Genomic DNA, 57,671 nt, shown 5'->3' with positions numbered 1-57,671 from the left:
GATTATAATATAACGGTACTATTAGGGGAAGATTACACTAAATAGATAGAAGGAGTTTATTATGAGTAGTAAATTAAATTTTCTATTTGAAAAAGACGAAGAAATGCCTCTAAAAGAGTATCTAAAATTTCATTTAAAATTATCTTCTAGACTTATCAGAGGTGCTATTAGGGAAGATAGGATAAAGGTAAATGGAGAAATCGTAAAATTAAATTATAAACTTAAAAGTGGTGACTCTATTGATATTTCTATCCAAAAGGATGAAGAACAAAATATTGAACCAGAAAAGATGGACTTGGATATAGTATATGAAGATGAAGATATAATTGTAATTAACAAAAAATATGGAATGGTTGTTCATCCCACTAAAAGTTATCCTAATGGAACTTTAGCTAATGGTTTGTTGTATTACTTTAAAAGTAGTGGACAGAATTGTATAGTTAGATTAGTTAGTAGATTAGATATGGATACTTCGGGATTAATATTAGTTGCAAAAAATCAATTTGCACATATGTCTTTAGCAAGGGATATGGGAGAAGATAGTTTTAAAAAGTGGTATTTAGCAGTGGCCCATAATAAACTTACTCCAGAAGAAGGGACCATAGATCTCCCTATTTATAGAACGGGCGGAGAAAGTATAAAAAGAATTATAGACGATAGAGGGCAAAGGAGCATTACTCATTATAAGGTTATAGAAGAATATGCTGATGGAAGCTTGGTTCAAGTATTACTAGAAACGGGAAGAACTCATCAAATAAGAGTTCATTTAAGCCATTTAGGAAATACTTTATATGGTGACTCACTTTATGGAGAAGAATATGATGATGAGTCACTTATTAATAGACAAGCGCTTCATGCATATAAATTATCCTTTCCACATCCAAGGACTGGAGAAGTTATAAGTTTAGAATGTGGATTACCAGAGGATATAGAAAAATTAATAAAAGAACTAAAAAAGAGCTAATGTTAGCTCTTTTTTATTTAAAAGTAATTAAAAGATTTTTCTTAATTTATTTTTTCTATATATAATTACTAAAGCTATTATTATGATTGATAATAATAAGGACGCTATAGCAACTACATTTGAATTTATTTTTGATATTACTTTAGTTGTAGTATTTTCTTTTATTATATGGTCTGAATCACTTAAAAGTTTTAGAGTTCCGATATTTTTGTCATTGAATGAGATTGTAGCATTTATTATATTATCACTTTTTTTAAAGGATGCACGGCTTAAATCTTTATTTTCTAAATTAAATACAGCTTTTTCATCAGCATCTTTTTCTTTTATATAATAAAAGTCTTCAGAAGCCAGCAACTTTACATTTAAATCCTTTTCATTATATTCGGTAACAACCTCATCTTTTGAAAACATTTTAACTAGTTGATAATTATTAAATCCATAGTCGAATAATTTTATAGCATCGGGGAAATAGGTCTTATTTTTATCATAAATAAAGGAAACAATAAGCCTCTGATTATTTCTTTGTGCACTAGCTACGTAAGAATGCTCAGATTGAACGGTGTAGCCAGTTTTTCCACCTTCTATTCCATCATAATAATAAGTTGAATATTGTTGAACTAATTTATTCTTATTCCATAAAGGTCTTGCCGCTTTAGATTTATTTGTAGGGGCTATTTTGTATGATAAAGATGTAGATATTTCTATATACTCAGGGTGTTTAACTAACTCTCTCATCATTAGAGCTAAGTCTTTAGCAGATGTTCGATGTTTGTCATCATAAAGTCCATTAGGATTTACAAAATTAGTATTTTCACATCCTAATTCTTTTGCACGTTCATTCATAAGCTTAGCAAACTCTTCAACAGAACCACTGATATGTTCGGCCAAAGCTTCAGCAGCATCATTTGCAGACTCTAAAAGAAGAGCATAAAGTAAATTGCTAACTGTTATTTGCTCACCTTCAAAAATATATATCTTGCTACCATCTGCAAAAGGAGGTTTTTTCCCAACGGTAACTACATCATCAAGTTTAGTATTCTCTAAGGTTAATAAAGCGGTCATAATTTTAGTGGTAGAGGCAGGGGGATAGGGCTTATCCATATTTTTCTGAAATAAAATTTCTCCTGTAGTAGCATCCATTAAAATAGCTCCATCAGCAGAAACACTAGGTGGATTACTTTTTGCACTAACCATTTTGGAATTTAAAATTATAGAAATAATTAAAATAAATATAAGTAAATTATGTACCTTTCTCATGATATCCTCCTTAGTTTTGCTTAAAAACAATTATATCAAAAATCTTTCAAAACTGCGATATTAATTAATAAATTTGTCAATAATTTAAAATAATATTACCTTAGGAGGTATTAATTGTGAAAAATAAGAAGAAAATAATAGGTTCCACCGCAATTCTGATTTTATTTTTATGTTTTATGATCATAGGGTATTTCAAAGATAATGTCTATAATGAGAAAACTGAAGACATATTTATTGAAAATAAAGAGGAGTTTCAGGATAGTGATATAACTATTTATGTAAATGGAGAAGTAATAAATCCAGGTGTATACAAATTAAAAGGTGATAGTAGGATAGAGGATGTAATTAAAATAGCAGGTGGATTTACAAATAATGCAGATAAAGACAAACTTAATTTGGCAAAAAAATTGAGAGATGAGGATTATATATTTGTGTATGAGAGAGCTTCCGAAAATAATGATGGATCTAAAAGAAGCAACAACATTAATCAAGAAAAAAAGGTCAATATAAATGAGGCTTCAAAAGAAGAATTAAAATCCATCCCTGGGATAGGCGAAGTAACAGCACAAAAGATAATTGAATATAGAGAAACAAACAGGGGATTTAATTCTATTGATGAAATGAAAAATATCGATAGAATTGGAGAAAAAACCTTTGAAAAATTAAAAGATAAATTAGATATAAGATAATGTATTTAATAAGTATAAAAATATTAGGTGCAAATCTAGGTACTTAATTTCTATTATTAAATTAAATAGTTAAACAGATATAATGTATTTTGTACATTGAATATAGGTCTTTATGGCATTATATAAAAGACTAAGGGAATGTATAATAATAGTATAAGAAATATTTAAAACTAGTATACAAATGTACTGAATTACATGTGATTAAATATGCTTGTTATATTTTTGGGGAGGCTTAGAAAGCATGGGTAGTAAGAGCATAAGAAATGCTCAAAAAAAAGACGTTAATGAAGTAGCAGAACTTATTTACAGCACGGAAAATGACCAGGAACATGTCTGGGGAGGAAAGTCTAAAAAGGATAATATAAAAATAATAAAAAAACTTGTAGAAATGTCAGACTCAAGATATTCATTAAATTATACAAAGGTTATGGAGTATAATGGTGAGGTAGCAGGAATAATAATAACGATACCTTATGAAGATTTTAATAAACTAAATGTGAGAACTGAAAAAATAATACTTAAATCATTAAAAGGATTTGTTAAAAAAATTAGATTCTTAATTGAAGATGTAAAATATAATTTAGTAGGGGAATGTAACAAAGGTGACCTTTATGTTGCTAATATTGCTACTAATGAAAAAGTAAGAGGGTTAGGCTTCGGTAAAGCTCTTATGAATTATGCAGAGAGGTTAGCAAAAGAAAACCATTGTGAAAGATGTGTTTTGATTGCTAAAGATGAGGAAACATCAGAGTTTTATGAAAAAATAAAATATAAAAAAGTATTTAATAGAAACATTTTAGGTGAGAGAATAATTAAGATGGCTAAGCCTATAATATAGATGTAAAAACATAGAAGTATTAAGCGAATAAAATGCTAGGGATTATTTAAAATTCCTAGCATTTTACGTTTTAAAGGTAACTTTTGCATTTATTTGCATTTATATGATAATGATAATAGTTAGTAATTGTTTTATTAAAGGAAATCTTATCTTTACGTAGAATATAGTTAGGAGGATTGTATAATGATTAAAAGGAGGGAGTCCAATGGCTCAGGCTCACCTAGAGAAGGGGGAGATTTTTTTAAATGAAATCTTAAGAGAAGGATATGATCATTTAAACCTTCTAGAAGAAAGCTTTAAAATAGATTTTTCAATATTGAAAAATCTAGGAACTATTGCAATCAACGAAGAGCTATACATAAAATGTGAAAAAAATATTAAAAGATTATTAGTGCTATTGTCTTTAATAAGTTTTAAAGATGAAGGTAAAGAAGATTATACAAAAGAAGAAGTAATTGATAGAATTTTATTTATAAAGAAATATTATAATATAATAAAACCCGAAATTATTAATAATATATTTTATTTTAAGCCTAATATGTTAAAAATAGAAAAGTTATTGTATGCTCAAAACAATATTTACATTATCTATAAGTAAAAACCTTGATTATTCGAGGTTTTTTTATTTTTATAAATAATATTTATAAAATTGGTAATAATACTATTATGATAACCTATTTATTTTCCCCAATTTGGGGATTTTTTTTTAATTTATCCGAATTATAGAAAGGAGATATAATCTATGCATAAGGAAGATAAAAAGCAAGCTAAAAAAGGAAGTAAGAAAAGTGCTAATGCTGACATAATACATGTTGATGAAATGAAAAAGCATGATAGCAATAAAAAGAATATGAAGTAAATACAATTTATGTAAAATACATTGCAAAATGATATAATACAATGATAAAAATAAGGAGTATAGAATTATCTAATACTCCTTATTCGGTATCTGAAACAAAAGGTCTTTTAAAATTTAACCTACCTACTAGATAGAAGACAAACTCTCCTACTAATATTGCGGATACTAAATCTAAAACTACATGTTGTTTAACGAAAAGTGTTGAAAGTATAATTATAATTGATACTATATTCACTGAAAACTTTATGAAAAGATTATCTTCAAAACTTATACCTTTAGTCATTAAATAACAAGTTAGTACATGTATACTTGGAAAACAATTAAAAGGCTTATCAAAATAGTAAATGATTCCAGTTAATTTAGTGAATAAATCATCTCCGTACAGCATAGGTCTAGGAACTGTGGTCTGAAAAATAAAGTAAATAATATAGCAGATAATTAAACCTAAATTTAAACTTATCAATGTTCTATAATATATTTTTAAATCTTTAACGCATAAATAAAATAAGGTAAGAAAAATAAAAGGATACCAAATTACATAAGGAACTATAAATTCTTTAACAAAGGGAATATTTCTATCCACCTCAGTAATTATAGTATAAACGCCTCTATTAGAGTTATTCAATAGAGCATAGAATACGTTAATTATTGGTATAGAAACCAGGGATAATAAATGAAAAACATTATTTTTAACTTTTTCCATTTCTGCCTCCTATGTTTATTATTACACTTTCTATTATTTTAATACATACTTATTAAATTTGTATATATTAAAGCTTAAGAATACCTTAAAAATACGTTACAGTAGCTGGACATTTTTGTAATATAAACTAAAAGCCTAAAATAAAGATATATAAATAAATATATATATTTATTTATATATTTATATTAATCTTTTGATAAAGAAATTAAAACTTAACTATTGATAAGAATATACCGATAATAGTAATATATCGAGATTAGTAGATTAAAAGAAATTTTATGGATTAAAAGAAGATTTAAAATGCTATTGTGATCAAAGTAAGAAGAGTTCTGCAAATGAATATTTAGATTTATATAATAAAATCCTTTGGAAATAATAAGTGTAAATTAATTTGATAGGAGAATAAGAATGATTATAGGGACTGGAGTAATTTGCTTAAGAGCTAATTGGGTACATTCATTAAAAGAAAAAAGGATGATCGTTCAAAGTTTAACTACAAAGGTAAAAAATAAATTTAATGTATCTATAGCAGAAATTGAAGATCAAGATTTACACCAATCAATAGTATTAGGAGTAGTATGTGTAAGTAATAAAGTAAGACATGCAAATGATGTAATACAAAAGGTAATGAATTTCATAGAGAATAATACTGATGCTATTGTAGATGAAGTAACAATTGAAATACTATAGGGAAATTGCGAAATAATTTTTTAGAGTGAAGAATTAAAAGTTAAGAATGAAGAGTAATGGATGAAATTTCTTTAGAAATTTCTAAATTATAAGATTTAAGAATTCTCTCAAGAGAATTCTGTCCTGTACTCTTCACTTTTCACTCTTAACTCAAAAGTTGCATTGCAATTTTTAATTACTTGGAGGTAAGACTTATGACTGAATGGTACAATTTAAGTTGGAATGAAGTTGTAGAGCAACTTAATAGCGATGCTAATAAAGGTTTAACAAAAGAGAAAGTAGAAAAATTACAAGAAAGTTATGGGAAAAATATGATAGAAATTCCTAAAGGAAATAATATTTTATATATTATGCTTTTACAGTTTAAGAACTTTTGGCTGCTATATATGTTATTAATAATAGGGATATATTATTATATAGGTCAAGCTAGTGAGGCTATAGCTTTATTTGGTATTTTAATGTTGAATATTATTTTAATTTCCTTCGAGGAGAGTAAACGAGAAAAGGAAATTAAAGAATTACAAAAACTTCAATCATCCGAGGCTATGGTAATAAGAAACGGGGTTACTGTAAAGATAGATGCTAGAGATTTAGTGATTGGTGATATCGTTATATTAAATGATGGAGATATTGTTCCTGCAGATATAAGGTTAATAGAAGGGGATAATATTAAAGTAAAAGAAGGAGCTGTAACAGGAGAAGGATATTTAGTAGAAAAATACAGCACAAAAATCGAAGACAAGGAGCTCCCTTTAACAGAAGTAAGAAATATTTTATTTAAATCTTCAGCTATAATAGAAGGAAGCGGTAAAGGAATAGTTATTGCCACAGGGATGGGAAGTGAAATAGCTAATATAATTGGATTGGTTGTAGAAAATAATGAAGAAGGAAACATGATAAATAAAAAGCTTCACGGTATATTGAACTCATTTGCTTCGATATCTATCATAATTTCTGCTTGTATAGCATTTATTCAGTTATATATATTAAAAGGTGATGTAGTAGATGGGTTTTTTAGCTTTGCATGGGCACCTACTGCCTTTATTCCCTTTAGCATTTTTATATCAATAGAAATAATATCGTATTTTATAATAAAAGATTTTAATAAAAAAGATATAGTAATAAAAAACTTATCTGTTATGGACAAGCTATCAAAGACAAACATAATATGTGAGGAGAAAGTAGGAGTATTTTCAGAGAATTATGCTCATGTTAAAAGTATTTATGTAGATGATAATCTCATCAATTTAGAAGATTTTGACTTGATAGAATTAAGTGAAGAGCTTAATACATTAAATAGAGTGATACATATTGGAATGCTATGTAATGATACAAGACTTTTTAATGGTGAATATATAAATTCAAAAAATGACATAACTGAAATAGGGTTAGTAAAATTTATTCGTGAAAATAATATAGATAGATTTCAGCTAGAAGCGATGGAAAATAGAATTTTGACTATTCCTTTTGATAAAGAGAGAAGGCTCATGAGTACAATTAACAAAATAGATGATAATTATAGAGCTAACGTTAAAGGAACAGTAAATTCTCTTTTAAATAGATGTACTCATTTAATGAAAGATGGACGGGAAAAAGACATTACTGAAGAAGATATTAAAAAAATTAAGTATGCAGGTATTCAAATGTCCAGTATGGGACTGAATGTAGTAGCATTCGGATATAGAAATTATAGTTATGAGCCAAGCGTTAATGAAAATTTAGAAAGTAATTTAGTATTTGCAGGGTTAATAGGATTCTATAACTCACCTTTAAATGAAATTTCAAATGTAATAAAAAAAGGACGAGAATTAAACATTCACCCTATCATATTTACAGAAGATAATAAATTAGTGGCAGAGTCTTTTGGAAAAGAAGTTGGTATACTTAACAGGGTTACAAAAGTATTGTCAGCAGTTGAAATGGATAACATGCCAGAGGAGGATTTAGAAAAGATAATAGGTAGGGTATCTATATTTTCAAAACTAGAATCTAAACATAAAACTAAGATAGGTAATTATTATAAAGAGATTGGTCAAAATACCATGATGACGGGAAGAAGGATTACTGATTTGCCATATTTAAGAATCTCAAAAGTCGGTATAGCTCTTAATGGGACAAACATAGTAAATAAATTATCTGATGTGGTAGTAAAAGAAAGGAACTATGAGAGTTTATTAAATATCATAATTTCTTCAAGAAAAATCATTAATTCTCTAATAAATATTATAATATATACTTTTCTATGTTCTTTAGTGGTGGTTATTACTAACGTAGCTTCTAAGCTATTAGGATTAGAATATATATTAAATACCTTTAATATTCTTTGGGTAAACGTGATTACTATAATAATATCTTCAATAGGCATAGCTTTAAACTATAAAAATGAAGAAGAATATAACTCAGAGTCTATAGGGAAAGATATATTTAAAGGCATTATTTTTAAATCTATATTTAAAGCAGTATTCATAGCAGGTATATCCTTAAGCAGTTTGTACTTAAATGGAAAAATATCATTTTTAATTTTAAATTTATGTTTAGCCCTATTACCAATAACTTTTAACAAAAAACATACTTTAAAAAGTAAGCTATGTTATATATTTAATGTAGCAGTGCAATTAATATACTTTATAATTTTAACAAAATCTAATATATAGTTTAAACTCCATAGTATTGGATAGAATAATAATATGGAGGTGCAGTAACTATGTTTGAAAATATATTTGAAACCATAGTTATAGGAAGTGATACTGTATTTTTAGATTTACCAAAGGAAGAGTATGTTTCAAAATATAATACATTATCTTTGGACTCTGCTCAAAGTCTAGCTGAAAAGTACTTTGAGAATAGAGGGGAAAAGGTTATTCCGGAAGTTCGAGATTTTTATGTAAACGAAGATATTCATAGAGTTAAAATAACAGTTCAATTAAAGGATTTAAATTAATGAAAAAACATATAGTTTTTTATGCAGTAGCTTTTTTCATAGGCTGCCTTTCATCCATATGTTATATAAGCAATATTTATATAGGTGCAGTAATAGCTGCATCTTTTTTATACATAATTTTTATATATGAAGACAAAACCTTTTTTGTTATTATGTTAGCATTCTTTTTATGTGGTGTCTTTAGATTTAATAGTTATTTTAATTACTCACCTAAAAAGGAAGAAAGAATTAGAATCGTAGATCATAGGGAAAATTATATTATTGGCAATGTAAAAGGGCGAAGGGTAATTATCAAAGGGGAAATAGAGGGACTTACAGAAGGCTTAAGCATAATGGCAAAGGGAGAGTATAAGAAAGATATTAATTACGATAAAGGGATAATAGGGAGTTATGAAATACATAAATATAAAAATAAAAAAGGAGATTTAATATATAAGTTTGCAGAAAGAAAAAGAAAGGTTATAAAAAAATTAGAAAAGTATCTAGATAAAGATAAATTAGCACTAGTTACGTCTTTATGTTTTGGTGATGTAAGTTTAATGGATAATATAGAAAAATATAAACTTCAAAAACTAGGAGTAATCCATGCCGTTAGTGTATCCGGGTTTCACATTTCTATAGTGTATAAATTTGTACATATGATTTTAGGATTTAAACTAGCATTAATATTTATTATGTTATATGTAATTTTTACTGGGTTTAAATATTCCACATTAAGAGCTTTTATTATGATACTAATACTATCTTTTTCAGATAAAGTGTATAAAAATTACGATGGCATTTCCGCACTAGCAACTGCATTTTTGGTAATTTTATTTGGAAAACCCTATTCTTTTATGGAAATGGGATTTTCATTATCCTTTTTGGCTACATTAGGTATAATATTGCATTACGGTAATATTAAATCTACCCTCAAATCTATACCAGAAAAATTAAGGGATACCTTGAGTATAACTTTAAGTTCTCAAATCTTTACTTTACCATATATAGCATTTACCATAAAGAATTTTAGCTTAGGTTTTCTTTTAGGAAACGTGTTTTTAGTTCCTATATTTTCTTTAATAGTCATACTAGGCAACCTTTCAATACTTACTACTAAAATTGATTTTTTATTTAAGATTATTTCTTATGTACTTTATTATTTAAGTTACATTGTAGAATATACTTCTTATTTACTTATAAAGATATGTCCGCCATTCTCATATTTAGGTTGGTATGAAGGTATATACTTTATGATAGTGTATTTTAGTTATATAATGATTAAGAGAGGAGTAGTAAAATTTAAAGCGTTACCTCTCATGTCTTTTTTATTAATATTTATAAATACATATTCATTATTTCCTTCAGTTTATTTTATCGATAATCAATATGTAAATGGGGCTATAATAAGGTATAATAATGAATGTGTTATGGTATGTAACTATGATTTACAAAAGGGGAAGGAAGTTATAAAAATAAAAGAAAACTTCAATGCCACTAGAGTAATAACAGATGTAAAAGATAGTGATTACATTTATATAAGAAATTATAAAACAAATATTTTGTTTGAAGAAAATGAGGTATCAAGTATAAAATTAAGTAGGAAAAATAAAACCTTTTTAGTGATTCCAGAAAAGGAAAGGGATTATTGGTATAAAATAATTTTTGGAAGGGTTATTAAATGGAGGAGATAAGAAATGATTAATTTATCTCAATTTGAAGATAAAATTAAAAAAGGAACTATAGATAATTGTTATGTATTTTGTGGTTTAGATGAGGAAGCCATAAAAGATAAAATAAAATTATTGGAAAAAAAGGTACTAGCTGAAAATTTTGTGGATTTAAATTTTGTTAAGTTTGACGGGGATAATTTAGTAAGTCTCGACCCTGTCATAAACGCTTGTGAAACATTACCTTTTATGAGTGAAAAGAAAATTGTTTTAATATATAGAGCTAATTTCTTAGGAGAAAAAGAAGATGGTAATAAAAAGAGTATGTATAATGAATTTAAGGATTATTTAAAAAACATTCCACCAACTTGCACATTAATAGTTTACTATATTTTTAAAGATAAAAGAGAGAAGCCAAGTCGTAAAATTTTATCCTTAGAAGGAAAAGCTACTGTAGTAAAAAGCGATAAAATATATGGAAGAGAATTAGAAGGCAAGGTAAAAAGTATATTTCAAAGCAAGGGAAAAGACATTGGAAACGTAGAGCTAAAATTATTTTGTTCTCTATTGCCTAGCGATATGGGGGTAGTAGAAAATGAAGCGGAAAAGCTATATTGTTATACTATAGATAGAGACATAACAAAGGAGGATATATATCTTCTTTTAAATAAAAAAGAAGATGATGATATTTTTGATTTAGTGGATTTAATTGGAGATAAGAAAGTAAAAGAAGCTATAAATTCCTTAAATGAGTTGATGCATAAGGGAGATAAGGCTAATGAGATTTTATTTATGATTGAAAGGCAATTTAAATTATTATATAGAATTAAATATTCTCTAGAAAAAAGAATGAGTAGAGAGCAGATATGCTCAGATATAAAACTTCCTTCTTTTGTATGTGAAAAGTTAATAAATCAAAGTAAAAAATTTACCACATCTAAATTGGTAGAAGCCCTAGATATTTGTTTGAAATGGGAAAAAAACATAAAGAGTTCCTCTTTAGACAGGAAAACTCAAATGGAGCTTTTGTTAATTGAGACTATGGGCTCATAAGGATCAAATGTGAATAGTGTGTATAAAAAGCAAAAAACCGGTGGATACACCGGTTATTTTTTATGCGTTTAAACCATTTAATTTTGCTGATAATCTTGATTTAACTCTTGCTGCTTTGTTCTTATGTATAACTCCTTTTGAAGCAGCCATATCTAAAGCTTTTGCTGAAGCCTTGTATTCAGCTTTAGCGTCTTCAAGGTTACCACCAGCAACAGCAGTTAAAAACTTCTTTATAGTTGTCTTTAAAGATGATTTTACCATTCTGTTTCTTAAAGTTTTTGTTTCAATAACTTTTATTCTTTTCTTAGCTGATTTGATATTTGCCATGTCTTTTCACCCCCTTGTAATATTAATAGGGTATCAGCAGTTTTTGGGGAAATCTGCGGATCAGTCCAAATTATTAACAAAGGTTATTATAACATTTATTTTAGTCCACTTCAAGTGGATTTTTATCTATATTTTAATAAGAATATGAATGTGGAATAATGGAAAAACTATATTTAAAATAGGATAAAAGAAAGGAAGAAGGCAAATGATGAGTGTTAGAACAGATTTAGCCGTTGAAGCAAAAGAATTATATGAAGAGAAGAGTAGTGAAAAAATACCTGGTGTAGAAGTAAGTGAACATACGGAGAGCGATATAAGAATAACAAATGTTAGAATAGTAGATGAATCTGGAGAACGAGCAATGAATAAACCCAAAGGAACATATATCACATTAGACATTCCAGAAATCAATGGCTACGATGAAGAAGGCATGCAGGATATAAGCAGAGTGCTAGCTAAAACCTTATCTCCATTAATAAATTTAGAGGAAAATATGACTGCTATGGTAGTAGGGTTAGGAAATTGGAATATAACTCCTGACGCATTGGGCCCTAAGGTAATTGAAAAATTAATGGTTACAAGACATCTAAAAGAGCTTATACCTGATCAAATAGATGAAGGAATAAGACCTGTATGTGCTATGGCCCCAGGAGTTTTAGGACTTACAGGAATAGAAACAGGAGAGATAATAAAATCTGTAACTGAAAAAATAAAACCTAATTTAATAATATGCATTGATGCTCTTGCCTCTAGAAGACTAGAAAGGGTAAATAGAACCATACAAATAGGAAATACAGGAATATCTCCAGGTTCAGGAGTGGGAAATAAAAGAATGGAAATCAGTGAAAGAGCCTTAGGTATACCAGTAATAGCCATAGGAGTTCCTACGGTAGTAGATGCAGTTACAATTGCAAATGATACCATAGATATGGTTTTAGATGCAGTAATGAATCAAGCTACAAAAGGCAGTGGATTTTACGATATGCTAAGGTCATTAGATAGAAATGAAAAACAAAAGATGATACAAGAGGTTTTAAACCCTTATGTAGGAAATCTTATGGTAACTCCTAAGGAAGTTGATAGCGTTATAGATAGTGTATCAAAAATAATTTCTACAGGTATAAATATAGCTCTTCAACCTGCATTGGAATTAAAACAAATTAATAATTATATAATGTAATTATCATATATATATTCACCTCCTCATATAATGATTAACATATAACCTGCTTTTACATATGAGGGGGTGTATTATGGACATTAAAGAACAAGCAGAAAAAACTATTAATTATAAAAGAAATAATAGAGGGATAAATAAAAGTAGTATTTTAGCCTTTATGCTCACATTAGTTTTAGTGTTTTTTATTGTGCTACCTTTTGTAACTAAAGCAAACTCTAGAACTGAGGGAATAAGAGAAAATTTTTTTTACGTGAAAATACTAAACAATACTATGCCTTTAGTTAAAGCTACAGTCTTTAATGAAGAAGATATAGCTGAAAGTAGGTTATCTTTAAAAGGCAGTGTGTTTGAATTTTTTAATATTGATATTAAGAATCCACTAGATCTTGTTAAAAGAGAGATGGCCTATATTGGAGTAGATTCAAATACAAAAGAACATAAGGAGGGTACCATAAATATAGTATTTAATCCTTTTAAATTAAATGACAGTACTGTATCCGTAGAAGAAGAAAATAAACTGGACTTGCCTAACAAAACAGTAACAGTGCAAGATCCAAATTTAAAAAAGACCTTAAATAAATCAAAACCTGAAGTGTTAATATATCATACGCACACAACAGAAAGTTTTAGACCTGTAGGCAAGGATAGTTTAGATTTAACAAAGAGCATTGCAGCGGTAGGAGATGAATTGACGCGTGAGCTTGAAGAAAATTACGGCATATCTGTCATTCATGATAAAACTATCCACGATGCCACAGCATATACTCAAAGCTACCAAAGGTCGGGAGTAACCTTAGACAAATATCTAAAACAATATGGTGGTGATTTTAAGCTTATAATAGATTTACATAGAGATGCTGTAGATAATAAAAACGCTGTCACCACAAAGATGAATGGAGAAGATGTTGCTAAAATTATGTTTGTAATGGCTAGAAAAAGTCCTAACTATAAAAACAATCTATCCTTAGTAAATAATTTAATAAGTACGTCCAATAAGTTGTATCCAGGTTTTTGTAGGGGCATATATTATTATGAATCTGGAACAAGTTATTTCCATCAAAATAAGAACAAAAATGTAGTCTTAATAGAGGTAGGGGCTCACAAGAACACTTTAGATGAAGCAAAAAATTCTGCTAAATATATAGCAAGAATAATAGCAGAGCAGCTTAATGGTAAAAAATGAATAAAAATATATCAAAAGGACACCCTTATAATAGATATTTATTCTATTAAGGGGTGTTTTTGTTGAGAAAAAATAAATATGTAATAGTTATGATACTTTCATTATTCATAGTATTATTTGGATTTTTAAAAGTTAGCAGTGCTTTACCTGAATTTATAAAAAATAAATCTAATTTTAAAGTATATCTTAGTGAGAGACCCTTTGATTTAACCTTAGAAACTAAAAATTATATAGTATATTTTAATAAGAAAGCTGTTAATAATCTTCAAAATGGTGTAAATGAAAGCTTTAATCAAATTGTTCAGTGGAGCAAAGATAAGTTAGAAAGCAGTATGGAAGGCATAGAAGATAAGGGAGGAGAGGTCTTTAAGCTCTTTAAAAGATATTGACACTTCCCTAGGAATTTATGCTATAATTTAGTTTGTACTATTTTACGATGGAGGTAAAGTTAATGCAGAGCAATAGACAAAAAAATATTAGAAACTTTTCAATTATAGCACATATTGATCACGGTAAATCAACGCTTGCAGATAGATTGCTTGAGACCACTGGAACACTTACAAAAAGAGAAATGGAACAACAAATACTAGATTCAATGGATTTAGAAAGAGAAAGAGGCATCACAATAAAGTCCAAGGCAGCTAGATTAATATATAAAAGAAAAGATGGGGAAGAGTATGAATTAAATCTTATCGATACCCCAGGGCACGTAGATTTTAACTACGAAGTATCTAGAAGTCTTGCGGCATGTGAAGGGGCAATACTGGTGGTAGACTCAACCCAAGGAATACAAGCACAAACCCTTGCTAACTGTTACCTTGCATTAGATAATGACTTGGAAATAGTACCTGTAATAAATAAGATAGATCTTCCTAGTGCTAGACCAGATGAAATTAAAAAGGAAATTGAAGATATTATAGGTATTGAAGCAGGAGATGCTCCAATGATTTCAGCTAAAACAGGATTAAACATAGAAGATGTTTTAGAAGCTATTGTAGAGAAAGTTCCAGCACCAGAAGGTGACGAGGAGGGGCCATTGAAAGCCTTAATATTTGACTCCTATTATGATAGCTATAGAGGTGTAGTTTGTCATTTGAGAATTAAGGAAGGTACCGTTAAAGCTGGTACTAAAATTAAATTAATGGCTACAGAAAAGATTTATGAGGTTGTTGAAGTTGGTGTATTCGTACCTCAATATATGAAAGTTGATGAATTAAAAGCAGGAGATGTTGGATATTTAACAGCATCAATAAAGAATGTAAGAGATGCTCGTGTGGGAGACACTATTACCGAAGCTTCTAGACCAGCAGATGAACCACTTGCAGGATATAGACCAGCAGTGCCAATGGTATTCAGTGGTATTTACCCAGTGGATGGAGCAAAATATGAGGAATTAAAGGAAACTTTAGAAAAACTTCAATTAAACGATGCAGCCTTATCCTTTGAACCTGAAACATCCATTGCTTTAGGATTTGGTTTTAGATGTGGTTTCTTAGGTCTTCTTCATATGGATATAATGCAAGAGAGAATAGAAAGAGAATTTAATCTAGAAATTATTACTACAGCACCATCTGTTATATATAGAATAACTAAAACTGATGGAGAGCTTTTAGAGATTACTAACCCTACAAATCTTCCAGAGCCTTCAGAGATAGAAAGTATGGAAGAGCCTATGGTAAAATGCTCTATAATTGCTCCTTCAGATTATGTAGGTCCAATAATGGACTTGGCCCAAAATAGAAGGGGAACATTTAAAGACATGCAGTATCTAGATACTACTAGAGTATCTTTAAATTATGAAATACCCCTTAATGAGATAATCTATGATTTCTTTGATGCATTAAAATCAAGAAGTAGGGGATATGCTTCCCTAGATTATGAATTAATAGGATATAAACAGGCTGAACTAGTTAAGCTAGATATACTTTTAAATGGAGATGTAGTAGATGCTCTTTCAATGATAGTGCCTCAAGAAAGAGCCTATATGAGAGGAAGATTTATAGCTGAAAAGCTTAAAGAAATTATTCCAAGACAGATGTTCGAAATTCCAATACAGGCAGCAGTGGGAGCAAAAGTAATAGCCAGAGAAACAGTTAAAGCATTGAGAAAAGACGTTTTAGCTAAATGCTACGGCGGAGATATATCAAGAAAGAAAAAGCTTTTAGAGAAACAAAAAGAAGGAAAGAAGAGAATGAGACAAATTGGTACTGTTGAAATACCTCAAGAGGCATTTATGGCAGTACTTAAAACAGAAGACTAGGGAAAAATTATAATCTTATGACACATAGCTTTTTAAAATTAGAATATGATAGATTATTTTTACTGTTATAAGTTTTTACAGAGGTAATCTGTTGTACGAAATAGAGAGCTGAGTATGCAGTGAAGCCGCTCCAGAAAAAGTCGCTATTTCACTACATACTCAGCTCTTTTTGTTTTAAAGATATATTTCTGAAATTAAGTTATGACAAATTGTTCTTACAATTGTAAACTCTACAAAAGTAATTGGTTATCTAAAATGGGAACTGAGCTACATAGTGACGTCGCTTCGAGAAAAGATGTTTATTCCACTATATATGCTTGGTTCTTTTTGTGAATACTTAATTTATTGCATAGCATTTTGGATTTGTTGTAACCCTATCAAATCTATGAATTTAAGGAGTCTACGTCACAATTTTTCTACGATGGGAGGTAAACTACATGAGAGAAATTAGTTTATACATACATATACCTTTTTGCAAACAAAAGTGCTTATATTGTGATTTTCCATCCTATGGGGGAAAAGAAGGTATGATGGGAGAGTATACCGAGGCTTTGGTTAAGGAGTTAAAAAGTATTCCTTTGGATAAAAAAATAAAAACTATTTTTATAGGAGGAGGAACCCCTTCATATTTAACGCTAGAAAATTTAAAGTTTCTTAAAGAAGCTATAAAAGGAATAAATAAGGATGAAGATGCTGAATTTACTGTTGAAATAAATCCTGGAACCATAGATGCGGAAAAGTTATCTTTGTTTAAACAAATGGGGGTAAATAGAATAAGCATAGGATTACAAGCATGGCAAGACAATCTTTTAAAAGAATTAGGCAGAATTCACAATTTAGAAGAATTTTTAATAACATATAAAATGTGTAGGGAATTTGATTTTAATAATATTAATATAGATATAATGTTTGGATTGCCAAATCAAACTATGGAAAATTGGGTTGGAACTTTAGGAAATGTAGTGGAGTTAAATCCAGAGAATGTATCTTGTTACAGTTTAATAATTGAAGAGGGTACTCCTTTTTATAATGAGTATGAAAAAGGAAAGTTAATGTTACCTGATGAAGATACGGAAAGAGAGATGTACTCATATTGTGTAAATTATTTAGAAGAAAAGGGATACAAACAATATGAAATCTCAAATTTTTCTAAGGTAGGGAGAGAATGTAGGCATAACTTGGTATATTGGAATTTGTTAGAGTACATTGGAGTTGGAGTTGGAGCCCATTCTTATATAGAAGGATTAAGATATAGACATACAGAAAATATTTCGGAGTATATAGAAAATATAAAAAAAGGAAATGATATCAATCTAGATAAATATAAAAACACTGTAAAAGATGAAATTGAAGAATTTATGTTTATGGGACTTAGAAAAAGGGAAGGAATAAATATAGAAGAATTCAATAGAAGATTTAAAAGGGATATATATGAGGTTTATGGGGAAATATTAAATAAATATTTACAATTAGGTCTACTGATTGTGGAGAATGGATATATTTTCTTGTCAATCAAAGGGATTCAGGTGTCAAATAGTATAATGTGTGAATTCATATTATAATAGAGGATAAAGAAATTAGGAGATAAACGTAGATTTTGTAAGTAAATACGTGAAATTATAGGGCAAAATCTCAAATATGATAAAATATAAGCATATTAAATAATAATGATATTTGACAAATATTAAAGAGAATGATATTTTTTAATCATGGCAATTAGCACTCGCTGATGATGAGTGCTAATAAAGCGAGGTGATTTTATGGAAATGGATGAAAGAAAAATAAAAATACTTCAGGCTATTATTAATGATTACATCAATACAGCTGAGCCTGTTGGGTCCAGGACCATAGCCAAAAAGTATGATTTAGGAATTAGCTCTGCGACCATAAGAAATGAGATGGCAGACTTAGAAGAAATGGGCTACTTAGAACAACTCCATAGTTCCTCGGGAAGAAAACCTTCAGATAAGGGATACAGATTATATGTAGATAAACTTATGAGGGTTCAAAGAGTATCACAAACGGAGTTGGATATTATTAGGGCTCATATGATAAACTCAGCTCTATATGAGATGGATAAAATGATTAAGCAGGCAACAACTATTCTTGCAGAATTGACAGGACTTACTTCTATAGTTAGATCACCATCAGTAAAGAAGAGCACACTTAAATCAATACAATTAATTAATATTGATGGTAATAGCATACTTTCTGTCATTGTTACGGATGCAGGAATTATAAAAAATAATATAATTCGCGTAAAAAAACCTGTGGATACTGAAGTGCTAGTTAAACTAAGTAATGTCTTAAATGTAAGATTGGTTGATTTGAACATAGAAGAGATTGACTTAGAAGTAATAAATAATTTAAAACATGACCTTAAAGGGTATGATGACATTTTTAATGCTATAATACCTGCTCTTTATGAGAGCTTAAATAGTATAGATAAATCTGAAATATACATGGAGGGTAGTACTAATATATTTAACTTTCCAGAGTATAATGACATTCAGAGAGCTAAGAACTTTTTGTCTTTAGTAGATAATAAAGATAAAATAAAATTTCTCATAAATAATAGCGATAGTATATCTGTAAAAATAGGTGAAGAAAATTATTTGGAAGATGCTAGAGAATGCACAGTAATATCTGCAGTATATAGGCTCAAGAATAGACCATTAGGTACTATCGGTGTTATTGGTCCAACGAGAATGCCCTATTCAAAAGTAATATCTATATTAGGTGAAATAGTAACAGAAATAAATAACGTAATAAATGAAGAAAATATAGATAATCCATAGATGGGCTAAAGAATAATTTGATTGGAGGAAAGGGTCAATGGAGAAGGATTTAAATGTAAATGAAGAGGCTAACTTAGAGGAGGAGACTCCAGCCCAGGCGGAAGTAAGTGAAGATAAAGAATTTGAGGACATTGTAAATGAAGAAGATGGAGCAACAGAGCTTCAAGATGAAAATGAAAAACTTAAAAATGAATTAGATACTATAAAAGATAGACTTCTTAGAACTGCATCTGAATACGAAAACTACAGGAAAAGAACAGCTAAGGAAAAAGAAGGAATTTATTCCGATGCTTGTGAAGATGTATTGAAAGAAATGCTTCCTGTTTTAGATAATTTGGAGAGAGCAATGGCCGTTGATGGCAGTTTAGAGGATTTTAAAAAAGGAATTGAGATGACTTTAAAGCAATTTAAAGATTCTATTGATAAATTAGGAATAGAGGAAATATCTACTGAAGATGGATTTGATCCAAATCTTCATGAAGCTGTAATGCATGTGCAAGATGAAAGTTTTGGAGAAAATCAAGTAGTAGAAGTATTTTTAAAAGGTTACAAAAGAGGAGAAAAAGTAATAAGATATACAATGGTTAAAGTTGCTAATTAAATTATTATAGAAAATTTCTATAGATTAAATATTAATTATATGAAAATTAAATGAAGTTAACCATAAGGAGGTAGTTTTATAATGGCAAAAGTAATCGGTATCGATTTAGGTACTACAAATTCATGTGTATCAGTTATGGAAGGTGGAGAACCAGTAGTTATTACAAACGCAGAAGGAGCAAGAACAACACCATCTGTTGTATCCTTCCAGGCAAACGGAGAGAGACTTGTAGGTCAGGTAGCAAAAAGACAGGCAATAACAAATCCAGATAAAACAATAATGTCAATAAAGAGACATATGGGAACAAATCATAAGGAAAATATAGATGGAAAAGAATATTCACCACAAGAAATATCAGCAATGACACTTCAAAAGCTTAAAGCAGATGCTGAAGCTTATCTTGGGGAAACAATTACTCAAGCAGTTATAACAGTTCCTGCATATTTTAATGATAGCCAAAGACAGGCAACTAAAGATGCTGGGAAAATAGCTGGGCTTGAAGTATTAAGAATAATTAACGAGCCAACAGCAGCAGCTCTAGCTTATGGTTTAGATAAAATGGATACAAACCACAAAATATTTGTATATGACCTAGGTGGAGGTACTTTCGACGTATCTATACTTGAATTAGGAGATGGAGTATTTGAAGTTAAATCTACAAATGGTAATACAAAACTAGGTGGAGATGATTTCGACCAGAGAGTAATAGATTATATTGCAGATACTTTTAAAGCTGATTCTGGCATTGATCTAAAAAATGATAAAATGGCATTACAAAGATTAAAAGAAGCAGCTGAAAAAGCTAAAATTGAATTATCATCATCAATGCAAACTAGCATAAATTTACCATTTATTACAGCGGATGCTACAGGTCCAAAACATATAGATATGACTCTAACTAGAGCTAAATTTAATGAGTTAACTCATGATTTAGTTGAAGCTACAATTGAACCAATGAGAAAAGCATTAAAAGATGCTGGACTTTCAATGAATGAAGTAGATAAAGTTGTATTGGTTGGTGGTTCAACAAGAATTCCTGCAGTTCAAGAAGCTGTTAAGAACTTTACTGGAAAAGAACCATCAAAGGGTGTTAACCCAGATGAATGTGTTGCAATGGGTGCGGCAGTTCAAGCAGGTGTATTAACAGGAGATGTTAAGGACGTATTACTTTTAGACGTAACACCATTAACTCTAGGAATTGAAACTTATGGAGAAGTTGCAACTCCATTAATAACAAGAAATACTACAATACCAACAAGAAAGAGTCAAGTTTTCTCAACAGCAGCAGACGGTCAGACTTCCGTTGAAATTCACGTAGTTCAAGGGGAAAGACCAATGGCTGGAGATAATAAGACATTAGGAAGATTTACTCTATCAGGAATAGCACCAGCTCCAAGAGGAATTCCACAGATAGAAGTAACTTTTGATATAGATGCTAATGGTATAGTAAATGTTTCAGCTAAAGATAAGGGAACAGGAAAAGAAGCTAATATTACAATAACAGCATCAACTAATTTAAGTGATGACGAAATAGAAAATGCAGTAAATGATGCTAAAAAATTCGAAGAACAAGATAAGAAGAGAAAAGACGCTATAGAAACTAAGAATAATGCTGATCAGATGGTATATCAAAGTGAAAAAGCTCTTAAAGAGCTAGGAGATAAAGTATCAGCAGAAGACAAAGCTACTATAGAAGATAAAATAAAGGGTGTAAATGAAGTTAAAGATGGAGAAGACTTAGAAGCTATAAAGAAAGCTACTGAAGATTTAACTCAAGCATTCTATGCGATTTCATCTAAGATGTATCAAGATCCTGCAGGTCAACAAGGAGCAGAAGGCTTTGACCCAAGCAACATGGGAGGAGCTAACCCAGGTGGAGCACCAGAAGATGATAATGTAGTAGATGCTGAATACAAAGTTGAAGACGACAAATAATTATCATTAGAAAAAATTAAGGGAGGAGTAAATGCTCATCCCTTAATTTTAATGAGAATAAATAAATTGAGTTAATAAATTATAAACTATTAATTATCCATTAGAAAAGTGGACTTTAATAAAGAGGTGAAAAGGATGGCAAAAAAGGATTACTATGAAATACTTGGACTTGAAAAGGGTGCAAGTGATGATGATATAAAAAAAGCATTTAGAAAACTTGCGATACAATACCATCCAGACAAAAACCAAGGGAACAAAGAAGCAGAAGAAAAATTTAAAGAAATCAATGAAGCTTATCAAGTATTATCAGACCCTCAAAAGAAAGCTCAATATGATCAATTTGGAACTGCAGATTTCCAAGGATTTGAAGGTGGCTTTGGGGGAGGATTCGATTTTTCAGACTTAGGTGGCTTTGGAGATATATTTGAGTCCTTCTTTGGTGGAGGTTTTAGCGGTGGTGGCCGAAGAAAAAACGGTCCACAAAAGGGTGAAGATGTAGAATACACTATCAATTTAACTTTTGAAGAAGCTGTATTTGGAGCGGAAAAAGAAATAAATTTAACTAGAAGTGAAACTTGTCACAAATGTTCTGGCTCAGGAGCTAAGGCAGGTACTCAGCCTAAAACTTGCCAAAAATGTGGAGGTTCAGGTCAGGTTAAAGTTCAAAGAAACACTCCATTAGGAAGCTTTGTAAGTGTAAGTACTTGTGATGCCTGTGGAGGTAAAGGAAATATAGTTTCAGACCCATGTTCAGAATGTAGGGGTAGAGGAACTGTAAGAAAGCAGAAAAAGATAAAGGTTAATGTTCCAGCAGGTGTAGATAATGGAAATGTAATTCCTATTAGAGGACAAGGAGAAGCTGGGTCAAATGGAGGTCCTTCGGGAGATTTATATGTAAATGTAAGAGTAGCTCCCCATTCATCCTTTAAAAGAAAAGGATTTGACATTTATATAGATACACATGTCAGTTTTGCAAAGGCTACCCTAGGAGCAGAATTAACGGTTGGAACTGTAGATGGAGACGTAAAATATACCGTACCACCAGGAACTCAACCAGGAGCTATATTTAGATTAAAAGGAAAAGGTGTTCCTTATGTTAATGGAAGAGGAAGAGGAGACCAATATATAAATATTATAGTTGACATACCAAAGAGTTTAAATCAAAAACAAAAAGAGGCACTATTTGCTTACATGGAAGCTAGTGGTGAATTGGAAGGAACAGAAAAGGAAGGTTTCTTCGGTAAAATTAAAAAGAAATTTTAAGAAAAAATTGTGACGCAATTAAATAAAAATTGCCTCGCAATTTTTTCTTTGTTGATTGCTTTAAAAAAAATAGGGTATAATGTATAATTGAAAAATAGGTATATGTTTTATAAGGAGGTGAACTTTATTGAGGATGTTAGGTTATCCTCAATAAGGATTATATATGAATAATGAAAAAGATTGGTTAGAGGTAACGATAATTACTAGCAGCGAAGCGGTAGAGGCAGTTTCTGCTATACTTTATAATACTGAAGTAAAGGGAGTTTCTATTGAGGATCCAGAAGATATCGAATTTAAAAAGAAAAACCCAGGTGATTGGGACTATTTCGATGAAAGTCTTCTACAAGTTAAAGAAGGGGCAATTATAAAGGGATATTTTAAGGAAGATGAAAAGTTTGAAGAATATTTTAAGTACATAAAGGAAAGTATAGAGAATTTAGATGAATATGGAATAGACAAGGGCAAAGGGGAAGTATTTGTAACTAAGGTTAATGAGGAAGACTGGGAAAATAATTGGAAGAAGTACTATAAACCAACTAAAATAGGGGAAAGAATTATAGTAAGACCAATATGGGAAGACTATCAGAAGGAAGAAGAGGAAATAGTAATAGATTTGGACCCAGGTATGGCTTTCGGAACGGGAACTCATGAAACTACTAGGATGTGTATTAAAGCTTTAGAAAAGTATGTAAATGCTGATTCTACTGTGTTTGATATAGGGACTGGTTCTGGGATACTTGCTATAGGTGCGGCAAAATTAGGAGCAAAAAAAGTTATCGGGGTGGATTTGGACCCTGTAGCGGTTACATCTGCAAAAGAAAATGTAGGTTTTAATAAATTAGATAACATAGAAATACGCTATGGAAATCTTATGGATGTAGTTAAGGGTAAGGCTGATATTGTAGTTGCTAATATAATAGCTGATATAATAATATTACTTACTGATGACGTTAAAACCTTTATGGAAAAGGGAGCATGCTTTATATCTTCTGGTATAATAAAAGAAAGAAAAGATGATGTAGTAAAAAAACTAGAGGAATGCGGATTGGAAATAGTAGAAGTAAACACCGATGGAGAATGGGCTTGTATAGTATCAAGGCTAAATTAAGGAGTGTAAAAAGTGCATAAATTTTTTGTTCCAAAAGATTTTATTAGAGATGATGAAGCTATAATAGAGGGCGAAGATGTAAAACACATATATAAGGTTTTAAGATTAGCTCAAGGAGAAAAGGTTACTATAAATAATTGTAATGGGGAAGAATATTTAGGGATTATAAAGGATGTAAATAAAAAAGAAGTAATAGTGGAATTAAAAGAAAAACTTCTAATAAATAATGAGAGTGAAATACAGATATATTTATTTCAGGGATTACCTAAGTCTTCTAAAATGGACTTGATTGTTCAAAAGAATTGTGAGTTAGGAGTAAGAGAAATTACACCAATAGTTACGGAAAGAGTTGTGGTTAAAAATGAGATTGGTGAATATAAGAAGTTAGATAGATGGGTTAGGATTGCTTTAGAAGCTAGTAAACAATCTAAAAGGACACTAATACCTAAAATTAATCCGCCAATAGAGTTTAAAGAACTTTTTGAAGAGTTAAGTAAAATGGATGCAATAGTAGTACCTTATGAAAATGAAGAAGGATTTGGAGTAAAAAATCTAGCAAATACATTAAGAGATAAATCAATAGAAAAAGTAGGAATTGTAATAGGACCTGAAGGTGGTTTTGAGGAAAAAGAAATATGTGAATTAAAAAACATAGGAGCGCACATAGTAACTTTAGGACCAAGAATATTACGAACAGAAACAGCAGGTTTTGTATGTACATCTCTTATAATGTATGAATTAGGAGATTTAGGAGGAAAATTATAATGAAGGTTTCTTTTTCTACTCTTGGTTGTAGAGTTAATCAATATGAAACAGAGGCTATGATAGAGAAGTTTATAAAGGCAGGATATGAAGTAGTAGATTTTAACGAATATTCCGATGTATATGTTATAAATACATGTACAGTTACAAATATGGGAGATAAAAAATCTAGACAAATGATAGGAAGAGCTAGAAGAAATAATGAAGAAGGGGTAATTGCGGTAGTTGGATGCTACTCACAGATAGCACCGGAGGCGGTATCCAAAATTTCAGGAGTAGACGTGGTAGTAGGAACTAGAAACAAGGGTGATATTGTACATTTGGTGCAAAAGTTTATGAATGAAAAAAAGCAAGTTATTCAAGTTGGAGATGTGCTTAAAAACAACGTTTTTGAAGAATTAAATATTGAACAATATAGGGATAGAACTAGAGCTTTTTTGAAGATACAGGATGGATGTAATAGTTTCTGCTCTTATTGTGCTATTCCTTATGCAAGAGGTGCTGTTTGCTCAAAATCACCTGATAAAATAATTGAAGAAACTCAAAAATTAGCTTCTCATGGGTTTAAAGAAATAATACTTTCAGGTATACAAATTTCCTCCTATGGTGCTGACCTGGATGGAGATTGGGATTTATTAAAAATACTAGAGGAAATAGATAAAATAGATGGAATAGAAAGAGTTAGAATAGGATCAATAAGCCCTAGATTCTTTACAGAAGATAGGATGAGTAGAATATGGAAATTAAAAAAATTATGTCCTCACTTTCATCTATCCCTACAAAGTGGATGCGATATCACTTTAAAGAGAATGAATAGACATTACACAACTGAGGAATATAGATGGGTTGTGGAGGAAATAAGAAAAAATATAAAAGATGTTTCCATTACTACAGATATAATTGTAGGTTTTCCAGGAGAAACAAAAGAAGAATTTGAAACTACTTATAAATTCTTAAAGGATATAAAGCTTTCTAAGATGCATATATTTAAGTATAGCCCAAGGGAAGGGACAAAGGCTTCTTCTATGGAAAATCAAATAGATGGAAACATTAAAGAGGAAAGAAGTAATAGACTTATAGAATTAAATAAAGAAAATGAAAAAGAGTTTATGGAAAAGTTTATCAACAAAAAGTTTGGAGTTTTATATGAGGAAAAGTCTAAAAGAGAGGGCAATTTCTATGAGGGATATACTCCAAATTATATAAAGATAGTTTGTGATGATGATAAAATAAGAGAAGGATATATTTTGGATACTGAAATAATGGAAGTTAAAGAAGAACATTGTATTGGTAAACTAATATAATATATAATAAAGAAGATAATATTATTTAATTGGTCTAGGGAGGTGAAATTATGGATAATTGTATATTTTGCAAAATAATAAAAGGAGAAATACCATCTAAAAAAGTATATGAAGATGAACTTATTTTAGCCTTTGAAGACATAAATGCAGAAGCACCAGTTCATGTGCTTATAATTCCTAAAAAACATATAGATAGCTTAAATAGTTTAAAGGAAGAAGATAAAGATATAATTTCACATATTTTTATTAAAGCAAAGGACTTAGCAAGAGAATTGGGAATAGCAGAAAATGGATATAGAATTGTAAATAATTGTGGTACTGATGGAGGGCAAACAGTTTTACATATGCACTTTCATATGTTAGGCGGGAGAAATCTTCAATGGCCACCAGGTTAAAATATAAAAAGTAAAACAATTAATGAAATTGTTGACAGGTAATACTTTTCTATTATATAATAAGCTATGTGCTATGTCACCCATATTGCCTGTTTAATTTATGAAGTAAATTGAGCTAGCGGAGGGAGGGAGAACAAATGTCAGAAATTAAAGTTGGAGAAAACGAATCACTAGAGAACGCATTAAGAAGATTTAAGAAAAAATGTGCTAGAGCTGGTGTTCTTTCAGAAGTAAGAAAAAGAGAACACTATGAAAAACCAAGTGTTAAGAGAAAGAAAAAATCAGAAGCAGCTAGAAAGAGAAAGTTCAAATAAATTTTGAAAGAAGGTACTGAATATGGCCCTTAAAGAAAGATTGCAAGAAGACTGGAAGCAAGCTTTAAAGGCAAGAGAAAAGTTTAAAGCTAATACTATTAGTACAGCCAAAGCAGCTATATTATTAGTAGAAAAAACTGATGGAAGAAAGCTTGATGATGAAGAAATCATTGAAGTTTTGGCTAAGGAAGTAAAGCAAAGACGTGAAGCTATCCTTGAGTTTAAAAAAGGAAACAGACAAGATTTAGTAGATGAATCAGAAGAAGAAATAAAAATCTTGTTAAGTTACCTTCCTCAGCAATTAACAGAAGATGAAATAGTTGAGATTGTCCGTCAGGCAATAGAGGAATTAGGGGCAAGTAGCATAAAAGATATGGGAAAAATAATGGCTGTAATCGTACCGAAAACAAAAGGTAGAGCAGATGGTAAGCTTGTAAGCGAAATAGTTAAAAAAAGTTTAAATAAACAATAAAAGGACTGTATGGTCCTTTTTTATTTATTTAAACTTTTTTATTTATATAGAAGGCCACTTAGATTTTATATAGGCTTTTGTCATTTTATTAAAAGGAAATTCATAAATTAGTATGAAAGTACTTTTAAAAGGTGGAAAAATGGAAAATAAAATTAATACAGTAAAGAACAATGTGGTTGACAAGTTAGATTTGCCAAGGGATTTAGTATTAGATTTACCGAAGATAGTTGTTACAGGAAATAATGAAATTATAATTGAAAATCACAAAGGCATAATTATTTTTGATGAGAGACAAGTTAAAATAAATACCAGGGTAGGGTTAGTTAATATATATGGAGAAGGGCTAGAAATACTTTTTTTAGGAGGGAGCACCATAACCTTAAGGGGAAAATTTAGGTCTGTGGTGTATGAGGAAATTGAGTAAGGTGAATTTAAATAAGTATGAGGGAAGTATTATTACCCTGGAAATACAGTCTCTCATGCCAGAAAAATTTTTGAATCTTCTTTGGAGTAATACTATAGAAGTTAAAAATATAAGAAAAAAAGATATGAGCACATTTACTCTAGAAATTAGTTTGAAGGATTACAGAAAGATAGAAGGAATAGCTAAAAGAACTGAAAGTAAAGTTAAAATAATTGGAAGAAAAGGAACGGCATTTTTTATATTAAAATTAAGAAAGAGAAAGGCTTTAATTGTAGGAGCATTTATTTTTGCTACCATAATATATACTCTTTCTACATATGTTTGGAGAATCGATATAGAAACAGATAACACTCTATCTCCCTATGAAATAAGACGAGAGCTAATGAGCTATGGTGTAAAGGAAGGAATAAGAAAAAAAGGTTTAAATGTATTGTCGGTAGAAGAAAAACTAATTAAAAATAATGAAAATATCATGTGGGTAAGGGTGAGAATAGAGGGATCTATATTAAAAGTTAAAGCTGCGGAAAGGCAAAGTCCACCTAAATTTGTTTATGATGATGAACCTTGCAATTTAGTAGCCAAGAAAGATGGGGAAGTAGTAAGAGTATTTACAACGGCAGGAACAGCGATTGTTAAAAAGGGTGACATTGTTAAAAAAGGAGAATTGCTTGTTAAAGGAGAGCAGGGAAAAGAAGGCGATATCTATGAAGTTCATGCAAAAGGTGAGGTAGTTGCTAGAACTTTTTATGAAGAAATGAGAAAAGTAAAGAGTAAGGAAATTAGGCAAGAAAGAACAGGAAATAAAAGCGAGAATATATATATTGAAATTGGAAAAAAGAAGCTGTTTTTAAAAAAATCTATGAATAATTTTGTTAAGTATGATAAAATAGAACATAATAAAGGTCCATTGGTAATTCAAAGCTTTTTTGAGGTCAATGAGAAAACACATAACTTGGATAAAAAAACTCTTATTGAAGAAACTGCTGAAAAGTTATTTAATGATATTAAAATTAAATTTGACAAAAGCATTTCTATAGTGGATAAAATAATAGACCATACTGTAGAAGATGACAGTATTGTCGTAAGAGTATTAGTGATTGCTGAGGAAAATATAGCACTTCCAGAAAAAGTTGAGTAAAACACATTATTGTGATAAAAAGGAAGGTTTGTTATGATGAACAATACTTTAGATAAAAAATCTAGCAATGAGGGTGCTAAAAGAATAATTTTATTTCTTTGTGCATTTGTTTTTCTATATTCGGTACTAATAACTTCGTTAGTAACGCAAAAATATAGTTTAAAAGAAGGAGATATTGCTAAGGTTGATATAAAGGCTCCTAGAGAAGTGGTGGATGATGCCGCAACTAAAGCTAGGATACAACAAGCTGTTCAAGCGGTGCCCTTACAATATAATAAGAATCCAGAGGTTAAGATAAATATTATTGAAAATATAAATTATTTATTCTCGAAAATAAAAGAGCTAAAAAGTTCAACTTTAGATGATGCTGAAAGAATTCAACAATTGAAGGTATATCCTAAATTTAATTTAATGGATGAAGATTATTCTTTATTAATGAATTTAAGTGAAGAAGAGGGGAAAGTATTAAATACCACTTTAGTTAATATAATATCTCAGCTATATGATACTATGAATATAGCTGACAGTGGCGAGAGTAAGAACGATGACATTAAAAAAGCGCAAGAGTTTATACTTTCTAAAGTGAATGCTTCAAACCTTCCTAAAAAAGTACTAAAGGATTTAGCAATAAGTATAGGATATTCTCAGATAAAGCCAAATTTTTTCTATGATAAAGAAAAGACTGAGGAGCTACAAAATGAAGCGAAGAAAAAAGCCCCTGTAGTAATAAAAAAGGATCAGACAATAGTAAAAGAAGGGGAACCTGTAACTAAGGTTCAATTGGAGCTATTAGAAAAGTTAGGACTTTTAAATGCAAGAGAACATTTTCAATGGTATATATATTTAGCTTTAGGAGGGCTAATTTTATCTACCCTAGTACTACAGTGGTATTATATAAGCAAGTATGCCAAAGACATATATAAAGATTTAAGTAAAATGATATTAATTAACATATTGACATGTATATCTATATTATTAGCAAGGGTATTGAGTGGAGTGCCATTTTTAATACCATTGGCTTGTGTGCCTATGTTGTTTTCATTGTTAATTGATAGTAAGTTATCTTTAATAATAAATGGACTAAACTGTGTGTTAATTAGTTGTGCTGTACAATTTAATGTGGAGATTACCATTTTAGCATTAATAAATGCTATAGCAGGCTCCATTATTCTAAGAAGAATGCAACAAAGAAATGATATTATATACTCAGCTATTATTTTAGGCGTTATCAATGTAACCTTTGCATTTTCTACAGGGTTTTTATTGAGTAATAACACAGTAGATGTGGTAAAGAAGGCTTCTTTTACCGCTGTAGGAACATTTATATCGGGAGTACTTACAACGGGGTTCTTACCCTTCTTTGAGAGTATTTTTGATATTGTAACTACCATCAAATTATTAGAGCTGTCCAATCCTAATACACCGCTTTTAAAAAGGCTTCTTATGGAAGCCCCAGGAACCTATCACCACAGTGTGCTAGTAGGTAATTTAGCAGAGTTAGCAGCGGAGGAGGTAGGAGGGAATCCGGTTTTAGCAAGGGTAGCTTCCTATTATCATGATGTAGGTAAAATAAAAAGACCTTATTTCTTTAAAGAAAATCAACTGGGTAATGATAATCCTCATGATAAAATAAATCCTAATTTAAGTTCACTTATAATAACTTCTCACATAAAAGATGGTGTGGAGTTAGCAGAAGAATATAAAGTACCTAAAGTAATAAAAGATGTAATTGAACAGCATCATGGTACGACCTTAGTTAAATATTTTTATATAACCATGAAAAATTCTAGCGAAAACCCTGAAGAAATTAAAGAAGATAATTTTAGATATCCAGGGCCAAAGCCAGAGACTAAAGAGGCGGCAATTATAATGCTTGCAGATAGCGTTGAAGCTGCAGTAAGATCCATTAATGACCCTACTAAAGGTAAAATTGAGGAAATGGTTAATAAAATAATAAAAGATAAGCTAAATGAGGGGCAATTAGATAATTGTGAACTAACGCTAAAGGAAATTGATAAAATAAGAGAATCATTCATAAAAGTATTTATGGGGATATATCATCAAAGAATAGAGTATCCTACTGATAAATGGCACGGTAAAGCATAGGGAAAAGATAAGAAAGGGATAAAAAACGATGATTTACATTGATGACAGACAAGATAAAATAAAAGTAAGAGAAGATTTAGAAAGACTAATAGAAAGATTAGTGGATTATTCCTTAAAAGAAGAAGGGGTGTCTATTGATTATGAAGTTAGTATCTTATTTGTAGATAATGAAAATATAAGAGAAATAAATAGAGAAGAAAGAGGAAAGGATAGTGAAACAGATGTGTTATCCTTTCCTATGCTTCACTACCCAGAAAGAAAAGTTTTTAAAGAAGCATATTTAAATTATGAGTTTAAACCTGAAGATTTAGATGAAGATAAGCTAATTTTAGGTGATATAGTTTTATCACTACAAAAGGCCGATGAACAAAGGCTTGAGTTTAATCATTCCTTTGAAAGAGAAGTGTGTTACTTAATAATACACTCAATACTACATTTATTAGGTTATGATCATATGGAAGATGATGAAAAAGCTCTTATGAGAAAAAGAGAGGAAGAAATATTAAATAAATTTAATATAGTTAGAGGGTAAATAAAACTTTAGAGCAGGTGTTATTATGAATATGAAAATGCGAAAAACGTTTGATAGTTTTAATTACGCAATAGAAGGACTGGTGCATGCGGTAAGGACTCAGAGGAATATGAGGATACATTTACTTGTAACCCTTTTAGTACTTACGGCTTGTTTTTTTTATGACGTGAGTAAAGTTGAACTATTGATTCTATGTATAACAATTACAATGGTAATTACTACAGAGCTTATAAATACGGCTATAGAGTTTGCTATTGACACAACTACCAACTATTATCATCCCTTGGCTAAAATAGCGAAAAATGTATCTGCTGGTGCGGTGTTAGTAGCTGCCATAAATGCTGTTGTTGTAGGATACATAATATTTTGGAATAAGCTTGAATATATAAATCACGTAGTAATCAATAAAATAAAAAATTCAAATCCATATATGATATTCATAATACTATTTATTGTCTGTATTATAACTTTAGGTGTTAAGGCTATATATGGAGAAGGTACTCCATTAAGAGGAGGAATGCCCAGCGGTCATAGCACAATATCCTTTGCAATAGCCACCACCATAGCTTTAATTACTGAAGAAACTGTACCTATTATTTTAAGTTATCTTTTAGCAACTATTGTTGCTCAAAGTAGGGTGGATTCTAAAATACACTCCATAATAGAGGTTCTGGCAGGAGCTGTTTTTGGAACTTTACTTACTATATTATTATTTAACATTTTGGGTAAAATATAATATAATGATATTGGGAAGAATAATGCTATAATTTATTTATAAGAGCAAATTTTGGTAGGGCTATACACTTAATTAAAGGGGGATTATGAGATGGAAAATATAGATTTCAAATTATTAATACAAGAAGCTTTAAAGGGAAGAGAAAAAGCCTATGTACCCTATTCAAATTTCAAAGTTGGGGCTGCAATATTAACAGGTAGCGGTAAGATATATAATGGATGCAATATAGAAAATGCTTCCTATGGTGCTACTAATTGTGCAGAAAGAACTACAATTTTTAAAGCTGTATCGGAAGGAGAAAAGGAAATAAAGGCTATAGCAGTAGTTGGAAGTTTGGAAGAATATACTTTCCCATGTGGAATATGTAGACAGGTAATGAGTGAATTTGCAAAGGAAGACACTCCTGTTATAATAGCAAAAAATGAAGATGAATTTATAGTAAACAGACTAGATGAAATATTACCAGGTTCTTTTACAAAAAAAGACTTGATAAAATAAGGAGGAAATATGTATAAATCAGGATTCGTAACTATAGTAGGAAGACCAAATGTAGGAAAATCAACACTTTTAAATAAAATAATGAATGAAAAATTATCAATAGTATCAAGTAAGCCTCAAACAACTAGAAACAATATACAGACCATATTGACAGGAGAGGATTATCAGATTGTCTTTGTCGATACTCCAGGTATGCATAAACCAAGACATAAGCTTGGAGAATATATGGTGAAAGTAGCAGAAAAGTCATTAAAGGAAGTTGACATAGTGCTGTTCTTAACCACCCCTGAAATGGAAGCAGGAAAGGGAGATTTGCATATTGTTGAAGAACTTAAAAAGACAAATACGCCAGTTTTTCTAGTGGTAAATAAAATAGATGAAAATCCCCATGAAAGAGTTGCAGAAACCTTAAAAAATTACTCTGATATTATGGATTTTAAAGAAATTATACCGATTTCAGCTATGAATGGTAAAAATGTAGATAAATTAATAGAACTTATGAAAAATTATATTCCAGAAGGACCACAATATTATCCAGAGGATATGATAACTGATCAACAAGAAAGATTTATAGTCGGTGAAATAATAAGAGAAAAAGCATTAAGACTATTAAGTGAGGAAGTTCCTCATGGAATAGCAGTGGAAATAATGACTATGAAAAAGAACGAAAAGGGTACATATGAAATAGAAGTCTATATGTTATGTGAAAAAGATTCTCATAAGGGAATAATAATTGGTAAAAATGGAAGTATGCTTAAAAAGATATCTCAGTATGCTAGGGAAGATATAGAAAAGTTTTTAGGTACCAAGGTGTATTTAAAAGTATGGGTTAAAGTCAAGAAGGATTGGAGAGATAGTAAATTCATGCTTAAAGAGCTTGGATATAAGTAGAAGGAAAAAAGTTAGGAGATGATTTTCTGTCTACCTTTAACACAAGAGCTATAGTAATAAAAACTCAAGATTATAAGGAATACGATAAGATTGTTTGGCTGTACAGTGAGAAGCTAGGTAAAATTTCTACTATAGCCAGGGGAGCTAAAAAAAATAGAAGTAAATTTTTTTCAAGTACTCTACCATTTTGTTATGGAAATTATCTATTTTATAGAGGAAAAGGCATGTATACTCTAAATGAAGGAGAGATTATAGAGTCTTTCCAAGGGTTACTTATGGATTTAGAGACAATAACCTATGCAACCTATTTTTGCGAGCTGATTGATATCGCTGTTCAAGAGGAAGAAAGTAATAGAGAGTTATTTAAAGATTTAGTAACTGCCTTTTATCTTATGAAAAATGAAGCTAGTGATTTACATACCTTAGCTAGGATTTTTGAAATTAAAATATTAAAGGCTACAGGATATGATTTGAATTTTCAAAATTGTACTATATGTAAAACTAAAATATCTTCATCCAATTATATGGATTTACGATATCTAGGTGGAATTTGTGACAATTGTGAAAAAGAAAATGGAATAAAAATAAGCAATGGGGTATACAACATATTAAAATATTTAAGTCAAATCCCTTTAGAAAAAAGTTATAGAATAGTTATTCCAGATAATTTAAAAGAGGAAATTTATAAAGTGCTAAATCTTATAATATGTCAAAATTATTTTAGAAAACCTAAGAGTTTAGAAACTCTTAATCTTTTAAAAGGAGTGAAATAAATGAGTGAAATTACTATTGAAAAAATTGATATTATCAGAGAAAGAACAAAGGTAAGCTATGCTGAAGCAAAAGAAGCTTTAGAAATGTGCGATGGAAATGTTGTAGACGCTTTAATTTATGTAGAGGAAAATAAAAAGAAAAAAAGAGAAGAAATGTACATAAGTAAAGATGAATTCATTGCATGGATAAAAGATTTAATAAATAAAGGAAATGTAAATAGAATAAAGATTAAAAAGGGAGATAAGGTGATAGCTGATATACCAGTAAATGCTGGAGTAGCTGTTACAATAGCAGGACTTTGGGCTTCACCATTAATAGCATTGGCATTATTTGCTGCGGCATTGACTCAGATAACTATTGAAATCACAAAAACTGATGGCAGTGTTGAAGTAGTAAATAAAATAATAAAGTCTACTGTAGATGATGTAAAAGAAAAGGTTCAGAATAAGTTTAATAATGATGATCGTGGTATAGATGAAAATAATATGTATACTTACTCAGTTGATTTTGAAGAAGTAGATAAAGAAGATGAAAATAAATAATCCATAGTCAGCAGTCTAAATCTGCTGGCTATAATATTATGATTCCATATAAAACACAAAAGTTAGCATACTTAAGAAAATGAGACATATTATGTAGCAGATTTAAAATAAATACTCATAATGAGCATAAAGTGCTATACTATTTACTTCTATATGATGATATAATAGTATATATTTGAAAAATAATATTTGAAAAGAGGGTGAAAAAAATCAAACTATCAGAGAGACAAGAACAAATAATTGAGCTAGTAAAAGATAATGAGCCCATTACCAGTGAGCAACTAGCATCTAAATTAAGTTTAACTAGAGCTGCATTAAGACCAGATTTAGCTATACTTACTATGACAGGAATATTAGATGCAAAACCTAAGGTAGGATACATATACTCACGAAAACCCTCTTATAGTGCAATTAATGAATATATTAAAAATATTAAGGTTGAAGACATAATGTCGAAGCCTGTGGTAGTTAGTGAATCAACTACCGTTTATGATGCCATATTAGATTTATTTTTACATGATGCAGGGACATTATTTGTTGAAAATAATGGATTACTAGTTGGTGCTACCTCAAGAAAAGACTTTCTTAAGTTTGCCATGGGAGGAACTGATATGCATAAGGTGCCAATCGGCATCATAATGACTAGAATGCCAAACATAATCGTGGTTCATAAAGATGAGCCTGCTTATGATGCTGCATGTAAAATTATTGAACATGAAGTGGATAGCTTGCCAGTTGTAGATAATGTAATGGATGGCAATAGAATAGATGGACTAAAGATAATTGGAAAAGTATCAAAAACAAACGTAACAAAGTTATTTGTAAAAATGGGAAAAAATTCATAACTGTATATCTAAATATATTCTCAAATGGAAGGGATGTTGGACTATGGAATCTATTAAATATGTTTATCTTTTTGAAGAAGGAAATGCTACAATGAGAAACTTATTAGGGGGAAAAGGTGCTAATTTAGCTGAAATGACTAATTTAGGTATTCCAGTTCCACAAGGATTTACTATTACTACAGAAGCTTGTGCAAAATACTATGAAGATAGTAAAAAAATTTCAGAAGATATTAAAGTTCAGATATATGAAGCTTTAAATAAATTAGAGGATATGACTGGTAAAAAGTTTGGAAGTGTAGAAAATCCTCTATTGGTATCTGTAAGATCTGGTGCTAGAGCATCTATGCCTGGAATGATGGATACTATATTAAATTTGGGTTTAAATGACCAAGCAGTTATAGCTTTAGCTAAGCTAACTAATAATGAAAGATTTGCTTATGACTCTTATAGAAGATTTATACAAATGTTTTCTGATGTAGTAATGGGAATGGATAAAAGAAAATTTGAAGATGTATTAGATCAGGTTAAAGAGGAAATAGGAGCTAAATTTGATACGGATTTAACAGCAGGTGATTTAAAAGAAGTAGTTAGAAAATATAAGATAATCTATAAGAAAGAAATAGGAGAAGATTTTCCACAGGAACCAAAGAGACAGTTAATAGAAGCGGTTGATGCGGTGTTTAGATCTTGGAATAATCCTAGAGCTATAGTATATAGAAGATTAAATGACATACCAGGAGACTGGGGAACTGCTGTAAACATTCAAAGCATGGTATTTGGAAACATGGGCCAAACCTCAGGAACAGGTGTTGCCTTCACTAGAAATCCAGCTACTGGAGATAATGAAATGTTTGGAGAGTATTTAATAAATGCTCAAGGGGAAGATGTAGTTGCGGGAATAAGAACCCCTCAATCCATATCAAAACTTAAAGAAGATTTACCAACATGTTATGATGAATTCCTAGCCATAGCAGATAGGTTAGAAAAACATTATAGAGATATGCAGGATATGGAATTTACTATAGAACAGGGTAAATTATACTTTCTTCAAACAAGAAACGGTAAGAGAACAGCTCAAGCAGCATTAAAAATTGCAGTTGATCTAGTAAGTGAAGGGCTCGTTGATAAAAAGGAAGCTATGCTAAAGGTTGATCCTAAGCAATTAGATACACTATTACATCCAACCTTTGATGAGAAAGAATTAAAAAGTGCTAGGGTAATAGCAAAAGGACTTCCAGCTTCTCCAGGAGCTGCTTGTGGAAAAGTATATTTTAGTGCCGAAGATGCAAAAGCACACAGTGAGCTAGGAGAAAAGGTTATTTTAGTAAGATCAGAAACATCTCCTGAAGATATAGAAGGTATGGTGGTAGCAGAAGGAATACTTACAGTTAGAGGGGGAATGACTTCTCACGCTGCTGTTGTAGCAAGAGGCATGGGAAGATGTTGTGTTGCTGGCTGTGGAGATATAAAGGTTAACGAGGATGATAAAAACTTTGAAGCAAATGGTGAAATATATAACGAAGGAGATTATATTTCATTAGATGGAAGCAGTGGCTTTGTATATGGACTAGCAATAAAGACTGTTGAACCAGAAATAAGTGGTCACTTTGGAACATTTATGTCTTGGGCAGATGAAATAAAAAAATTAAAGGTTAGAACCAATGCAGACACTCCAAGAGATGCATCCCAAGCAGTGAAATTCGGAGCTGAAGGAATAGGTTTGTGTAGAACAGAGCATATGTTCTTTGATGAGGAAAGAATCTTTGCAGTAAGAGAGATGATAGTAGCAGAGAATGAAGACCAAAGAAGAAAAGCTCTAGAAAAGCTACTTCCAATGCAAAGAGAAGACTTTGTAGGCATATATGAAGCTATGGAAGGAAGACCAGTAACTATTAGATTACTTGATCCACCACTACATGAATTCTTACCAACAGAAGATGAAGACATTGCAGAATTAGCTAATGATTTAGGAATAAGCTTCCAAAAGTTAAGATTTAAAATAGAATCTTTAAAAGAGTTTAATCCTATGATGGGGCATAGAGGATGTAGATTGAGTATATCTTATCCAGAAATAGCAGAAATGCAAGGAAGAGCTATAATAGAAGCAGCTATTGAAGTAAATAAGAGACATGGTTACAATATGGTTCCAGAAATCATGATCCCATTAGTGGGAGAAATAAAGGAATTAGCATTTGTTAAAGATGTAGTTGTAACTGTGGCAGAAGAAGTAATTAGAGACTCAGGTGTAGAGTTAGAATATAAAGTAGGTACTATGATAGAAGTACCAAGAGCGGCTCTAACAGCTGACCAAATAGCAAAAGAAGCAGAATTCTTCTCCTTTGGAACAAACGATTTAACACAAATGACTTTTGGTTTCTCAAGAGATGATGCTGGTAAGTTTTTAAATAATTATTATGACAAGAAGATATATGAGTTTGATCCATTCCAAAAGTTAGACCAAGAGGGAGTTGGAAAGCTTATGGAGATGGCAGTAAAACTAGGAAGATCAGTTAAGGATGATTTAAAACTTGGAATATGCGGTGAGCACGGTGGAGATCCTTCTTCAGTAGAATTTTCACATGCAATAGGATTAGAATATGTGTCCTGTTCACCTTATAGAGTTCCAGTTGCAAGACTTGCAGCTGCTCAAGCACAAGTAAAGAATCCAAGACCATAAAATAATAAGAAAAATAGTATAAGCATAGCCTGAAAATCCTTATGCACTGGGCATTTAAAGCTATCTATACTATAAAAAGTATAGGGTATTGTAACTTAATTTCATTAGTGATTTTAAGTGCAATACCTTATTTTTATTAAAAATTTATATTTTGGAGCAGAATTTTAAAAGAAAAACAGTTATTATGGAATACTTTTTGAAATAGTTATGGAGCATTTCTGTGGTGCGAGTGAGATTAGAGCATAAGGGTGTAAGCAATTAATGTACACAAATAAAATTAATATAAGTAAGATATATTAACATGGAATTTAGGAAAAGCATTTTTGAGCAAAAAGAGAATACAAAAGATGTTTTTGATATTACTAACTTTACATACAATAATTGGGATGATATACTAAAATTAATATTTGAGGAACCAACTATTGAAGATGTAGGGGATGTGGAGAGAATGGGCATTAAGAAATAAAATAAGGGGTTGGGATATTTGGTGAGCATGAATTTATTAAAAAGGATATTAGAGATATGTTTATTCATAGGTTTCATAATTCCTTTATTAGACATCGTATTAGGCACAACTACTTCATTAATTGATTTAGATTTTGATGTTGACATAGATCTTGATGGACTTATTCCATTTAATGTAATGTGTTTTTCATTTGCACTAATAGTATTTAGTTCACTTGGATTATTTTTAATGAAGTTTATGACTAACACTATAACAGTTGTATTACTACTAGGAGTATCTTTAATAGCTTCAATAATAGCATATATATCTATATATAAGTTTATAGTACGTAAATTAAAATCAAATGATCCCAGAGCATTAAAATCCAGTGATTTAATAGGTATGGTGGGTATTGTAGTATTAAGAATAACACCCTTTAGTGATGGCGTTATATCATTAACAGATAGTACAGGAGCTATTATAACTTATAGAGCAACATTAAGTGCTTATGCAGGTATCGAAGGTGAATATGTTATAAACCAAGGACAAGAAGTAATAATATCAGATTTTGATAGTGAGAAAAAAATTTGTTACGTTATATTACCAAAAGGTAAGCAATAAAAATTAAATAAATGGGGGGTATATCAATGGCAGAGGTTATTTTTGGTTCAGTATTTGGAACAGTTGGACTTATAATAATTGGATTAATACTAGTCCTTGCTGGAATATTGAGTACATGGAAAAAAGTTCCTTCAGACAAGGCGGCAGTAATTGTAGGTTTTGGAAAACCTAAAGTAGTAACTGGTGGTGGAACAGTTGTAATACCAGTAGTACAGAGAATAGATACAATTACTTTGGAAAATATTATGTTTTCAGTGGAGATTAGGCAAACAAAGACAGCGTTAGGGGTTACGATTAATGCTGAAGGTGTAGTAGTTATAAAAGTAAAGAATGATGAGAGTAGCATATTAGCGGCAGTACAGCAGTTTAATAGTAACAAAGAAGCTGAAACAGTTAGTAATATAAGAACACAAGCATCTGAGGTATGTAAAGGTAAACTTCGTGAAATTGTATCATCAATGAGTGTTGAAGATATATACAATGATAGGGAAAGTTTTGCGGCTAAAGTTCAGCAAGTAGCAGGAACTGAGCTTGGAGATATGGGATTAGAGTTAAAATCATTTACTATAAATGATATTACAGATGATGAGGGATATATAGAGGCATTAGGTAAAGAGCAAATAGCTAAGGTGAAATCAGCGGCGGCTATAGCTGAAGCTGAGGCAGACAAGGAAAGAGAAATAAAAACAGCTGAAGCGGCTAAAGAAAAGCAAATAAGAACAGCTGAAGCACGTAGAATAGGTAAGCAAGCAGAATTAGAGGCTGAAGCTCAGGTGGCAGAGGCAGAGAAAAATAAACAATTAAAAATTCTAGCATACAAGAAAGAGCAAGAGGGACTGAGAGCTGTATCTGACGCGGCTTATCAAATTCAATCTAATATAACATCCAAAGAAACGAAGGGTACTGAAATGGATGCTACGCTTCTTGAGAAGCAACGTGATAAAGAAATAGCTGAAGCTGAAGTTCAAATAGAGATTGCATCTGAGCAAAGAAGAATAGAACTAGCGGAGAAAAAGGCAGAAAGAAAACAAGCAGAATTATTAGAAACAGTTGTTAAACCTGCTGAAGCAGAAAGAAAAAGAAGAGAATTAGAGGCAGAAGCTAATAAGTTTGAACAGTTAAAGAAAGCTGAGGCTGAAGCTGAGAAATTGAGATTAGAGGGAGAGGCACAAGCTAAGGTTATAGAGTCAAGAGGTTTAGCAGATGCAGATGCTATAAGAGCTAAAGGTTTAGCTGAAGCAGAAGCTCTTGAAAAGAAAGCTGAAGCGCTTGCTAAAATGGATGAAGCAGGTAAATTACAGATGGTTATTGAAAAATTACCAGAGATTGCAAAAGCTGTTGCAGAGCCATTATCAAAGATTGGAAACATTACTATTATAGGTGGTTCTGGAGAGGGTTCAGACGGTGTATCTAATGTAATGGGTTATACAGTTGGAGCACTTAAAGCAGTTACTGAAGCAGTTAAAGAAACTATAGGATTTGATTTAACTGATGTTATGAAATCAAATACAATTAAAGCTAAAACTGATAAAGAGATTAAAATTGATATTCAAGGATTACCTAAAAACACCAATGAAGCTTTAGAAAAATATAATAATGCAATAAAAGATATGAAAGATGGTAGTGAAGAATAGAAATAAGAAATAAAACTTAATAGTTTAGAGTTAATAGTTGATAGTTGGAAATTGATAGTGATAATAAATGATAGAATTTTTATAGGAAAAATTCTTGTAGTTGATAAAAGCTTTTGGGTAATACCAAAAGCTTTTATTATAATGTATTTTCATAAGGAAAATACACTCATTAATTTTCAATTCTCCACTCTCAATTCTCAATTTAAAAAATCAAAGTTTTTTTTACAATTTAACATTAAATCTTTCTTCAATATACTTACTAAAACCCATCACAAATTCTAATTGTTTATCGTTGTTTTCTATGGCTTTATTTAAAATTTTGATAAAGGATTTTTTATTACATTTATTAATATTTTTATAATAGTCCCTAGATATCTTCCAATATTTTTGAGGGAAACCTACGTATACTAAAAGATATTTATATTCATCCAAGGTTAATGGCTTAACACTTTCATATGCATGAATACAGTTTAACGCTAATTGTACATTCCAATTGGTTTTATCTCTCCTTAAAAATCTTCTCATGAAATATCCGATATCATGAACGCAATAATCAATTTTACATTTATCAAAATCTATTACCCATATGTTACTTTCAGTGTCAAAAATTATGTTTTTATTAACGTAATCAAGATGACATAAAGAGGTGCTAAGATTAGAGCTATCGATTGTAGATCCAACGTTTAATGAGGCTTGAGCCATTAGTATATTTGTATCAAAGTTTTGTAAAAATATTTTTGAAAAATTATCTTTATAATTAAAAGCAAGATTAGAACAGTTTAAAAGTTGATGAAAGCGCTTTTGAATAGATCTGTGAATATCATCTTTTCCATATCGTACATAACTCCCTTTTATAGGAGAGAAGTTTTTACCACATAAATGCATTAAAGCTAAGTTTTTGGCAGAAACTAAAACATGTTCTTCTTTGTCATAATCGCATTTTTCCCCTTGTATCCATGGGGTTAATATAAATAACATACTATTAAATTCCACGTATCTATTCCTATCTAAAGTAGGTAATATTTTTGGTACATTAATACCATATCTATAAAACCATTCGATGGAGGAGTAGACAAAGAGAAGTTGATCTAGTGGAAAATAAACTTTTTTTAAGCAATAGCTTTCATCTTTTAAGTATATCTTATAAACGGCTCTTTGCTTATCTGTGTCTTTAAATTTAATCTGAGTAACTGAAAAATTCTCGAGACCATAATAAGGTAGAATGTACTTTTTTATATTTTCTTCAGCTAATATATTAATATTATATTTTCCTGCCGCAATAGGCATATGAACACTCCTTATCTTAGTTTTCTCTTTATAATCATATTAATTAATTTTTAATATTATACATGTACTTATGAATATATTTAGAATGGGAATATTAAATAAAGGATTTTTTACTTAAAATATAGAATAGATAATGTGGTGATGGTTATGGAAATAAGAAAGAAAATCGAGTATAATGAGGAATTGAGTTTAATTCCTCAGGCTTCTAAATCTGCAAATTCACTAGGAAGAAAGACAAAAGAAGTAGAGGACGAGATAAGAACTACTTATATGGTTGATAGAGATAGAATAATTCATAGTAAATCTTTTAGGAGATTAAAACACAAAACTCAAGTTTACATAAAAACTTGGGGAGATCACTATAGAACAAGATTAACCCATACTTTAGAAGTAGCACAAATAGGAAAAACCATAGGAAAAGCCATAGGATTAAATGAAGATTTAATTGAAGCAATTGCCCTTGGGCATGATATAGGTCATGTAGCTTTTGCACATAATGGGGAAGAAGTATTAAATGAGCTACTTCCAAATGGTTTTAAACATAATGTAAATAGCGTTAGAGTGCTAACTAAAATTGAAAATCAGGGTAGAGGGCTTAATTTGACCAAAGAAGTTATTGACGGTATATTAAATCATAGCGGTTTTTCTAGAAATAATAAAAAGGCTTTCACTCTAGAGGGGCAGGTAGTAAGATATAGTGATAAAATTGCTTATGTAAACCATGATATAGATGATTCTATAAGAGCAGGACTTTTAAAAAAAGAAGATATACCAAATTATGTATTAGATATATTAGGCAATACCCACGGTGAAAGGATAGACACATTAGTAAAAGATTGTGTCTATACTACTATAAATAATATAAAAAGTAGAAATATAGAAGTATCTTTAAGTGAAAACGTAGAAAAAGCTTTAAGGGATCTAAGAGATTTTATGTTTTCTTATGTATATAAAGGAGCTATACTAAAAGAAGAAAGGGATAAAGCTAAGTTTGTGTTAAGACAGGTATATGAATACTATTTAAAATATCCTCAAAAGATGCCAGATTTCTATAGGACTATAGTGGAAAAGGAAGGACTCCATCAGGGAGTAGCAGATTATATAGCAGGAATGAGTGATGATTATTGTTTACTGCTATTTAATAGTATATATGTGCCCAAAATTGTAATATATTAGTTATAAATAGAATAATTACTAAGGTAATATGGGTAAAATAAATTTAATTGATAAATTATAAAATAATCTGATTTTGAAGGATATTTTAATTTTATAAAGAATATATATTTATGATAATCTTACTAAAGAAAATAATTTGAAATAAAGAAGGATTTTTAAATTATTTGTCGAATAAAATAAAACTTGGTAAGAAATTATATAATTGAAGGTTAGGTGAATTGTGTAAATGATATCGGAAGATGTCATTCAAAAGGTAAAAGAGTATAACAATATAGTAGACATTATTTCAGAAACTGTTAGACTTAGAAAGTCAGGAAAATACTATACAGGATTATGTCCATTTCATAATGAGAAGACTCCATCCTTTACTGTTACTCCAGATAAACAGATATATAAATGCTTTGGTTGTGGCGAAGCTGGAAATGTAATAACTTTTATTATGAAGACCAAAAATTTATCATATGTGGACGCTATTAAAATGTTAGCAGATAGAGCGAATATAGAAATAGAAGACAGTAGATCCTCTATTACCGATAACAGCAGCAAGCTTTATAAGATTAACACAGAAGCGGCTAGATATTTTTATTACAATTTAAGAAAAAATAAATCAGCTATGGATTATTTAATCAAAAGAGGGTTGAGCTCTAGAACAATTAATAGGTTTGGACTTGGGTATGCATTGGATTCATGGGACTCACTTTTAAAGCATTTAAAAGGAAAAGGATATACTGAATTAGATATGTTATCAGCAGGACTAATATTAAAAAATAAAAATGATAGGTATTATGATAGGTTTAGAAATAGAATCATATTTCCAGTGTTTGATTATAGGAAGAAGGTAATTGGTTTTGGAGGGAGAGTTATGGATAACTCAAATCCTAAATATTTGAACTCTCCAGAGACCTCGATATTCAAAAAAGGAACAAATCTTTATGGCATAAACTATGCAATTGAAAATAATGATGAAAAAATGTTTATAATTGTCGAAGGATATATGGATTGTATTTCCCTTCATCAACATGGAGTGAAAACAGCCGTAGCTTCTTTAGGCACAGCTTTCACCTCTAATCAGGCTAAGTTATTAAAAAGATATGCAGATAAGGTTGTTATAGCATATGATGCTGATTCAGCGGGGGAAAAAGCCACTTTGAGAGGATTACAAATTCTAAAAGAAGAAGGATTTGATGTAAGAGTACTTTCTATACCACAGGGAAAAGATCCTGATGACTTTATAAAGAATAACGGTAAAGAAGAGTTTTTGACATTAGTAGAAAGATCAATGGAACTAGAAGATTATAAAATAGAAAAAGCAGCTAAAGGATTAAATTTAAAGAATCCTAATGATGTTGCAAAATATGCAGAAATTGCTTTAGATATAATAAGAGATTTACAACCAGTAGAAAAAGACATCTATATAAATAAGCTTTCACAAGAAACTGGCATACAAAATCAGGCTTTATATGATTTAATGAATAATAAATTACAGAAAGATGGCAATAATAACGATTTAATGAATAGTAATGAATTTTTTGGAAATAAATATTATTTAGAACCAGTTTATGTAAAATGTGAACGAACTTTGATTAATATAATGGTAAATAATGAAGAAATGAAAGAATATATACTAGAAACATTAAAAGAGGAATATTTCATTTCACAAAAGAGGAGAGAAATTTATAAATTTGTATTAAGAAATTTGGATAGGAATGAAGAGGAAATTGGTACTTTGATAGAAAGTGAATTTATGAATTACAGTATTATAGAAGAATGGATAAAAATCAAGGAAGTTAATGTTATAGATGAAGATTGCGATTATAAGTTATTGATAGATGATTATGTAAGAGAATTGAAAAAGCTTAAATCAGATCAAAATAAAAAAGAAATTATAGAAAACATAAAAAAGCTAGAATCTGAAGGAAAACTTAAAGAATCATTAGAGTTAGCACAACAGCTTTTTAATATCCAAAAACAGTTGGATGGTATGCAGTAATAGGTAAGGAGGCATTTGTTAATGAAAGATAAGGGTGCAAAGATGCAACTAGTAAAAAAACTAATTGAAAAAGGTAAGAAAAGTGGAACTCTTACATATAAAGAAATAATGGATGAACTAGATGAAGTGGATTTAAGCCCAGATCAGATAGAAAAGGTATATGAAGTTCTAGAATCCATGGGAATAGATGTAATAGGAGATATGCAGGATGCAGAGGTTCAGGAAGAAGAATTAGATTTATCCGTACCTGAAGGCATAGCAATAGATGACCCTGTAAGAATGTACTTAAAGGAAATAGGTAAAGTTCCTCTTTTATCCTCAGATGAAGAAATAGAATTAGCAAAAAGAATCGAAGATGGAGACCAAGTAGCTAAGAAAAAATTAGCTGAAGCAAACTTAAGATTGGTTGTAAGTATTGCTAAAAGATATGTAGGTAGAGGAATGCTTTTCTTAGATTTAATTCAAGAGGGTAACCTAGGATTAATAAAGGCTGTAGAGAAATTCGACTATAGAAAAGGATATAAATTTAGTACATATGCTACTTGGTGGATAAGGCAGGCTATAACAAGAGCCATAGCGGATCAAGCAAGAACTATAAGAATTCCAGTACATATGGTGGAAACTATAAATAAATTAATAAGAGTATCAAGACAGCTACTACAAGAACTTGGAAGAGAACCAATACCAGAAGAAGTAGCAAAGCATATGGATATGCCAGTTGATAAAGTAAGAGAAATAATGAAGATAGCTCAAGAACCTGTATCTTTAGAAACACCTATAGGGGAAGAAGAGGATAGCCACTTAGGAGATTTCATACCAGATGATGACGCTCCAGCTCCAGCAGAAGCAGCAGCCTTTACAATGCTAAAAGAGCAGCTTATAAATGTATTAGATACTTTAACTCCAAGGGAAGAAAAAGTCCTTAGATTAAGATTTGGCTTAGATGATGGAAGAGCTAGAACTCTTGAAGAAGTAGGAAAAGAATTTAATGTAACAAGAGAAAGAATAAGACAAATAGAAGCTAAGGCTTTAAGAAAATTAAGACATCCAAGTAGAAGTAAAAAATTAAAGGATTATTTAGATTAGAAGCACCGCCTGGTGCTTTATTCCATAAATAAAATAATCATATATGAATGTATGTAAAGGTGATACTATGGAAAGTTTTAAACAAATTAAGGGCAAGGGACTGCCCTATATTATAGGAGAGACTATTTTATACAACTTGTTCATTATAATACTAATATTTTTAATAGATTCTTATGAATTATCAAACCTGCTTAAGGTTACTCTAATTGTAATAAATATATATGAGTTGCATTACATGTTATTATACAATAATTTAATATATATAATAGATGAAGAAAAAATATGTATAGAAGGTATTTTTGGACTTAAAAAAGATATTATTAAAATAGATTCTATATTAGGATATCAAAGAACTAAAGGAGATATAAAGGGCATAAAATTATATGGATATGGTAAGACTTATTTTGCTTTAGGAAAATCCATAATAGACAATTTGGGTGTAGCAAAAATGTATGTAACTTCAAATAAGGACATTATTTATATTAAGACAGAGGATATGATTTATGGCATATCTCCTGAGGATATTGATAGATTTGAAAAGTGTCTTTTGAATAAAGGGATAAAGTCTACAACTTGGGATTATTCTATTAAAAGGAATGGAAATTTGCATAAAGATAAAAAATTTTTACTCCCATTAATAATTACTACTATAATAATTGTGATAGTGACATTAACTCCTTTTGTTTTATATTTATTAAACAAATTACCAGCAAAGATACCTTTAAGCTTTGATGCTAATTTTAATCCAGTAAAAATCGGTACAGGAAAACAGTTTGCATTTAAACAAATGACTTACGGTGTTTTAAATATGGCATTATTATTTTGTATGTACTATGTATGCTATTTTTATGCTAAATATGACAAAAAGTCAGCTTATAAATTTATGTATATTCCACTATTGGTGGCATTAATATTTCTAATAATTCAAGGTAAGATATTATTTACTTTTTAGCATGGAGTTGTTTTAAAATATGGATATAAGTATGAGATTGAAGACTATGGCCAATATGGTAGACAAATGCTGTTGTTGCGCAGATATTGGAACAGACCACGGATATATTCCTATATACCTCATAAAGAAAGGAATATGCGAAAGAGCAATAGCTTCAGACATTAATAAAGGACCCTGTGACAAGGCGAAAAGAAACATAAAAAGAGAAGAACTAGAGGATAAAATAGAGTGTAGAATAGGTGGAGGGTTTACCACCATAAAAGTTGGAGAAGCAAATGTAGCTATTATAGCAGGTATGGGTGGTAATCTAATTAGAGATATAATAGAAGAAAAAATAGAAGTATTTAAAAATTTAGACTATGCAATAGTACAACCAGTACAAAACCCTGAAGTGTTAAGAGAGTATATATATTCTAAAGGTTACACTATAATTGAAGAGGAATTATGTTTTGAAGAAGGAATATATTATGAAATAATTAAAATTCAATATGATAATAAAATTAAAAAGGTGGACAGTATTTTTTATGAAGTTAGCCACTATCTTGTTCAGAACAATCATTCACTCATAAAAGATTTTATTTTAAATAAGATTAATAAATATAATAAAGTACTAGGCTATATAAAGGAAGACACTGAGGGTGCTAGAATAAAAAAAGATGAAATTAGTAAGAAAATATGTAAGTTAAAGGAGTTGATAGCATGTCTTTAAAAGTTAAGGACTTAATGGATATAATGGAAGACTATGCTCCTTTGAAATATAAGGAAGACTTTGATAACGTAGGATTAATGGTTGGAGACCCAGAGTGCGAAGTAAAATCAATATTGGTAGCTCTCGATTGTACTTTAGATGTAATAGAAGAAGCGAAAAAAAAGGGTTGTAATTTTATACTTACTCACCATCCATTGTTATTTATAAAACCTAAAAATATAACTACAAAAACATTGCAAGGGAAAAAAATAATAGAGTTAATAAAAAATGATATAAATCTATATTCAAGTCACACAAACTTAGACTCAACTGTAGATGGATTAAATGACTTAGCTATTAAACTCTTAGAATACGATCAGTGGCAAATAATAGATGATAAAAATCCATGTGAAGTAGGGAAAAATAAAGTAGGAATAGGAAGAATAGTAGATTTAAAAGCTCCATTAACATTAGGAGAATTGTGTAATAAGATTAAAGAAACTTTTGGCATATCCACATTGAAATACTCAAGTGAAGAAGAGATTATCATAAAAAAGTTAGCCTTAATAAACGGTAGCGGAAGTGATTTTATCTATAAAGCAAAGGATATGGGAGCGGACTGCATAATTACAGGGGACACTACTTATCATTATGCAAGCGATCTAGCTGAAGAAGGTGTAGGCATAATAGATATGGGACATTTCGAAAGCGAGTGGCCAGGGATGAAAATAGTAGGAAACTGGCTTGAAAATAAAATTAATTTTAATGGATATACTAATAAGGTACATATATCAGAAAAAACTGTTCCACCATATAAGTATATATAGAGTATATTTACAGAAATTACAAGTAAATTTTTCGATAAATGTTTGCAATTTTTTATTTAATATGATATGATAATTTTTGCGAGTAAGTCAGACAGTCGCTGCTGTGGAAACACAGGAGAGGAAAGTCCGAGCTCCATAGGGCAGGGTGCTGGATAACCCCCAGTCAGGGTGACCTGAAGGAAAGTGCAACAGAGATATACCGCCATAGAGTAATCTATGGTAAGGATGGAAAGGCGAGGTAAGAGCTCACCAGCGCAATGGCGACTTTGCGGCTATGTAAACCCCACCTGGAGCAAGATCGAATAGGGAAGCATAAACAGGGATTGCCCGTCCCGCTTCCGGGTAGTATCGCTTGAGCCTATTGGTAACAATAGGCCTAGATAGATGACTGTTTAATACAGAACTCGGCTTATAGATTTAGTCGCACAAATTGTGTAAAGCACTCACTGAACGGTGGGTGTTTTTTTATTTTGCCAGTCTAAAATATCTCTTAGCTTTTTCTGTAGCTTTCAGTTGCATTTCTTTATCCGATGACTACCATCCGTAATACTCCCATCTTCCACAAGTGGGAGATATTAGTAGAACTCTTGAGCTTCAGCGATTTAGAGTTCTTATGCTGTGCATAACGGATGCTACGTCCCTGGATAAGTTCTTCCCCTAAAGGATAAGGATTTCTAAGAAGCAAAGCTTCTAAGAACTCTCTTAATAACCTTCAGTTGGAGTAAGTAATTCCTTTTAAGCAAACTCCATCTGAAGCTAAGAATCACTTGATTAACATGAGCGTAAGTATTTAAAGCTGTATTAAGTGAAGATATAGAAACTATGCAAGAGTTAATGGAGCAATTAAACAGAAATAATATTCATTTAATTGGATAAATTTCACATGATTATTAACTTGCTAAAAATCACATAATATAACCATATACATATAAATTATATTTAGTGGAGGTAAGAATATGAGAAAACTTTCAGAAGTAGAAATGTTATCTTTAGCATCACTATTGAAGATGGAACAAGATGGATTAATTGTACAAAAAGCAGTAAATGCACTAATAACAGATGAAAACTTGAAAAGACAAGGTGAATCTAGCGCACTAGCAGCAGAGGGTAGAATAAAAGGATTACAACAATTTATTAATGAAAATCAAATATCAGTTCCAGAGGAGGTATAATAGAATGGCAAATTTAATTGGAAATCTAATTAGAAATAAAGTTGATATTAATGATGATGTTATTTCTACAGATATGCTTGCTTCTGGGAAAGTTGCAGCTGATGCATATCTTAATGCTACGTTAACAAGCAGTACTCCAGAATTGAGAGCTATATATTCTGCTGGTTTAAATCAAATAGTCGGAGGACATACTGCTCTCACAGAACTAGCTGTAAATCGAGGTTGGGCTAAACCTTACAATTCACCTGCACAACAATTGACTGATACCTATAATGAATCAAAAACTATAATTAATCTAACTGAAAAATAGTATAAAGTAAAATTTGTTATAAATATTTTAAAAGAGCCATGTTATGAGCTCTTTTTTAATGCACAGAATACTTATCCGCAAGATATTATGTATAATGTGAACGATAAACACTATACATAATGTTTATATCAATAATTATAATAATAAATCGAGCGAATGGTGAAGGAGTGTCTGCTAAAATGTAGAAGTTTCTATGTTGGAAGGGGGTGGGATTGTGGATATAGGTGTTGAAGTAAGTACAATTATAAAATTAAATCAAACGGTGTTGGATAAAATTTATGGTGCTTTTAGTGATGCGTTAAATGAAATAGAGAAGAATGGTTTTGAGGTACAAAATAACACAATATTTTATTCAGATTTAAATGCTGTAGTAGACCGTGTATACAGTATAAATATTCCGTTATCAGTAGTATTTAATGAAATAAGAAGTCCGGAAGATAATAAAATACAGTTAGATGATATAGACACCAAGATAAAGAATATAATAAATCAATCAATAATCAAAGAACTAACTTTATAAGGATTACAAGCCTTACAACTGATCTGACCCCAAAAAGTTAGACAAATATTTATTTAAGCAACTGGAGATGGTAGCACAAACTATCAACTTATTAAATGGTCATGATGTAAATTATGAAACAGTAGGAACCGGAGAAATTGAAATCCATGTATTATCAGGATTGGCACCAGTATTAATTAATTCTTCTGGAGCTCCATGGACAGCAGATTATGTAACTGTTACAGGAGACATAGTAGCAGATTTACTTTCAAATATAGCTTCTGAACAAAGAGCTAAAGTTGTATATGAATATCTATATCGTCAAATAAATGATAAATATGTACGCGAAACAATTGATTTTTTATTAAATAGAGAAGAAGCTCATAATGCTTTATTTAGAGAAGCATTGAATAAAGTTAAAGATACCGCATCTAATAAAGATTTCGGGGTAACAGAAGATTCAAAACTATATTTTGATTTATCAACACCAGGTAATTTTTTTGAAGCACCTAATCCAACAGAACCATCCTTCTCTAATCCAAGAAAATAATTAAAAAACTATGCCAATACACATTAAAAGTATTGGCATAGTTTTAAAATTTTATATTTTTTAGAAGGTGAATAATTAAAAATTTCTTAAATATATGTGTTGTTAAATAAAGCAATAAAAGCTTGTGGAGGCACAGTATTTATACTTTGTTAATTTTAGGAATGCAAATTAATAACTATTAGAATATAAGGAGTTCAGATTTTATAAATATTTAAACTTTTATAACTCTAGTTTAATCCAAATGAAATAGATATATTCGAGGTAAAGTATGGATTTTAATTTAATTAATAAAAGTTATATTTAAAAGCTTAGAAAAAATGAACTAAGCGTAGACAGTATTTTAATATACTATTTACGCTTAATTTTAAAATATTATTCTTTGATTCTTGGTTTGGTTGGATCACAATCTGGATGCTTTACTTTAGAAGTTTGGGATAGCTTAGTTTGGTAATAGCATTCCTCCCTATACATATGATCAGGTACAAGTGGATCTAAAGTTCCTAATATTTTCTTTTCCAATATGTTTAATTTTAAAATTTTTAAGAACTCCCTAAATGTATCCATTTCAGTGTCTGCACATTCATTGAGTCTATCTAGTGCAGGAAATTCACATAGTCCTGTTCTCATATATCCTTTGAATTCTATAGCTTTTAAGTATAAATCGCGAAAAGTTTTAGAAAATTTATTGCTTAATTTAATTAAATCTTTTTCAGTCATATCCAGAGATGAAGAGATTGAACTAGCATGACCTGATCCATCAGGTAACCATAAAAGGTGATAATGTATAGGATTGAATAAGGCTTTTTCTTTATTCACAAGACAATTAAGTACATTTAAGTATTCATCAAGTTCATTAACCATATGATTAACAAAGGTTGGAGGTAAATTAAAACTAATTTTTCCACATATCTGTTGTGAAAGTATATATAGTTTAAAACTCCTCAGTTCTTCAGCCGCATTATATGCAGCTTTAGTTAATTCCATTAAATCTTTAGGTGATAAATCTTTTCTAGCTTTATCTAAAAGTTCGTCAAATAAACATTTAAAATAATCTGCTTTTTTTATTAAGTTTGGTTCTGTAGAAGGGAGTGCATTAATTATAAAGCGTGCATGATCTCCTAAAATTTGTAGCCAAAAGGAATTTTCAAATAATAAGCCATTTTTTAATAAATCATCTTTATAAATATCCAAAATAGACCTCCTAAAATATGTTTATTGCATAATTAATTGTATGTTGTATTTTTAAAAAATATCATAATTATTACTTCCAAGTCCTTACAATAATCTATATACTTTGTTAATATATAGGTATATAACAAAACTATAATTAGAAGCTATTTACGAGGTGATTGTACATGTGTATAAATATAATAAGTGAACCAATATATGAATGTTATCAATTACTTATAGATTTTGCTTTTAAAAAAAGTAAAAGGTTTCTTTTTCATATACCGTATCGTTTGAGGGCGGATGATAGTGTATTTAGCTTATTTGATGAAATGAAGAAGCACCTTATTGAAATAATACCATCGAACAGTTTTTCTCATACAGAGTATACAATAGGAGAAGTATATGTTTTTGAATGCAATGATGAGACAAATTTGATAATAAGGAATAGAGTTACTAGTTTATTTGATTGGAGACTTCCTAAACTTCCAGAAGATTTAAGTTTTATAAATGAAAATGATGATGTATGGTTTGGAACTATATCTCATGAAAAAATGGGGTGGATTACTGAATGTAATAATACAGAAAAAGAATATTTAAAAAGTATCATAGATATTGATTTTAAAATACGATGAGAGAACAAAATAGATAAAATTATAAAAAGACAATTTAAAAAGCATACCAGTACTTTTGATGTGTACTAGCATGCTTTTTTAAATTTTATGTCTATTTTAAAGGTGAATTGAAGGTGTCTTTATAGTAATATATTCACAATTAATATATATGTTACTAAATAAGACAGTAAAAATTATAATTAAAATGTGCAATGCATTATATCAGTAACTTCGTTGTTGAATAATTAATCGATTTATCCAACATTTAACGAAGTAACCTATATATTGTTTCAGATAACTACATACACTATATGGAAATTTGTGTTATAATTAGCATATGGGTAATTTATACTTTAGTACGTAATTATAATTTAATACGAAGTAAAGATTGAGAGGATGATTAGAAGTGAAGTTGAAAAATAGATTTTTATTATGTATAAGTTTATTATTTTTAATAGTCCTTATTAGTGGTTGTGAAGCAAGGCGTGAGGAAAAAGATATATACGATGACAATGATGAAATCGTACAACAATGGGATAGTTTCTCTTATAGAAAAAGAACAGATAAGGAAGACTCTAATGATAAGATTGATTTTAAATATAGTGGATTTTACGGAACAGATACTATTTGGCATTTAGAATCAGAAGAAGATGGTGAAATTACATTTAAATATAATTCAACAGTTAATAACGGTGATTTTAAAGCAGTTTTAATCAGTCCTAAAGAGGAAATAAAAAATATATTAATAGGAAATGAAGAGGATGAAAAAACTATAAAATTAGAAAAAGGAAAGTATATTTTTAAAGTTGTTGGAAGAAATGCAAAAGGAAAAGCTGAAATTTCTATTGATAAAAGTCAAAATGTTGATATAACAAAAATAATAAGCGATAGTATGTTCACAACCTTTTCATATGTAAATTAAGGGAAGTCACAAAATGACTTTCCTTAATAATTGTCATATTGTTTTCAAAGTTGTAAGTTTCTACATAGGCAATTTGTTGTACGAAATAGAGGGCCCAGGATTAATTTGTTTTATAGACCCCTTAATTAAAGGGATTTTCTTATGGATGATGAGTTAGTATTAAAAAATAGACTGAAAGTGGCTCGAGCGGAAAAATCCATGAATTAGACTCAGCTGGCGGAACTCATTGGGGTATCCAGACAAACCATCAGTGCCATTGAAACTGGTCAGTTCAATCCTTCTGCAAAGTTGGCTTTAATTCTATGTATTGCTTTGGATAAGAAATTTGAGGAGCTCTTTTATTTTGAAGAGGATTAGGTATAGAACTTAGTTGAAATCAGCAATCTGGGAATATGGGAGTTTTCTTATCAAGTGATTTTTAGCTTCAGATGGAGTTTGCTTAAAAAGGAATACTTACTCCAACTGAAGCTTAGAAGAACTTATCCAGGGACGTGGCATCCGTTAGGGAGTATTACGGATGGTAGTCATCGGATAAAATACAACTAAAGATTAATAACTAATCTGATATTTTTATTCCTTTATTAACAATTTTTGGTTTGTTGTGTTATAATTAGTTAAATTAAAAATAGTTGATGATAATTATATTGTTATCATTGGATTTAAATATATGAATTGATAGGAGGATGATATCATGAACAATCAAGAGGAAAAGCAAGAAAAAGAAAATTCAAGTTTAGTGCAAGAAAAATTATTGAAATCTAGATCAATCATAATTTCTGGAGAGATCAATCAAGCTTTAGCAGAAAAAGTGACTACACAACTCTTAATTCTACAAGAAATGGGAGATGAACCAATAAAATTATTTATCAACAGCCAAGGCGGTCATGTGGAAGCTGGTGATACAATTCATGATATGATTAAGTTTATTAAACCACGTGTTATTGTAATTGGTACTGGTTGGGTTGCAAGTGCTGCTATTACAATTTATCTTGCAGCTGAAAAACAAGATCGTTATTCTTTACCAAATACAAGGTATATGATACATCAGCCATTAGGTGGAGTCAACGGTCAAGCCACAGATATTGGTATTGAAGCAAAAGAGATATTGAGAGTGCGTAAGAGAATTAATAGCATAATCAGTGAAGCTACTGGCCAGTCCTTAGAAAAAGTAGAAAAAGATACAGATAGAAATTATTGGTTAAGTGCACATGAAGCAGTTGATTATGGAATAGTAAATCAAGTTATTTCAAAATATGATGAACTAGCGAATCTATAATTTATTACTGTATTAGTCTATACATAATAAACATAGAATAACAAGCCTTTGAAGAGCATCCCATTAAGTAGATACAGTTAAAAAGACTGTTGTAAAATCTACTTAGTAGGGTGTTTTTTATTTTACAATTCAATTTCATAGTTAAAAATATATATAAAACATATAGTAAAGAGATTAAACGTTAATAATAATTAAAATATTTGTAAAAGCATGAAAAACTGAAATAATTATGGTATTATTATAAGAATAAAATATTTTTATTTGGAGGTAAGTAATAATGGAAGTAGAACCCGACCCTGCGAATATAACTTCGCAACTAATATTAATAGCCATTTTAACATTGATGAATGCATTTTTTGCTTCAGCAGAGATGGCAATAGTATCACTAAACAAAAACAAAGTAAAACTTCTTGCAGAAGAAGGGAATAAGAGAGCGAAATTATTAATAAAACTAATGGAGGAGCCAACTAAATTTTTATCTACTATACAAGTAGGAATAACCCTTGCGGGATTCTTTTCTAGTGCTTCTGCAGCTACTGGAATATCACATGATTTAGCACTATATCTAAATAAGCTTAATATTCCTTATAGTGGACAAATATCCTTAATTGTTGTAACTATTATATTATCATACATAACATTGGTTTTTGGAGAATTATTTCCTAAGAGGGTAGCACTGCAGAAGTCAGAGACTATTGCAATGTTTTCTGTGAGGCCTATAATGTATGTATCTAAAATAACTGTACCATTTGTAAAATTACTTTCAGCATCAACCAATGTTTTGGTTAGATTAGTTGGGCTTGATGGAGAAGGTTTAGATGAGAAGGTATCGAAGGAAGAAATAAAATCAATGGTAGAAGTTGGACAAGAACATGGTGTTATAAATGAAACTGAAAAAGAAATGATAAATAGTATATTTGAGTTCGATGATAAATTAGCTGATGAAGTAATGACACCAAGAACTGAAGTATACTTAATTAATATAAATACTCCTTTAAATGAATACTTAGATGAATTAATAGAGGAAAGATACTCAAGAATTCCCGTATATGAGGGAGATAGCGATAATATTATAGGTATTCTCTATATGAAAGATTTCTTTATTGAATCCAGAAAGCGTGGCTTTGAAAATGTAGATATCAGAAGTATATTACGTCCTGCATATTTTGTGCCAGAAACTAAGAATATTGATGAGTTATTTAAAGAACTTCAGGCTACAAAAAGACATATGGCGGTATTAATAGATGAATATGGTGGATTCTCAGGAATAGTCTCTATAGAAGATCTTATAGAAGAAGTTATGGGTAACATAGAGGATGAATATGATGATGACGAGCCGGAAATAAAAAAAATTGATAGTAATACTTTTTTAGTTAATGGATTGCTTGCAATAGACGAACTAAATGATTATCTTCATATAAATCTAGATTCTGAGGAACAAGATACTGTTAGTGGATTTTTAGTGAATTTATTGGGGAAAATACCTAATAACGGAGACCAACAAATTATAGAACATGACAATATTGTATTTAAGGTTGAAGAGGTAAAAGAAAAACGTATAAGTAAAGTAAAGATTTGTGTTCAAGGAGATGCATAGTCCTCTCTTTTAAAGTATGAAATATTTAAAAATATATTTGTAAAATATAAAAGAAATAAATCAAAAGCGACAGGATTCAACACCCTGTCGGGTTTTATTAAATTATTATAATTATTAAAATATTTTACACTCAATTTTACTCAAATAAGT

57 protein-coding genes, 1 other RNA gene and 2 pseudogenes (1 of these 60 running past the window's edge) are annotated in these 57,671 nt (G+C 30.1%); 55 read left to right on the top strand and 5 right to left on the bottom strand.

The window, feature by feature from the left end; genetic code table 11:
* Together RYO54_RS06675 and RYO54_RS06670 are read left to right on the top strand one after the other, a co-directional pair.
* On the top strand, positions 1 to 45 hold the final stretch of the coding sequence (locus RYO54_RS06675; RefSeq protein WP_315117023.1) for an LCP family protein. It extends 1,224 nt beyond the left edge of the window; the window shows 45 of its 1,269 coding nt (coding positions 1,225-1,269); the start codon falls outside the window, past its left edge; the stop codon is at positions 43 to 45.
* Positions 46 to 61: 16 nt separating this feature from the next.
* A complete protein-coding gene (locus RYO54_RS06670) occupies positions 62 to 964 on the top strand; it encodes an RluA family pseudouridine synthase (protein ID WP_315116907.1) in 903 nt (300 codons plus the stop codon).
* Positions 965 to 991: 27 nt separating this feature from the next.
* Here RYO54_RS06670 and RYO54_RS06665 read toward each other — a convergent pair whose 3' ends face one another.
* Positions 992 to 2,221 (bottom strand): D-alanyl-D-alanine carboxypeptidase family protein, encoded by a 1,230-nt coding sequence (locus RYO54_RS06665; protein WP_315116905.1) that lies wholly within the window; start codon positions 2,219 to 2,221, stop codon positions 992 to 994.
* A gap of 116 nt (positions 2,222 to 2,337) precedes the next feature.
* Here RYO54_RS06665 and RYO54_RS06660 point away from each other — a divergent pair, with 116 nt between their 5' ends.
* The 3 genes from RYO54_RS06660 (at position 2,338) to RYO54_RS06650 (ending at position 4,346) form a co-directional block, all read left to right on the top strand.
* Entirely contained in the window at positions 2,338 to 2,910 is a 573-nt protein-coding gene (locus tag RYO54_RS06660) for a helix-hairpin-helix domain-containing protein (protein ID WP_315116903.1), read from the top strand.
* Positions 2,911 to 3,151: 241 nt separating this feature from the next.
* Entirely contained in the window at positions 3,152 to 3,748 is a 597-nt protein-coding gene (locus RYO54_RS06655; protein WP_315116901.1) for a GNAT family N-acetyltransferase, read from the top strand.
* A gap of 205 nt (positions 3,749 to 3,953) precedes the next feature.
* Positions 3,954 to 4,346, top strand: a complete 393-nt coding sequence (locus RYO54_RS06650) for a hypothetical protein (protein ID WP_315116899.1) — start codon at positions 3,954 to 3,956, stop codon at positions 4,344 to 4,346.
* 340 nt (positions 4,347 to 4,686) lie between these two features.
* Here RYO54_RS06650 and RYO54_RS06645 read toward each other — a convergent pair whose 3' ends face one another.
* On the bottom strand, positions 4,687 to 5,310 hold the full coding sequence (locus RYO54_RS06645; protein WP_315116897.1) for a phosphatase PAP2 family protein: 624 nt from the start codon (positions 5,308 to 5,310) through the stop codon (positions 4,687 to 4,689).
* Positions 5,311 to 5,718: 408 nt separating this feature from the next.
* Between RYO54_RS06645 and RYO54_RS06640 the strand changes: the two genes are divergently transcribed.
* The 5 genes from RYO54_RS06640 (at position 5,719) to holA (ending at position 11,643) form a co-directional block, all read left to right on the top strand.
* Entirely contained in the window at positions 5,719 to 6,000 is a 282-nt protein-coding gene (locus RYO54_RS06640; RefSeq protein ID WP_315116896.1) for a DUF503 domain-containing protein, read from the top strand.
* A 194-nt stretch (positions 6,001 to 6,194) separates the two neighbouring features.
* Complete coding sequence (locus RYO54_RS06635; RefSeq protein WP_315116895.1) at positions 6,195 to 8,654, top strand: cation-transporting P-type ATPase; 2,460 nt, start codon at positions 6,195 to 6,197, stop codon at positions 8,652 to 8,654.
* Positions 8,655 to 8,704: 50 nt separating this feature from the next.
* Positions 8,705 to 8,941 (top strand): hypothetical protein, encoded by a 237-nt coding sequence (locus RYO54_RS06630; protein ID WP_315116893.1) that lies wholly within the window; start codon positions 8,705 to 8,707, stop codon positions 8,939 to 8,941.
* Positions 8,941 to 10,614 (top strand): ComEC/Rec2 family competence protein, encoded by a 1,674-nt coding sequence (locus RYO54_RS06625; RefSeq protein WP_315116892.1) that lies wholly within the window; start codon positions 8,941 to 8,943, stop codon positions 10,612 to 10,614. The genes RYO54_RS06630 and RYO54_RS06625 overlap by 1 nt, the downstream gene beginning before the upstream one ends.
* A 3-nt stretch (positions 10,615 to 10,617) precedes the next feature.
* Entirely contained in the window at positions 10,618 to 11,643 is a 1,026-nt protein-coding gene (gene holA / locus RYO54_RS06620) for a DNA polymerase III subunit delta (protein WP_315116890.1), read from the top strand.
* A 60-nt stretch (positions 11,644 to 11,703) separates the two neighbouring features.
* On the opposite strand, the gene rpsT is transcribed toward holA, so the two are convergent.
* Positions 11,704 to 11,970 carry a 30S ribosomal protein S20 gene (gene rpsT, locus RYO54_RS06615; RefSeq protein WP_216437905.1) on the bottom strand — a complete coding sequence of 89 codons (267 nt, stop codon included), beginning with the start codon at positions 11,968 to 11,970 and terminating at the stop codon, positions 11,704 to 11,706.
* Between the two features lie 205 nt (positions 11,971 to 12,175).
* On the opposite strand from rpsT, the gene gpr reads away from it, so the two are divergent.
* From gpr to RYO54_RS06470, 29 genes are all read left to right on the top strand, one after another.
* Complete coding sequence (gpr, locus tag RYO54_RS06610; RefSeq protein ID WP_315116887.1) at positions 12,176 to 13,150, top strand: GPR endopeptidase; 975 nt, start codon at positions 12,176 to 12,178, stop codon at positions 13,148 to 13,150.
* Positions 13,151 to 13,223: 73 nt separating this feature from the next.
* Entirely contained in the window at positions 13,224 to 14,333 is a 1,110-nt protein-coding gene (locus RYO54_RS06605) for a stage II sporulation protein P (protein WP_315116886.1), read from the top strand.
* A 62-nt stretch (positions 14,334 to 14,395) separates the two neighbouring features.
* Positions 14,396 to 14,722, top strand: coding sequence for a hypothetical protein (locus RYO54_RS06600; protein WP_315116884.1), 327 nt, complete (start codon positions 14,396 to 14,398; stop codon positions 14,720 to 14,722).
* 62 nt (positions 14,723 to 14,784) lie between these two features.
* Positions 14,785 to 16,593: a translation elongation factor 4 gene (gene lepA, locus RYO54_RS06595; protein ID WP_315116880.1), complete on the top strand. Its 1,809-nt coding sequence runs from the start codon at positions 14,785 to 14,787 to the stop codon at positions 16,591 to 16,593.
* A gap of 437 nt (positions 16,594 to 17,030) precedes the next feature.
* Entirely contained in the window at positions 17,031 to 18,155 is a 1,125-nt protein-coding gene (gene hemW / locus RYO54_RS06590; RefSeq protein WP_315116879.1) for a radical SAM family heme chaperone HemW, read from the top strand.
* Between the two features lie 198 nt (positions 18,156 to 18,353).
* Positions 18,354 to 19,391, top strand: coding sequence for a heat-inducible transcriptional repressor HrcA (hrcA, locus tag RYO54_RS06585; protein WP_315116876.1), 1,038 nt, complete (start codon positions 18,354 to 18,356; stop codon positions 19,389 to 19,391).
* Positions 19,392 to 19,428: 37 nt separating this feature from the next.
* Positions 19,429 to 19,992: a nucleotide exchange factor GrpE gene (gene grpE / locus RYO54_RS06580; RefSeq protein ID WP_315116874.1), complete on the top strand. Its 564-nt coding sequence runs from the start codon at positions 19,429 to 19,431 to the stop codon at positions 19,990 to 19,992.
* 81 nt (positions 19,993 to 20,073) lie between these two features.
* Positions 20,074 to 21,927 carry a molecular chaperone DnaK gene (gene dnaK, locus RYO54_RS06575; protein WP_315116873.1) on the top strand — a complete coding sequence of 618 codons (1,854 nt, stop codon included), beginning with the start codon at positions 20,074 to 20,076 and terminating at the stop codon, positions 21,925 to 21,927.
* Between the two features lie 135 nt (positions 21,928 to 22,062).
* Positions 22,063 to 23,190, top strand: coding sequence for a molecular chaperone DnaJ (gene dnaJ, locus RYO54_RS06570; RefSeq protein ID WP_315116872.1), 1,128 nt, complete (start codon positions 22,063 to 22,065; stop codon positions 23,188 to 23,190).
* A 163-nt stretch (positions 23,191 to 23,353) separates the two neighbouring features.
* On the top strand, positions 23,354 to 24,298 hold the full coding sequence (gene prmA / locus RYO54_RS06565; protein WP_315116871.1) for a 50S ribosomal protein L11 methyltransferase: 945 nt from the start codon (positions 23,354 to 23,356) through the stop codon (positions 24,296 to 24,298).
* A gap of 12 nt (positions 24,299 to 24,310) precedes the next feature.
* The gene (locus RYO54_RS06560; RefSeq protein WP_315116870.1) at positions 24,311 to 25,063 is read left to right on the top strand and encodes a 16S rRNA (uracil(1498)-N(3))-methyltransferase; all 753 of its coding nucleotides are present in this window, start codon (positions 24,311 to 24,313) and stop codon (positions 25,061 to 25,063) included.
* A complete protein-coding gene (mtaB, locus tag RYO54_RS06555; protein ID WP_315116869.1) occupies positions 25,063 to 26,364 on the top strand; it encodes a tRNA (N(6)-L-threonylcarbamoyladenosine(37)-C(2))-methylthiotransferase MtaB in 1,302 nt (433 codons plus the stop codon). The genes RYO54_RS06560 and mtaB overlap by 1 nt, the downstream gene beginning before the upstream one ends.
* Before the next feature lie 50 nt (positions 26,365 to 26,414).
* A complete protein-coding gene (locus RYO54_RS06550; protein WP_315116867.1) occupies positions 26,415 to 26,759 on the top strand; it encodes a histidine triad nucleotide-binding protein in 345 nt (114 codons plus the stop codon).
* A 137-nt stretch (positions 26,760 to 26,896) separates the two neighbouring features.
* Positions 26,897 to 27,073, top strand: coding sequence for a 30S ribosomal protein S21 (gene rpsU / locus RYO54_RS06545; protein WP_010292600.1), 177 nt, complete (start codon positions 26,897 to 26,899; stop codon positions 27,071 to 27,073).
* Between the two features lie 22 nt (positions 27,074 to 27,095).
* Complete coding sequence (locus tag RYO54_RS06540; RefSeq protein WP_315116859.1) at positions 27,096 to 27,545, top strand: GatB/YqeY domain-containing protein; 450 nt, start codon at positions 27,096 to 27,098, stop codon at positions 27,543 to 27,545.
* Between the two features lie 139 nt (positions 27,546 to 27,684).
* Positions 27,685 to 27,969 carry a sporulation protein YqfC gene (gene yqfC / locus RYO54_RS06535; RefSeq protein ID WP_315117022.1) on the top strand — a complete coding sequence of 95 codons (285 nt, stop codon included), beginning with the start codon at positions 27,685 to 27,687 and terminating at the stop codon, positions 27,967 to 27,969.
* Between the two features lies 1 nt (position 27,970).
* Positions 27,971 to 29,107, top strand: a complete 1,137-nt coding sequence (gene yqfD, locus RYO54_RS06530) for a sporulation protein YqfD (protein ID WP_315117021.1) — start codon at positions 27,971 to 27,973, stop codon at positions 29,105 to 29,107.
* Between the two features lie 33 nt (positions 29,108 to 29,140).
* A complete protein-coding gene (locus RYO54_RS06525; protein WP_315116858.1) occupies positions 29,141 to 31,213 on the top strand; it encodes an HD family phosphohydrolase in 2,073 nt (690 codons plus the stop codon).
* A 28-nt stretch (positions 31,214 to 31,241) separates the two neighbouring features.
* Positions 31,242 to 31,745: an rRNA maturation RNase YbeY gene (gene ybeY / locus RYO54_RS06520; RefSeq protein WP_315116857.1), complete on the top strand. Its 504-nt coding sequence runs from the start codon at positions 31,242 to 31,244 to the stop codon at positions 31,743 to 31,745.
* Between the two features lie 31 nt (positions 31,746 to 31,776).
* Positions 31,777 to 32,481, top strand: coding sequence for a diacylglycerol kinase (locus RYO54_RS06515; RefSeq protein WP_315116856.1), 705 nt, complete (start codon positions 31,777 to 31,779; stop codon positions 32,479 to 32,481).
* 99 nt (positions 32,482 to 32,580) lie between these two features.
* The gene (locus tag RYO54_RS06510; RefSeq protein ID WP_315117020.1) at positions 32,581 to 32,979 is read left to right on the top strand and encodes a cytidine deaminase; all 399 of its coding nucleotides are present in this window, start codon (positions 32,581 to 32,583) and stop codon (positions 32,977 to 32,979) included.
* A 9-nt stretch (positions 32,980 to 32,988) separates the two neighbouring features.
* Positions 32,989 to 33,870 carry a GTPase Era gene (gene era / locus RYO54_RS06505; RefSeq protein WP_315116855.1) on the top strand — a complete coding sequence of 294 codons (882 nt, stop codon included), beginning with the start codon at positions 32,989 to 32,991 and terminating at the stop codon, positions 33,868 to 33,870.
* Positions 33,871 to 33,896: 26 nt separating this feature from the next.
* Positions 33,897 to 34,643, top strand: coding sequence for a DNA repair protein RecO (recO, locus tag RYO54_RS06500; protein WP_315117018.1), 747 nt, complete (start codon positions 33,897 to 33,899; stop codon positions 34,641 to 34,643).
* Positions 34,644 to 35,186, top strand: a complete 543-nt coding sequence (locus RYO54_RS06495; RefSeq protein WP_315116853.1) for a DUF4342 domain-containing protein — start codon at positions 34,644 to 34,646, stop codon at positions 35,184 to 35,186.
* 200 nt (positions 35,187 to 35,386) lie between these two features.
* On the top strand, positions 35,387 to 36,031 hold the full coding sequence (locus tag RYO54_RS06490) for a helix-turn-helix transcriptional regulator (protein ID WP_315116851.1): 645 nt from the start codon (positions 35,387 to 35,389) through the stop codon (positions 36,029 to 36,031).
* A 43-nt stretch (positions 36,032 to 36,074) separates the two neighbouring features.
* The gene (gene ppdK, locus RYO54_RS06485) at positions 36,075 to 38,708 is read left to right on the top strand and encodes a pyruvate, phosphate dikinase (protein WP_315116849.1); all 2,634 of its coding nucleotides are present in this window, start codon (positions 36,075 to 36,077) and stop codon (positions 38,706 to 38,708) included.
* A gap of 301 nt (positions 38,709 to 39,009) precedes the next feature.
* A complete protein-coding gene (locus RYO54_RS06480; RefSeq protein WP_315116847.1) occupies positions 39,010 to 39,174 on the top strand; it encodes a hypothetical protein in 165 nt (54 codons plus the stop codon).
* A 27-nt stretch (positions 39,175 to 39,201) separates the two neighbouring features.
* Positions 39,202 to 39,774 carry a hypothetical protein gene (locus tag RYO54_RS06475; RefSeq protein WP_315116845.1) on the top strand — a complete coding sequence of 191 codons (573 nt, stop codon included), beginning with the start codon at positions 39,202 to 39,204 and terminating at the stop codon, positions 39,772 to 39,774.
* Positions 39,775 to 39,800: 26 nt separating this feature from the next.
* Positions 39,801 to 41,408 carry an SPFH domain-containing protein gene (locus RYO54_RS06470; RefSeq protein WP_315116843.1) on the top strand — a complete coding sequence of 536 codons (1,608 nt, stop codon included), beginning with the start codon at positions 39,801 to 39,803 and terminating at the stop codon, positions 41,406 to 41,408.
* A gap of 222 nt (positions 41,409 to 41,630) precedes the next feature.
* On the opposite strand, the gene RYO54_RS06465 is transcribed toward RYO54_RS06470, so the two are convergent.
* Positions 41,631 to 42,695 (bottom strand): CotS family spore coat protein, encoded by a 1,065-nt coding sequence (locus RYO54_RS06465; protein WP_315116842.1) that lies wholly within the window; start codon positions 42,693 to 42,695, stop codon positions 41,631 to 41,633.
* 147 nt (positions 42,696 to 42,842) lie between these two features.
* On the opposite strand from RYO54_RS06465, the gene RYO54_RS06460 reads away from it, so the two are divergent.
* The 11 genes and pseudogenes from RYO54_RS06460 to RYO54_RS06410 all read left to right on the top strand — a co-directional run.
* Complete coding sequence (locus RYO54_RS06460) at positions 42,843 to 43,871, top strand: deoxyguanosinetriphosphate triphosphohydrolase (protein WP_315116840.1); 1,029 nt, start codon at positions 42,843 to 42,845, stop codon at positions 43,869 to 43,871.
* Positions 43,872 to 44,097: 226 nt separating this feature from the next.
* Entirely contained in the window at positions 44,098 to 45,861 is a 1,764-nt protein-coding gene (gene dnaG, locus RYO54_RS06455) for a DNA primase (RefSeq protein WP_315116839.1), read from the top strand.
* 21 nt (positions 45,862 to 45,882) lie between these two features.
* On the top strand, positions 45,883 to 46,947 hold the full coding sequence (gene rpoD, locus RYO54_RS06450) for an RNA polymerase sigma factor RpoD (protein ID WP_315116837.1): 1,065 nt from the start codon (positions 45,883 to 45,885) through the stop codon (positions 46,945 to 46,947).
* 67 nt (positions 46,948 to 47,014) lie between these two features.
* On the top strand, positions 47,015 to 47,899 hold the full coding sequence (locus RYO54_RS06445; protein WP_315116835.1) for a PH domain-containing protein: 885 nt from the start codon (positions 47,015 to 47,017) through the stop codon (positions 47,897 to 47,899).
* Positions 47,900 to 47,918: 19 nt separating this feature from the next.
* On the top strand, positions 47,919 to 48,608 hold the full coding sequence (locus RYO54_RS06440) for a class I SAM-dependent methyltransferase (RefSeq protein WP_315116834.1): 690 nt from the start codon (positions 47,919 to 47,921) through the stop codon (positions 48,606 to 48,608).
* Complete coding sequence (locus RYO54_RS06435) at positions 48,599 to 49,414, top strand: Nif3-like dinuclear metal center hexameric protein (protein ID WP_315116832.1); 816 nt, start codon at positions 48,599 to 48,601, stop codon at positions 49,412 to 49,414. The genes RYO54_RS06440 and RYO54_RS06435 overlap by 10 nt, the downstream gene beginning before the upstream one ends.
* Positions 49,415 to 49,493: 79 nt before the next feature.
* Positions 49,494 to 49,842, top strand: an RNA gene (rnpB, locus tag RYO54_RS06430) — RNase P RNA component class A.
* Between the two features lie 528 nt (positions 49,843 to 50,370).
* Positions 50,371 to 50,586 carry a hypothetical protein gene (locus RYO54_RS06425; RefSeq protein WP_216437866.1) on the top strand — a complete coding sequence of 72 codons (216 nt, stop codon included), beginning with the start codon at positions 50,371 to 50,373 and terminating at the stop codon, positions 50,584 to 50,586.
* A 4-nt stretch (positions 50,587 to 50,590) separates the two neighbouring features.
* Positions 50,591 to 50,896, top strand: a complete 306-nt coding sequence (locus RYO54_RS06420; protein ID WP_315116828.1) for a spore coat protein — start codon at positions 50,591 to 50,593, stop codon at positions 50,894 to 50,896.
* Between the two features lie 214 nt (positions 50,897 to 51,110).
* Positions 51,111 to 51,416: a hypothetical protein gene (locus RYO54_RS06415; protein ID WP_315116826.1), complete on the top strand. Its 306-nt coding sequence runs from the start codon at positions 51,111 to 51,113 to the stop codon at positions 51,414 to 51,416.
* A 61-nt stretch (positions 51,417 to 51,477) separates the two neighbouring features.
* Positions 51,478 to 51,945 (top strand): annotated as a pseudogene (locus tag RYO54_RS06410) (manganese catalase family protein); the annotation flags it as partial.
* Positions 51,946 to 52,317: 372 nt separating this feature from the next.
* Here the strand turns inward: RYO54_RS06410 and RYO54_RS06405 are convergent.
* Positions 52,318 to 53,136 (bottom strand): DUF2935 domain-containing protein, encoded by an 819-nt coding sequence (locus RYO54_RS06405; protein WP_399549140.1) that lies wholly within the window; start codon positions 53,134 to 53,136, stop codon positions 52,318 to 52,320.
* Between the two features lie 164 nt (positions 53,137 to 53,300).
* Between RYO54_RS06405 and RYO54_RS06400 the strand changes: the two genes are divergently transcribed.
* The 5 genes and pseudogenes from RYO54_RS06400 to RYO54_RS06380 all read left to right on the top strand — a co-directional run bounded on the left by RYO54_RS06400 (position 53,301) and on the right by RYO54_RS06380 (position 57,521).
* A complete protein-coding gene (locus RYO54_RS06400) occupies positions 53,301 to 53,747 on the top strand; it encodes a hypothetical protein (protein WP_315116824.1) in 447 nt (148 codons plus the stop codon).
* 385 nt (positions 53,748 to 54,132) lie between these two features.
* Entirely contained in the window at positions 54,133 to 54,648 is a 516-nt protein-coding gene (locus tag RYO54_RS06395; protein ID WP_315116822.1) for a hypothetical protein, read from the top strand.
* Positions 54,649 to 54,789: 141 nt separating this feature from the next.
* Positions 54,790 to 55,005: pseudogene (locus tag RYO54_RS06390) on the top strand (helix-turn-helix transcriptional regulator).
* A 334-nt stretch (positions 55,006 to 55,339) separates the two neighbouring features.
* Positions 55,340 to 55,924, top strand: a complete 585-nt coding sequence (locus RYO54_RS06385; protein WP_315116821.1) for an ATP-dependent Clp protease proteolytic subunit — start codon at positions 55,340 to 55,342, stop codon at positions 55,922 to 55,924.
* Positions 55,925 to 56,201: 277 nt separating this feature from the next.
* Positions 56,202 to 57,521: a hemolysin family protein gene (locus tag RYO54_RS06380; protein ID WP_315116819.1), complete on the top strand. Its 1,320-nt coding sequence runs from the start codon at positions 56,202 to 56,204 to the stop codon at positions 57,519 to 57,521.
* Positions 57,522 to 57,671: the final 150 nt, after the last annotated feature.

This window comes from uncultured Clostridium sp., from assembly GCF_963515715.1.
In the GTDB taxonomy this organism is placed as follows: domain Bacteria; phylum Bacillota; class Clostridia; order Clostridiales; family Clostridiaceae; genus Clostridium_AW.
Note: the sequence above shows the minus strand (reverse complement) of the source record. Positions and strands in the feature narration are given on the sequence as shown.

What these genes read in the sequence shown, in the direction of transcription:
- rpsT (WP_216437905.1), bottom strand. Translation starts at nt 11,970, where the DNA reads ATGGCAAATATCAAATCAGCTAAGAAAAGAATAAAAGTTATTGAAACA.
- rpoD (WP_315116837.1), top strand. Translation starts at nt 45,883, where the DNA reads ATGAAAGATAAGGGTGCAAAGATGCAACTAGTAAAAAAACTAATTGAA.
- yqfC (WP_315117022.1), top strand. Translation starts at nt 27,685, where the DNA reads ATGGAAAATAAAATTAATACAGTAAAGAACAATGTGGTTGACAAGTTA.
- ybeY (WP_315116857.1), top strand. Translation starts at nt 31,242, where the DNA reads ATGATTTACATTGATGACAGACAAGATAAAATAAAAGTAAGAGAAGAT.
- RYO54_RS06655 (WP_315116901.1), top strand. Translation starts at nt 3,152, where the DNA reads ATGGGTAGTAAGAGCATAAGAAATGCTCAAAAAAAAGACGTTAATGAA.
- rpsU (WP_010292600.1), top strand. Translation starts at nt 26,897, where the DNA reads ATGTCAGAAATTAAAGTTGGAGAAAACGAATCACTAGAGAACGCATTA.
- RYO54_RS06645 (WP_315116897.1), bottom strand. Translation starts at nt 5,310, where the DNA reads ATGGAAAAAGTTAAAAATAATGTTTTTCATTTATTATCCCTGGTTTCT.
- RYO54_RS06540 (WP_315116859.1), top strand. Translation starts at nt 27,096, where the DNA reads ATGGCCCTTAAAGAAAGATTGCAAGAAGACTGGAAGCAAGCTTTAAAG.
- era (WP_315116855.1), top strand. Translation starts at nt 32,989, where the DNA reads ATGTATAAATCAGGATTCGTAACTATAGTAGGAAGACCAAATGTAGGA.
- RYO54_RS06495 (WP_315116853.1), top strand. Translation starts at nt 34,644, where the DNA reads ATGAGTGAAATTACTATTGAAAAAATTGATATTATCAGAGAAAGAACA.
- dnaJ (WP_315116872.1), top strand. Translation starts at nt 22,063, where the DNA reads ATGGCAAAAAAGGATTACTATGAAATACTTGGACTTGAAAAGGGTGCA.
- RYO54_RS06670 (WP_315116907.1), top strand. Translation starts at nt 62, where the DNA reads ATGAGTAGTAAATTAAATTTTCTATTTGAAAAAGACGAAGAAATGCCT.
- RYO54_RS06605 (WP_315116886.1), top strand. Translation starts at nt 13,224, where the DNA reads ATGGACATTAAAGAACAAGCAGAAAAAACTATTAATTATAAAAGAAAT.
- RYO54_RS06475 (WP_315116845.1), top strand. Translation starts at nt 39,202, where the DNA reads ATGAATTTATTAAAAAGGATATTAGAGATATGTTTATTCATAGGTTTC.
- RYO54_RS06630 (WP_315116893.1), top strand. Translation starts at nt 8,705, where the DNA reads ATGTTTGAAAATATATTTGAAACCATAGTTATAGGAAGTGATACTGTA.
- RYO54_RS06420 (WP_315116828.1), top strand. Translation starts at nt 50,591, where the DNA reads ATGGCAAATTTAATTGGAAATCTAATTAGAAATAAAGTTGATATTAAT.
- RYO54_RS06525 (WP_315116858.1), top strand. Translation starts at nt 29,141, where the DNA reads ATGATGAACAATACTTTAGATAAAAAATCTAGCAATGAGGGTGCTAAA.
- dnaK (WP_315116873.1), top strand. Translation starts at nt 20,074, where the DNA reads ATGGCAAAAGTAATCGGTATCGATTTAGGTACTACAAATTCATGTGTA.
- RYO54_RS06380 (WP_315116819.1), top strand. Translation starts at nt 56,202, where the DNA reads ATGGAAGTAGAACCCGACCCTGCGAATATAACTTCGCAACTAATATTA.
- RYO54_RS06385 (WP_315116821.1), top strand. Translation starts at nt 55,340, where the DNA reads ATGAACAATCAAGAGGAAAAGCAAGAAAAAGAAAATTCAAGTTTAGTG.
- RYO54_RS06650 (WP_315116899.1), top strand. Translation starts at nt 3,954, where the DNA reads ATGGCTCAGGCTCACCTAGAGAAGGGGGAGATTTTTTTAAATGAAATC.
- RYO54_RS06440 (WP_315116834.1), top strand. Translation starts at nt 47,919, where the DNA reads ATGGATATAAGTATGAGATTGAAGACTATGGCCAATATGGTAGACAAA.
- gpr (WP_315116887.1), top strand. Translation starts at nt 12,176, where the DNA reads ATGATGAGTGTTAGAACAGATTTAGCCGTTGAAGCAAAAGAATTATAT.
- RYO54_RS06445 (WP_315116835.1), top strand. Translation starts at nt 47,015, where the DNA reads ATGGAAAGTTTTAAACAAATTAAGGGCAAGGGACTGCCCTATATTATA.
- RYO54_RS06400 (WP_315116824.1), top strand. Translation starts at nt 53,301, where the DNA reads ATGTGTATAAATATAATAAGTGAACCAATATATGAATGTTATCAATTA.
- RYO54_RS06665 (WP_315116905.1), bottom strand. Translation starts at nt 2,221, where the DNA reads ATGAGAAAGGTACATAATTTACTTATATTTATTTTAATTATTTCTATA.
- RYO54_RS06515 (WP_315116856.1), top strand. Translation starts at nt 31,777, where the DNA reads ATGAAAATGCGAAAAACGTTTGATAGTTTTAATTACGCAATAGAAGGA.
- hemW (WP_315116879.1), top strand. Translation starts at nt 17,031, where the DNA reads ATGAGAGAAATTAGTTTATACATACATATACCTTTTTGCAAACAAAAG.
- holA (WP_315116890.1), top strand. Translation starts at nt 10,618, where the DNA reads ATGATTAATTTATCTCAATTTGAAGATAAAATTAAAAAAGGAACTATA.
- ppdK (WP_315116849.1), top strand. Translation starts at nt 36,075, where the DNA reads ATGGAATCTATTAAATATGTTTATCTTTTTGAAGAAGGAAATGCTACA.
- mtaB (WP_315116869.1), top strand. Translation starts at nt 25,063, where the DNA reads ATGAAGGTTTCTTTTTCTACTCTTGGTTGTAGAGTTAATCAATATGAA.
- RYO54_RS06480 (WP_315116847.1), top strand. Translation starts at nt 39,010, where the DNA reads ATGGAATTTAGGAAAAGCATTTTTGAGCAAAAAGAGAATACAAAAGAT.
- hrcA (WP_315116876.1), top strand. Translation starts at nt 18,354, where the DNA reads ATGGAAATGGATGAAAGAAAAATAAAAATACTTCAGGCTATTATTAAT.
- RYO54_RS06640 (WP_315116896.1), top strand. Translation starts at nt 5,719, where the DNA reads ATGATTATAGGGACTGGAGTAATTTGCTTAAGAGCTAATTGGGTACAT.
- RYO54_RS06625 (WP_315116892.1), top strand. Translation starts at nt 8,941, where the DNA reads ATGAAAAAACATATAGTTTTTTATGCAGTAGCTTTTTTCATAGGCTGC.
- RYO54_RS06465 (WP_315116842.1), bottom strand. Translation starts at nt 42,695, where the DNA reads ATGCCTATTGCGGCAGGAAAATATAATATTAATATATTAGCTGAAGAA.
- RYO54_RS06550 (WP_315116867.1), top strand. Translation starts at nt 26,415, where the DNA reads ATGGATAATTGTATATTTTGCAAAATAATAAAAGGAGAAATACCATCT.
- RYO54_RS06470 (WP_315116843.1), top strand. Translation starts at nt 39,801, where the DNA reads ATGGCAGAGGTTATTTTTGGTTCAGTATTTGGAACAGTTGGACTTATA.
- RYO54_RS06460 (WP_315116840.1), top strand. Translation starts at nt 42,843, where the DNA reads ATGGAAATAAGAAAGAAAATCGAGTATAATGAGGAATTGAGTTTAATT.
- RYO54_RS06435 (WP_315116832.1), top strand. Translation starts at nt 48,599, where the DNA reads ATGTCTTTAAAAGTTAAGGACTTAATGGATATAATGGAAGACTATGCT.
- RYO54_RS06635 (WP_315116895.1), top strand. Translation starts at nt 6,195, where the DNA reads ATGACTGAATGGTACAATTTAAGTTGGAATGAAGTTGTAGAGCAACTT.
- lepA (WP_315116880.1), top strand. Translation starts at nt 14,785, where the DNA reads ATGCAGAGCAATAGACAAAAAAATATTAGAAACTTTTCAATTATAGCA.
- dnaG (WP_315116839.1), top strand. Translation starts at nt 44,098, where the DNA reads ATGATATCGGAAGATGTCATTCAAAAGGTAAAAGAGTATAACAATATA.
- RYO54_RS06425 (WP_216437866.1), top strand. Translation starts at nt 50,371, where the DNA reads ATGAGAAAACTTTCAGAAGTAGAAATGTTATCTTTAGCATCACTATTG.
- prmA (WP_315116871.1), top strand. Translation starts at nt 23,354, where the DNA reads ATGAATAATGAAAAAGATTGGTTAGAGGTAACGATAATTACTAGCAGC.
- grpE (WP_315116874.1), top strand. Translation starts at nt 19,429, where the DNA reads ATGGAGAAGGATTTAAATGTAAATGAAGAGGCTAACTTAGAGGAGGAG.